The following is a 56,478-nucleotide window of genomic DNA, read 5'->3' on the forward strand; positions in this document are numbered from 1 at the left end:
TGGGGGCGATCAAACTCTAGCTCGGCCCGGCATTCGCAAGAACGTCGACCTGCCATTTCACGATCCGTCCCCCATCGCCGGAGAAGGATGGCCGTCCTCTCCGGCGCTTCTTTATCTCAACAAGAAGCGTGGAAATCATAAGACAAGCCTTTCCGGGTTAGATTGAAGCATTCTGCCGGAGCAGGTTTTCGTCAGGGCGAAGGCGATTGGTGACGGGCATACCCCAGGTACGTCCGAGCCAATCGCCTTTGATCCTGGCGGAAACATGCCCGGCCCACCGGCCGCACCGCTTCGCCGTGGGCGAAGCGACAAGTGCGTCCGGCGATTCCAAGGTCTTGCAGATTTGCCAAGCAAATCTGCGGGAGGGTTGGCTGAAACGGGCCGGCTGATCGACCGGCCGGCTTGGCCGTAGTGCTGGGCTACGACGCGCGCCGGCCGGTCGACCATCCGACTCCGTTTGAGCCAACAGAATGATTCAATCTAACCCGGAAAAGCTCTAGATAGTGAAGGGGTACCGGAAAATTCATATCCTTGAGATCAGACGGAATTGGTACTCGCATCCATACACTCTCGATCGCACCCTTGAGCCGTGCGCATCGAGCCTGAATCGAGATCGATCTTCGGAAGGCACGATGCGTCAGTTCGGAAAATCGGAGTAGCCTTCGTGCGTCCGAAAGCTGCCCGATTAGCGCCGCGCCGTTCGCAATTGCGATGACTGTTGGTCCGTCTTCAGTTTTTCCCTGAACCAGTCGAGCGTCAGAGCCACACCCTGTTCATAAGTGATCTTGCACGACCACTCGGGCATGACGTAGTTCGCATTGCTGAGGTCCGGCCGCCGGTTGGTGGGATCCTGCGGGGGGGAGGGCTCGAAGACGATCGGCGCGCCGCCGACGAGGCGGGAGACATATTGCGCGACCTCCAGAACCGAGATCTCGCGATCGTTGCCGACATTCAGGGGCCCCTTATAGTCGGTTTGGTTTATCCAGAAATATCGGGCGAAACCGTCGACGATATCGTCGACATAACCCCAGCTGCGGGACTGCAGACCGTCGCCGAATACGGTGATCGGCCGGCCCAAGAGCGCCTGGGTGATGAAGTTGGAGACCGCGCGCCCATCGTCGGCGCGGGTGCGGGGGCCATAAATGTTGAAGGGGCGGACGACCTTGACGTCGAGCCCCTGGGTGCGCTGCATTTCGAACAGCAGCGATTCCGTGCAGCGCTTGCTCTCGTCGTAGGACGAGCGTGGCCCGGTACAGTCGACCTGGCCTTTGTAGGATTCCGGCTGCGGCGAGACCAGCGGATCGCCATAGACTTCGGAAGACGAAGTAAAGCCGAAGCGACCGCCCTTCTTCAGAAGATCGAGAAGCCGCATTGCCCCGAGAAGATTGGCGGAAATCGTCCGCTTCGGCTCCTTCATATACCAGGGCGGCGACGCGGGAGAGGCAAGGTGGTAGATTTCGTCGAATTTATCGGAGGTCTGCAGGGTTTCGACGTCCGATTTCACGAAGTGGAAACGCGGGTCCTTGATGTGCTCTATGTTTTCGAAAAGTCCGGTCCAAAGATTGTCGACAACGACGAGTTTCTGAACGTCAGTCCTGAGCAGAAGTCGGTCACACAGATGAGATCCGATGAAACCAGCTCCGCCCGAAATCAATACAGTTTTCATTTGCATTGCTCCTGATGACTTCAAAAAGGTAATTGTCTATTAGCATTCCCTATAAGAACTGGCAATTACCTAGAGAAATTCTAAGAAATACTCGCGCGTTAATCTTAATTATTAATGTTCAGTACTTAAGGTAGCATCGACCTGTGTACTGCGGGCGAAGTTGCGGACTGTTGGACATGCTATAGCCGGCTCGACTACAGCATGTCCGTCAGTCGCAAAGAGTTCTCTATCATAAGGGCGCAGTCGCGCATCGGGCTAAGGTCCGACTCGAGACGAGCACTTGATTCAGAGCATTGCCCTCGCTGTGCTTCGCGGACGACGCGTAAACAGTCCGCTCCGCGTCCGTCACGCAGACTGCACCCTTTGCGATCAGTCGGCCGCAAGCGCGGTCAAAATCTGATAGGCGGCGGCCACCCGATCCTCATTGGGATAATTTTTATTGGCCAGGATGGCGATTCCGAGGCGTTCCTTGGGAATGAAGGCGACATAGGCGCCGAAGCCGTTGGTCGAGCCTGTCTTGTTGATCCAGACGTCGTCACGCGGTTTCATCGGTGGCCTGAACTCAGAGACCGGAATTGTCTTCAGCATCGCGGCCGAATTGCCCTCGAGCAGGCTCGCCAGGGTGGCGGGATAGGCATATTGCTCCCAGATCAGATCCTGGGTCATCGCCCCGACGCTGAAATATCCGGTATGGGTCCTGGCAATCGCCTGCTGCAGCGTTTGGTCGAGCTTGACCAGGCCCATATTGGCGCCGACGAAGCGGATCATGTCGCCGGCGGTCGATCTCACGCCATAGGCTTCGGAGGAGAGCAGGGCAGGGGTCAGCCGCGCCGGCTCGCCACTGCGCTTATAGCCTTGGGCATAATCGACCAGCCGCGACTTTGGCACCTTGATAAAGGTGTTCTTCAATCCGAGAGCGGCAAACAGTTTGCCCTCCATCAGGGCGGTGAAATCGCCGCCCATCGCCTTCGCCGTGATGTAGCCGAGCATGCCGATGCTTGGATTGGCGTAACTTCTCTGCGTCCCCGCCGCGTAAGAGGGCTCCCAGGCAGCGAAATAGGAAAGCAGCCGCTTTTCGGTGTTGACGTCGTCAGGCAGCTGCAGCGGAAATCCGCCAGCGGCATGGGTGGCGAGATTGATCAGCGCGACATCGCCGAACGGCTTGCCCTTCATCGCCGGCAGATATGTGCTCACCTTGCCGTCAAGCGAAAACCCGCCCTTCGCGTCAGCGTAAGATGCCAGCGTCGCAGTGAAAGTCTTGCTGATCGATCCGAGTTCGAACAGCGTCGTCGGCGCCACGGACCGGCCGGTCTCTTTCGACTCGACGCCATAGGTGAAGACATGCTGCTCTCCATCGATGGTGATGCCGACGGCAACGCCCGGGATGGCATTCTTCTCCATGACCGGCTTGATCGCGGCGTCGGCGATCGCCCTCACTTTCGCGGCATCGGCGGCAAAGCCGCTTGCGCAAGTGCATGTCGAGATCAAAGCGGCTGATAAAATTCTTACCCCAATAATATTCATATCGGTCATCCTCCAAAGGTCGGTCAACAGAGCGTGAAGCGCACTCAGGCCGCGTTTAAAGGCGCTGTTTTCCGATCACAAACGATGATATCTCGCGGGAGATAAAAGAAAATCTAGGGCTTACATGGTTCGTCCATTCCTTCCGCTGAACGGTCTCCGCGCCTTCGAAGCCTCCGCGCGACATCTGAGCTTCACCCGCGCCGCAATCGAGCTCTGCGTCACCCAGGCGGCCGTCAGCCAGCAGGTCAAGGGCCTGGAGAAGCGGTTGGGGGTGGCGCTGTTTCAGCGCCTTCCCCGCGGCTTGAAGATCACCGCGGAAGGCGAAGCGCTGCTGCCGACGGTCACCGCCTCCTTCGACCAGATGGCGACGACGCTCGGCAGGATCGAGGCAGGGCAGGTGCGCGAGCTGCTGTTCCTCGGCGTCGTCGGAACCTTCGCCGTCGGCTGGCTCCTGCCGCGGCTTGCGGATTTCCAGCGCCGGCATCCCTTCATCGATCTGCGCATTTCCACCAACAACAACCGCGTCGATCCGGCGGCGGAAGGGCTCGATTTCGCCATCCGCTTCGGCAGCGGCTCATGGCACGGCACGCAGGCTGAGCGCCTGTTCGAAGCGCCGTTTTCGCCTCTCTGCATCCCGAAACTGGCCGATGATCTCCAATCGCCGGCAGACCTTGCCGGAGTGACGCTGCTTCGCAGCTACCGCACGGATGAGTGGAGCACCTGGTTCCAGGCCGCGGGCGTGCCGCCGGCGGCCCAAGTCAATGCCGGCATCGTCTTCGATTCCTCCGTCGGCATGATGGAGGCGGCCCTGCAAGGGCTCGGCGTGGCGCTCGCCCCGCCCGCGATGTTTTCAAGGCACCTCTGCTCGGGCGCGATCGTTCAGCCTTTCGCCACCGCCATCTCGCTCGGAAACTATTGGCTGACGCGCCTGCAGTCGCGGCCGGTCACGCCGGCCATGCGCATTTTTTCCGACTGGATCTTTTCGGAAATCGAAGGGTAATGCAGGGGAGCGCCCACCGGAATGGGCGCTCCGATTAGGGCGTCATTTCTGGATGCAGGTGTCGACCGTATCCTTGGTGCACTCGTCAAGCCCGGTGAAGACCGGATCGTCGACCTTCTTGCCGGCGATGAGATCCATCATCACGGTCGGCGCCTTGTAGCCCATTTCGAAGGGCCGCTGGCCGACGAGCGCGGTCACGAGGCCCTCCTTGGCGATCGCCACTTCGTCGCCGATCGTGTCGGCGGCGCCGATGACGAATTCGTTCTTGCCGATCTTGTCGGCCATCGGCTTGAACAGGTCGCGATAGGGCTGCGGTGCGCCGAACAGCGGCCAACCGCCCATGATGCCGAAGGCATCGAGGTCGGGATTGGCGGCAAGGATGTCGGTCATCGCCTGCACGCCCTTGGCGCCGTCGTCATTGGTAAAGACCGGGCAGCCCGCCACCTCGGTCCAGCCGCCTTCGCCCTTCAGGGCGTCGAGCCCCTTCTTGCCGCTCAGCGTGTCACGCATGCCCTGGGCGCGGCGCAGGATGTTGTCGGCGCCGGGATTGCCCTCGATGGTGCAGATCTTGCCGCCCTTCGGCTTGGCCTTCTTGATATACTCGCCGATCTTGGCGCCCATCAGGTAGTTGTCGGTGCCGAGATAGGTCTTGCGCAGAGCCGAATCTTCGGCCGCCAGATCGGCGTCGAGCGTCATGACGGGCACGCTCGGATTGGCCGTCTTCAGCGTCTGGGCGATCAGCTTGGCGTTGGAGGGCGAGATGGCGATTGCCGCCGTATCGGCCTTGCCGAGCATATCCTGGACGATCTGCGCTTCGCCGGCCTCGTCCGAGGTCGATGCCGGGCCGGTATAGAAGCATTCATATTCGGCCGAGGCGTTTTCCTTGTTCCACTTCTGGCAACCCTGGTTGATCGCCTCGAAGAACGGATTGTCGAGGCCCTTGACGACGATGACCAGCTGCTTCTTGGCGGCCATGGCCTCACCGGCCGTGAACGCCAGGACTGCAGCAGCAGCCAGCAATAATGCCTTCCTCATAGCTTCCTCCCTTTTGAAATGGCGGACGCCTTCGCCCGCCCTGTTATCAACCGGGATACCAGACGATACGAGGCTCCTCCCTTGAACGCCGGTATTCCCAGGCTGAATCGATGAGCTTTTCCAGATCGTAGACGGGGCGCCAGTCCAAGAGGAACTTCGCCTTGCTGTTATCCATCCAGTTCGAGTGATATTCGCTCGGGATGTCGACCGAGCCGAGCCCGCGCGTGCGGGCGAGATAAGCGGCGACCTCGCCGTAATCGACCGGCCGGTCCATCGCGATGTTGAAAAGCTGCCCCACGGCGCGCGGATTGTCGATCGCCGCCAGGATCGCCGTGACAAGATCGTCGACATGGACGAAATTGCGCTTCAGCGGCCGCCCGTCGGCATCGCGCAGCAGCGGCACCGTGCCGGCGCGCGCATAACGTTCCGCATCGGCCGGCGGCACCAGGCTCTTCCAGTCCGGCCCGCCGAAGACATCGTCACCAAAAGAGAGGGTAAACTTGAAATCGTCCTTCTCCATGATCCAGGGAGCGCGCAGGCAGCAGCTGTTGATGCCGTATTGGATGGCGAACTGCTCGAGCATCACCTCTTCCAGCACCTTGGAGAGCGCGTAGCAGCCGGGATAGGCGCTATGCGGCGTCTTTTCGGTCACCGGTCCGTCATGGCGATAGAAGAAATGCCCGATGCCGGCATCGCCGCCGATCAGGATGAACTGCTTTGCCGTGGGGCTGGCGCGGAACGCCTCGAGCAGCCAGAACAGCCCCTTGACGGTGATGTCCATCACATCCGCGGGGATCTCCTTGCAGGTGGCGAGGTGCACGACATGGGTGACACCGTCCATCGCCGCTGCGACGACGTCGCTGTCGGCGATCGAACCCTTCACGACACTGACGCGGTCGGTTTCATCAAGCACGCGATTATGGCAAAGCGCGCGAATGCGTGCTTTGGAAAATCGCGGCTCGTCAAGCAGCCCAGTAATGAAGCGCCGCCCGACCTTGCCCGTAGCCCCGGTGACAAGGATCAGCATACCTCTCTCCCCAGCAACAGCTAATATGCGCGCGTTTCCCGCGTCAATCTGTATTTGTCGTACTAAATAGATTTTTGTGATGAGGGGCCGTTTTAGCGGACATTCGATTGACGATTCCTGGCGCTTTTGCATTAATGAACTCAATCGCTCTTCCGGGAGGAGATCGGCAAAAGCGATATCGCAGGCGTCTGACCGGCAACTGGCGGCGAAGGCAGACCTGCAGGTTCCGGGGAGGGTGGTCGGCTGGTTGCGGTTCTCGAACTCACCAATATTTCTAAGCACTTCGGCGCCATCCAGGCTGTCAATGACGTGTCGTTTACGCTCGAAGCCGGCCAGGTCGTCGGCCTGATGGGCGATAACGGCGCCGGAAAGAGCACGTTGGTCAAGATGATCGCCGGCAACTTCCGGCCGAGCGAGGGCACGATGCGCCTCGACGGCAAGGAGATCGTCATGCACCGGCCGGTCGAGGCGCGCCAGCACGGCATCGAGATCGTCCATCAGGATCTGGCGCTCTGCAACAATCTGACGGCCGCCGCCAACGTCTTCCTCGGCCGCGAGCTCAGCCGCGGCGTCGGCCCGTTCCGCATTCTCGATTACAAGACGATGTATCGGCGCGCCGGCGAGATCTTCAAGGAGCTGAAATCGGAAACCCGCCCGCGCGATCTCGTCAAACAGATGTCGGGCGGTCAGCGGCAGGCGGTGGCGATCGCCCGCACCATGCTGTCGGAGGCGAAGATCGTGCTGATGGACGAGCCGACGGCCGCCATCTCGGTTCGCCAGGTGGCCGAGGTCTTGAACCTGATCCGCGAGCTGCGCGATCGCGGCATTGCAGTCGTGCTGATCAGCCATCGCATGCCCGACGTGTTCACCGTCGCCGATCGGGTCATCGTCATGCGCCGCGGCCGGAAAGTCGCCGACAAACCGATTGCGGCGAGTTCGCCGGAGGAAGTGACGGGTCTCATAACAGGCGCCATCGAACAGGTTTGAGCGGCGCGGCACGGCAGAAAAGAAGGTCAGCAATGGCAGTTACCCTTGACCAGACGATTGCGCAGAGAGAGCGAAGCCGGCTTTCGGAGTTCGTCGGCAGCCAGACCTTCTGGGTGCTGATCGCCGTCATTCTCGCCTGCCTCTTCCTGTCCTTCGCCACCGATTCCTTCGCGACGGCGAAGAACCTCTACAACATCACCCGCAACGTCACCTTTGTCGCCATCATCGCGCTCGGCATGACGCTCGTCATCATCACCGGCGGCATCGACCTCTCCGTGGGCTCGGTGCTCTGCCTCTGCAGCATGGTGCTGGCGGTCACCATGCATGCCGGCTACGGCATCGAAATCGGCATCGCGGCCGCGATCGGCACGGCGCTTGTCGTCGGCGCCTTCAACGGCGTGATGATCGCCTATCTCGATTTCCCGCCCTTCGTGGTGACGCTCGGCATGCTGTCAGTGGCGCGCAGCCTCGCCATGGTCGCCTCCAACAACACCGTGGTTTTCCAGTTCGGTCCCGATCACGACAAGCTGCTGGCGCTCGGCGGCGGCGCCTGGTTCCTCGGCATTGCCAATCCCGTCCTTTACATGATCATCCTGGCGCTGCTCACCGGCTTCGTGCTGCGCTGGACGCGCTTCGGCCGCTATATCTTTGCCATTGGCGGCAATGAACACGCCGCAACGCTGACCGGGGTTCCCGTGCGCCGCATCAAGGTCGCCGTCTACATGATCTCGGCGCTGTCTGCCGGCATTGCCGGCATCGTCCAGACCGGCTGGCTCGGCGCCGTCACCACCAATATCGGCGCCGGCATGGAGCTGCAGGTCATCGCCGCCGCCGTCATCGGCGGCGCCAATCTCGCCGGCGGCGTCGGCACTGCCTTCGGCGCCCTGGTCGGCGCGGCGCTGATCGAAGTGATCCGCAACAGCCTCGGCCTGCTCGGCATCAACGCCTTCTGGCAGGGGACCTTTATCGGCGGCGCGATCGTGCTGGCGGTGCTGTTCGATCGCATCCGGAATTTCAGGCAGAGCGAGTAGGCTGCGATTCTTCGACAGCCGCCTGCGTAAACCATGAGCTGAAGCGCGAGCGGATCCGAAAGGTCTCGGCGCGCTTTGATGCTACCGCAACCTAGGCTGCCGGCGGGCGGTATCGGATCGACTTCGCTCTTTCCAGGGCCAGGATCGTATCCTCGACTTCGAGCAGCACGGTGGTCTCGATCGAGCTGAGCGCGCCGCCGGCGCCGATCGCAAGCGTGACGGCCGCCATCGATACGTTGTCAGGCGCCTCCCACAAATTCCATCCGTCATGCTCGCCAAAGGCGTACCAGAACCCATGGAGTTTGCCGCCCACGGATTCGATGTAGCTGCGTGCCGCCTCGCGGCGATCCTCAGGCTTTTCGATCATGCGCGCCCAGGTCTCGGGCGTGTAGCTGAAGCGTGTGAGATACATGGCCATGGTCTGCTTCCTCCGCCAGACCGACTGAGTAAACGCTTAAGCCAAGAGGAAGGCGAGTCACTCAATGTGCGTATCCAATGGAGGGTGCCGGGGGACGGCCCGGCGGCGAAGAGGGCGCCGCCGGGACCAGCTGTCAGGCCTCGATGATGTAGACAACCGTCAGAGCATTCGGATCGACGATAACGATCCGGCCATCCGCAAGGATGAAGAAGCGATAGCCTACATACTGCGGAACGATCTTGACGATGCGTGGGGGCAGTGGTTCAAGCCGGACTTTCTTCGGGATTTTCACCCCGACGGAGACCGTGAAGTCCACTTCCTTCACCGGCTTGACATGGACCTCCTTTACGACCGTTCGAATTTCGGTCTGCTGCTCGACCGAGATGTTGACGTTGGTTTTGGTGTTCGTCTGGTTGTTGGTCGTCGTGTTGTTGTTGACGTTGGTTTCGGACGAGCTCTTGTTTGTCATCGTCGCGTTCTGATCGCTCGGCTGCTTCGACGTATCGCCGCTCTGCGTGGTGGTGGTGCCGGATTTGGCGGCGGGCTTCTGTTCGGTCGTGGTGGCGCCGCTGGCGTCCGGCGATGCGGGCTTGGTTTCCGTCGAAGCCTTGCCCGAGGGGCTTCCACTCGTCGAACCGTTGTCGTTCGAAGGCTGTTCAGCGCTCTTTTTCATGTCGGAGCCCTGGCCGGATTTCTGTTGCGTCGTCTGGCCCTTGCCCTGCGGGCAGGCTCCGGAAGCATCGGGGGTGCAGTCGGTCTTGCCGGAGCCGGCCTGCGAACCGGAATCCGTGCTTTGAGAACCGGACTGGGTCTGGCCGCTGCTCTTGGTGGCGTCCTGCTGGGCCGCGGCCGGCAGTGTGGCAAGCGGCGACACGCTAAGCGACAGCACTGCCAGAAGCATGGTGAGATGGTTGCTTTTCATGATCAATCTCCGAAGTTCGAACGCGCGATGCCGCCTGCACCCTCATGTGTGACATGCGCGCCCTGATTGGAATGGCGGCTTTGCCGCCCAGGGGTCATTCGATGACCTGGATGACCGTCCGCGAGGAAGGTTCGACGATCACACGCTGATCGTTGACGATCGCGTATGCATATTTCGGATCATCGGGAATTGGCGTCACGACGACGGTCTCCGGCAGGGGTTGCCCGACGACAACCTTCTCCTTCGCCACGACGCGCTCAGCCGGGGCGGGAGCCTGCTCGACATAGGTCACCACCTTTGACGGCGGCGGATCGATGACGCTGCCTGCGACGCCGCCGACAATGCCCCCGACGGCGGCACCCACCGGGCCGCCGACGATGGCACCCGTCGCGGCGCCACCGACCGCACCTGTGACCGTCGACTGCTGCGCAAAGGCAGACGCCGATGCCAGCAGGATGCCAGCGGCAGTTGTTACTGCTTTGATATTCATTTATTGCTCCATTGATGCGGTTGGTTCCGCTGGAGTGCCAACCGGCTAATGGAGGAACGGTTCCGGAGTTAGGTCTTCAGGCCGGGGCTTTAGCCGACCTTGGTCCCAGCCGCCGACTCCTCGCTACTGCGTCGGGAAACGGCTCAGCATCCGGTCGTGGACATTCTCCTGGCCGACGATCATCGCCGCCAGCGAGATGGCTTTCTCGCGGTCGGCGGGCTTTGTAATATAGCCTTCCAGCAGCACGACGGGACCGAGCATCCTGACCTCGATAGCGCTGCTGTCGATGTCGGGATCAGCGGAAAGGGCTGCTTCGATTGTGGCGATGGTCGCTGCCGAACTGTGGCCTTGCGGACAGCGCTCTTCGTGGTTGTTGTTGTCAGGGCCGAACTTCATCTCCTCCTCCCGTTCCGCCCCTCCACGGACCTGCAGGTTACATGACTCTGTTATATGAACAGCAGGTGCCGCCCTTCCAGTCCGACTTAGGTCCGGCTTTTCCCCGGCATCACCTGCCTTAGATGCTTCCCGTCCGATTCAAGGGACATCTCAGGACGGTTTTGGTCTGTCGCGAAACACCGCCGAGACCTCCTGGCGAAGCGCCAACCTGCCGATCCAGGCCCCGCGTTTCAGGGGATAGGGAAGGCTTCTTGTGAGGGTAAAGCAACGAATGGCAATACAGACGGTCGGTATCGTGGACTGGCACACAAGCGAAGACTTCGCGCCTCTGATGCTTGTAATGGACGGTCAGGAAAAACACAGGCTGGTCCGGTCGCTCGGCGAGGTCGCCGGCGCGCTTATCGCCGCCTGGCCGACGGATGACGGCCGGGAATATATAGCGGCTGTAAAGACCTGCCTGGACGCGATCCAGGGCAATATTTCGCCCCATGTAGCGCGCGCCGCACTCATTCGCGCCGCGGAGGAAGCCGGAATACGGGTGATCGCGGTTGTTCACTGAGCCAGTGAGATGTTGCCTGAGGCGGCGGCATTTGTACGGCGGCATGAAATGGTGGGTCGGTGTCTTGAGGTATTGTGGATCGCACAGAGCATAGGGGTGCGCGCGGAGACAGGAGAGGCTCCCTCTGCGCGATCCGAAGCAAGAAACGCCCGCGGGCCGCAAGAGTTTCCGTACGGTGCCGTACGGAGCAAAGTACTTCTGCAAAATAAAGCCCCGCTGACTTGCGGGGCTGCAAAGAGTTGGAAAGGACAAATGCGAGGTCGACCGAGCGACGATCACATTCGCACTCCTAACGCACCGGTACTGAAGAAGTTCCTGCGACGCATGATCTATCAATACGGATCTTGAGCACTGGGCGATTGATGATATAGTTCAAACTTTGCGTTGAAACTTTTTGATCGCTCTGATCTGATCGCGAAGAGAGAGAAGAGCATCTCTGTTATTGCCGCGTCGCCATCAGCTCTCCGCCATTGTCCCTACAGCAACTGAGCAATTCTCTGACGCAAGCCTAGAAACGCCTTCTATCGTTTTCCAGTGGTCAACCCTCCGGGAGCGACGAAAACCGGCTGGCGTCGAACGGACCTGTGGCGGCGACCGGAACGGGATTCTCGTCTGAAGCCGCGACATGCGCTTCGCGATGAACCGTGCGGGGAGAAAGGCGAGGCGCGCTCAAGCCAAACGCCGCCCCGGGAGAATGCAGCGCCCATTGCATCAGCGCCGCTTCGGACGTCGATCCAAGGAAATCTGCTTCTTCCCAAGACGCGATCATCGGCAGGGAGGCGATCATGTCAGCGTCCTGCCTGGAGGTCTGCTGTGCGCCGACGACGGGATGGAAGCGCGCGTGAGCCGGCGATGCGGGCGGCCGTTTCTCCGGAAGGGCTGCAATCGGGCCGATCGAGGCAGTTTCCAGCCTGTCGTCCGCGCCCGCGTCCTGCGCAACGGCTGACGGGCGCATCGCCGGTATCGGAATCGGGAGAGATGAAAGATCCGAAGCAGAGCCTTTGTCATCCCGCTCGACCGCGCCGGTCTGCTGCGCGAGCGCATTCAAGGCCCGGCTCTTCGGCGCCGGCAGCAGCGCCGTCACCAGCTTGCCGTCCTTGGTGTCGCCGCTCGGCGTGCTCGACGCCGCCACGTCTTCGTCTTCTCCGGCGGTGCTGGCGATCTCGATCGCGGTGGCACTGACGCGCTTCCTGTAGTTTGCAACCGCCTGGTTATATCCCGGCAGCGGGCGGCCATCGGCCGGAAGATGCATCGTCTTCCCATTCGGGAATATGCGCGCGAGTTCCTGCCGGGACATGCGGGGCCAGGCCCGGACATTGCCGACGTCGAGATGCACGAAGGGCGATCCCGAGGTCGGATAATACCCGACACCGCCGACCTGCATCTGCATGGCAATGGCACGCAGCGTTGAAAGCTTCACGCCGGGAACGTAGAAATCCATCGCCTTGCCCAGCATGTGCTGGCTCTTCTTGGCGACTCCAGTGCTGCGCGAGCGATTGCGCAGCATGTTGTTGGTGGCAGGGGACCGATAGGCGGAGACGACGTGGATATAATCCTTGCCGCCGCTCTTCTTGTACACCTCCCAGACCAGGTCCAGCAGCCGCGGATCCATCCGCGTCGGCTCGTTCCTTCGCCAGTCGCGCAGAAACCGGTTGATCTGAGACAGGCCCTTGGGATCGAACTTTCCATCCCGCTTGTAGGTAATCGTGGCCCTTTCGCCCGTATGGGTAAAGAACAGCTTCAGCGCCCGATCTTCCGCTGAGGCGAGGGACGCAGAACCGATAAGTGCCGGCAGCGCAAATAGAGCCGGCAGAATGGTCTGCGATGCGAAGCGTTTGGCACGCGACAGGAGCGCGGCAATTCCGCCCAAGGCTTCACCCGATAAACCCTGTGAATACTTCAACACGAACAAACCCGTCCCACACCAAACACTCGGACGACGCGCGGGAACGCCGCATCCATCAGGCTCAGTAAAGCCAGTTTATGGTCAACAAATTCCTAACGATCAGTTGCGCAAGCTTGGCGTCTCACCGCTTAATTCGATGGAGAAGCGGAAGAGGTGGCGTTCGGCTGAGAACTTGCCGTTCGTTCGGCTTGGCTGGCGTGCGGCGGTACCAGGAAATCGAGCAGGCCGTCGCTGCGTAGATCGGCGGTTCTCTTTTCCAGAATGTCACCAATCAAGGTTGTCAGAAATTCTGCTGTCATATGGTTCCAGTCTGTGATGAACGGAACACCCTTGCTGCTGGTGAGGCATTTCTCCTTGTCGTAATCGCAGTGAAGCTTGACGATATCGACATAGGTGAACGCAAGATCGGAAGGGAACAACGGCAATTGCGCCAAAGGCTGGTTGGCCGGCGGATAGCTCGCTTCCCGCAGGCATATGGAGGCATCGGATTTTCTCTGAAACATCAGCCCCAGGCACGAGTGCGATTCGTCGAGCTGGAAATAGTTTCCGAAAACGAAAACGCGCGCGTTATCCGAGTGGCTTTTCATCCAGGAAATAAGCTCGAACCTGAACGCGTTGGCGGTGTACTCGAAAGGCCGAAGGCTCGTGAGGAAGATCGCTTTCGTTCGGCTGAGCAATGATTTGTCGTTGATATATTGTTCAAAGGGAATGCAGTATTTGTCGTAAATGCTGGCGCGAGAGGGGGCTTTGACATTATCGTTCTCGATCTCGACCATGCAGTTCAAATAGCTGAGGGCCACGACTTGATACCGGTCGGTATCGATGTAATTTTTCAGCGCAATCGACCAGTTTCTGGCGTGCGAGTCCCCAATGATGAAGATCACGGGTTTCTCAGCTTGAATGTTGTCGTTCAAGCTTAAAAACGTGCTTTCGAGCCGTGCTTCGTTCGCCTGCGCGAGAGGTGAATAGACGTCATCCAACCTGTGAGGAAAACCGGCCATCATGATTGCTGAAAGGACAGCAGCCGCGATGGTTGCAACGGATGAGCTTAAGGTGACCCAGAGAGCGCGGCTTCTCCTGCTGTGGCGAAGGGGCTTTTCGACGACGACAAAGCTGACGACTGAGACCAGGACCGTCACCGTGATGGCGAGAAACTTGTCGCTGTTGCCGAAATCCAAGCTCGTCAGCCGCCAGAAGGCGAAGACCGGATAATGCCACAAATATAAGGAGTAGGACACCAATCCGGTGAGCGCCGCAGGCCGAGAAGCCAACAGGCGCCCGATTGCGTTCTCGCGGCTGGCGAATGCGAGCACCAGACAGGTCCCGAGAACTGGAATCACAGTGACCCGGCCAGGATGAACCGTACCCTTTTCAAACAAGATGAGTGAACCAACAACGAGGATAAGCCCGGCCGCCGCGAGCAACGGCTGGGGGCGAGGCCGTCCACGCCGCACCTCGTAATAGGCGAGCAGTGTTCCGGCCAGCAGTTCCCAGGCCCGGGTGAGCGGCGAGTAGAAGGCCTGTTGCGGATCGTGCCGTACCGTGACGAAACAGAATACAAAGCTCAGGGCTGCCGCGACCAACACGCACGGCAAAAACCTGGATTTCAGGTATCGGCGCACGATCAGCAACAAGACCGGAAACCCAATATAAAATTGCTCTTCGACGCTCAACGACCAGGTGTGAAGAAAAGGCTTGAGAAGGGTATTGGGCTCCCCGTACTGCGCGGCGGTAAAATAAAAATAGATGTTCGATCCAAACAGGAGCGAAGAGCCTATGGAGTTCGCGTAGTCAGTGAGTTCCAACGGCAACAAAAAATAATAGGCGAAGGGCATCGTCGCGAAAATGACTGCGAACAATGCAGGCAGAATTCTTCGGGCACGCCGGGCATAGAATTTGAGGAAATCGATACGTCCCGTCGCTTCGATTTCTGTCAGCAAAATCCGGGAAATCAGGAAGCCGCTGATCACAAAAAACACATCGACGCCGATGTATCCACCCTGAAGCAACGTGTGGCCGGCAACCGTGAACTCGGCGTGATAGAGAATAACCGCTATCACCGATATGGCCCTTAGGCCGTCAATCTCTGGTCGGTAAACCTTCAAGCGTACTGCCTTCGATATCGAGAGGGTAACTCTGGTCGCGCGCATCAGTGGCGCTTTCGGGGCTGCCTAGCACAGAGATCTTGGCGGGAGAACAGTAGGGCCTGCTAAAAGGTTTGGGGGCGGGGTCGATTCCGACCTTAATTTTCTGCGCTGTTGTAGTTCAGCATTCCGGAACCCTCCTCAACGGACAATCAGAAGAAGCGACGCAACTGCTATCATCTTCGCACCAGACAGGATTGATTTCTGACGCGCCACTGAGGGCGCTCAGCCTTGCTGAGGAGGGTCGCGCGGAGCGTCGCTTGGGAGTGGACCGGAAAATTGCCTCCGCACGACCCAACTCTGGGTGGATCGCCGAGAGGAAGGCATTATGCGATCTGAAGTACTGGCTTTCTCCCGCGATCCGGTGAGTTAACCTGTATTGTCCAATGCGGTTCCGGTACGATGCTGGACAAACAGCGCCCCGCAGCTTAGCGGGGGTTGGCACAGTGGGGTTCTTTTGAAGGAATCGCGCACCTGGGCGCTGCAAATTACTTTGCACGAGCTCAGAAATTTTTCAAAAATATTACTTTTAACGGTTCTGCGTTCACAAATGAATTTTCAACCAGTGGGAATATTTTTCGATTTCGCACGAAAACACAAATTGACTTCTACTTGCAGTAATATCTCGTAACATTGAGGTGGGTGGGCTGCTCAGCGATCACTTTGCTATACCCCGAGCATTGTATCTCCTGTGCGTTGGGCGGCCATCCCCTATTCCACCTCAATCACACCAATCGTTGCGTCGCCTCGGGCTCCAGCTGCGAGCGAAGCCTTCCACAAGGAGCTTCTTCCCGATCTCTTCCCCATTCGTTCGATAGATGTTTACGAGGGAGCGGGGAGGGGATCATCGCCAAGGATCGGAACAGCACCTATCGGAGCGGCCGAGGCGGCGAGTGACTGAAGATCAAATGCATCCAGAGCGACAGCTTCGCGATCATTGGATATGAGAAGTCGACAGCCTCGTTCGGCGGCATCGGCAGGCTTCTGCTCGCCGCGCGCAAAGGAGGGCAGCTCGTCTATGTCCAGGCAATGAGAAATGGAACATGAACTGCCGCCACACATTATGTGCTTGCAGCTTGGCTCATTTCATCTTGAAGGAGATTTCACATGAATAACCTAATCTGGCTCGTCGGCGCCGTAGTCATCGTACTCGCTATCCTGAGCTTCTTCGGCTTCCGTTGAGAAAGAAGTGCGGCGGCTCAACTGCACCATCCATGAACGCAGGAGCACGCCGCTACGCCGGACGAAGAACCCGACCGGCGCAGCATCTTATATGGGGAGCATTAGCAGTGACTTAAATGCCTGCTGTCCGACTCTCTGTGGGATCGAGGCTGTTCCGTCGAACTCGGGAGCCTCAAATGTCCACGGTTGGCGGCGCGCTCAAACAGAAATGGCGCTAGAAGGCATGATGACTAAGCTCGCTAGGCCGCTCCCGTACGGCTCGATGAAGGTAGAGGTGTAAGTAGACTGCTTAGCTGTCATCATTTCGCACGTAGGTGCTCGCCATAATACGGTTTAGGCACTTCCATCAACATCGCATGATCGGCAAATCAGCTCGCGAACTATCTGCGATCCGGCTGGCGGCGTCTTCAGGGAGGGTGACGGTGTCGCGCGTGGTCATGGCCGGCCGTAACCGTTATTCCGACGGGTTGGAGAAGCCGCGGTAGAAGCGTGTCGGCTTCAGCAGCGAACTGGTGATGTTGGCGACGATCGCCCCATCCGCCTCGCTCTTCGCCTTCGCTTCCTGCCACTCACGATCAGCGATGAATTCGGCCCATTTCTGCTCGCGCTCCGCCAGCGACCGCCATTCGAGCAGATAGGTCAGATCGTTGCTGGAAGAACCGATCATCGTCGTCCAGAAGCCGAGTGAGCGGATGCCGAGGCGTTCCCAGATCGCCAGCGTCGCGGTCTCGAAACGCTGCTGTAGTGCCGGCAGCCTCTCCGGCAAACATGTATAGATGCGCAATTCGTGGATCATTGTATGCTCCTCATGCGGGATGCCCTTTGGAGCGTCCTCAAACCGCTCTCGGAAATGAAGGGTAGTTTACGAAATTCCGTAAGGCAATCAATGGTTCCGCGGTGCCCCTCAGATCCGCGATTTAAGAGATTTGGCTGAACCGCTCAGATCGTAAGTGTCGTCATCTTCCATGTCAGCGATGTCGTCAGCCAACACTTCAGCTGCTCGGATAGAATGGCAGCCAGATTGTCGAGAGGCATGGCAAGGTCAGGGTCGCTGCCATTGGCATCAAGGCAAATCCGCCGCAAGGAGCAGTTAAATGCACATAACTCGCATCGAAAGAACAACTGCCGGGCCGGACGATTTTGGCGGCGACGTTATCTTTTGTTTTCGTGTGACAACCTCGTGCCAGGTTGCGCCAAAGATCTCGCCCCGCCACAGCTAAACGGCGAAGTGAGGCATGAGAGATGTGGACAAGGCTATTGGAGCTTGATTCCTATATGCTTCCTGCAGCTTTTCGCCGCTGATGCAAATCCCGAAAATGCCTGAAAAAATTGGCGCACCCGACAGGATTCGAACCTGTGACCTTTGGAATCGGAATCCAACACTCTATCCAGCTGAGCTACGGGTGCATGCCGAAGGCGGTTTGAATCGCCTGTCCGATGGGTGGTTCTTAGCCTAGCTTGCGGCCGGCTTCAATCGCGAAATTCTCGGAAATACCGATGCTTGCAATTTGGCGGGCGTTTTTATCCGTCAGCCTGCGGAATGCCACATAAAAACTCCGCCGGCCTTGTGGGCGGCGGAGCTTGGTTGTCTAGGGCGGGGCGCCGGCGGTCAGATCTGCATGGCGCCGGGGCCGGGGATGGCTTTCGGCGGCACCTTGCCGAGGATGATCATGCCGAGCACCTCGTCCTTGGTCACGTCCTCGGTGCGGGCGTGGCCCACCACCTGGCCGTTCTTCATCACCGAAACGCGGTCGGCGAGGTCGAAGACATCGTGGATGTCGTGGCTGATGAGGAAGATGCCGATGCCTTCCTTCTTCAGCTGCTTGATCAGCTCGCCCACCTGCGCCGTCTCCTGCGGGCCGAGGGCCGCCGTCGGCTCGTCCATGATCAGGATGCGGGCGTTGAAGAGGATGGCGCGGGCGATCGCCACCGATTGCCGCTGGCCGCCCGAAAGCGCCTTCACCGGCTCCTTGAAGCGCTTGAAGTTGGGGTTCAAGCGCCCCATCACCTCGCGCGCCGAGGCTTCCATCGCCACGTCGTCGAGCGTGCCCCAGCGGGTCTTCAGTTCACGGCCGAGATAGAGGTTGGCGGCGGCGTCGACATTGTCTGCCACAGCAAGCGTCTGGTAGATCGTCTCGATGCCGTATTTCTTGGCATCGCGCGGGTTGCGGATCTCGGCCGGCTCGCCATTGATCAGGATCTCGCCGCCATCGCGCTTGTAGGCGCCGGAGAGGATCTTGATCAGCGTCGATTTGCCGGCGCCGTTATGGCCGAGGAGGGCCACCACTTCGCCGGGGTAGAGATCGACCGAGGCGTTGTCCACGGCGTGGATGCCGCCGAAGGAGATCGAGATGTTTTTCAGTTCCACGAGGGGAGTGCGTTGATCAGCCATATCTGGAGCTCCTCTCACTTGGCACGGGCGCGGTAGACGGTGTCGAGCCAGACCGCCACGACAAGGACGGTGCCGACGACGACGCTCTGCAGCGGTGTGTCGACATGCGCCAGCACCATGCCGGATTGCAGAGACTGCATGACGAGCGCGCCGAGCATGGCGCCGGCGATGGTGCCGGTGCCGCCTGCGAGCGACGTCCCGCCGATAACGGCGGCGGCGATGGTGTAGAGCTCGTCGAGCGTGCCCTGCGAGTTGGTCGCGGCGTTGAGGCGGGCGGTGGAAATCGCCGCCGCAATGGCTGCGAGTACGCCCATCAGCGCGAAGATGCGCACCGTTACCCAGCGGGTCTTGATGCCGGCAAGTTCGGCCGCCTCGGGGTTGCCGCCAATCGCGAAGACATAGCGCCCGAAGCGCAGGCGGGTGGCGATGAAGGTCATGATGATGCCGACGACGATGGCGATCAGCACCGGCACGGCGATGCCGTAGGGAATATCGAGGCCGGTTTCCGGCCAGGGGATATTGTTGGTCTCGGCATATTTCTTGGCGATATTGATCGGCCAGTAATAGCTGTTGGCGATCGAGACGGCGCCGAGGATCAGCACGCAGCTCAAGGTCGCGAGAAAATATTCCGCCCAGATCGGCCGGCGCGGAAAGCCGAAGCGGCGGCGCTGATGGCGCGAGCCGATGATGCTGGCGATGACGAAGAGGCAGGCGGCGATGCCGACGACCCAGCTCCAGGTCGCGCCGATCGAGCCCTCGGCGCCGCCGCCCATGATGCGGAAGGTCTGGTCCATGGGGGCAACCGTCTGGCCGCTGGTGACGAGCCAGGTCGCGCCGCGCCAGACGAGCAGGCCGCCGAGGGTGACGATGAAGGAGGGAACGTTGAGGAAGGCGATGATCATGCCCTGGAAGGTGCCGATCAGGCCGCCGGCAATGATGCCGATGAGCAGCGTGACCACCCAGGTGAAAGGGCTGTCGAAGCCAAGATATTCGGGCAGGATCTTCGCCTGCGTCACACCCATGATCATGCCGCAGAGGCCGAGCACGGAGCCGACCGAAAGGTCGATGTTGCGGGTGACGATGATCAGCACCATGCCCGTCGTCATGATCGCGATGTCGGTCGTCTGGACCGAGAGGTTCCAGAGATTGCGCGGGGTCAGGAACAGGCCGCCGGTGATGATGTGGAAACCGATCCAGATGATCACGAGCGCGCCGATCATGCCGAGCAGGCGCGTGTCGATCTCGGTGGCGCGGAAGAAGCGGCTTACCGGATTGGCTTCCGCCGTTCGCGGCCCGCTTGAGGTCGTTGATTTTACCATTTCGGCCATGGGTTTGCCGTTCCCCCATTCTTGTTTGGACGGCTGCGCCAGCATGCGAGAGGCTGCGAAAGGCGTCATTCGTCTGTCTTCAACTGACCATCGCGATGCTTCCGGAAGCCGGTCGCGTGGCGTCGCGACGCTCTTCCGCCAGGGAATGCAAGTCTGCGATGGTGCGGCGAGGCGGAGAAAACTTCGTCGTTGGAATTCCCGTCCGCATCCGGCGCCGCAACGGTATCCGCTGCGGCGCCGGTTATTCTAATTCAAAGCTGGCCTATTTGCAGGCAGCAACCGTGCCGGCTTTGACGCCCTGGCAGGCTTCAGCCTTGGAAATCCAGCCGGCGTCGATGACGACGTTCAGATTGTCCTTGGTGATGGCAAGCGGCTTCAGGAAGACAGACTGCATTTCCACGCCCTTCGGCCCGCCCTTGAAGGCCTGGGCGCCGTCGATCTTGCTCATATCCTTGCCGCCCGCGAGGTCGAGAGCGATTTCAGCGGCGCGCTTGCCGAGTTCGCGGCTGTCCTTCCAGACGGAAACCGTCTGCGTGCCGAGCGCGATGCGGTTCAGCGCCGCCTTGTCGCCGTCCTGGCCGGACACCGGAACGGAGCCGGCGAGGCCCTGGGCGTCGAGCGCTGCGATCGCGCCGCCGGCCGTGCCGTCATTGGAGGCGACGACAGCGTCAACCTTGTTGTTGTTGGCGGTCAGGAACTGCTCCATGTTGCGCTGAGCATTCTCCGGCAGCCAGCCGTCGGTATAGGCTTCGCCGACATTCTTGATCTTGCCGGCGTCGATCGCAGCCTTCAGCACTTCCTGCTGGCCCGAGAACAGGAAGTCGGCGTTCGGGTCGGAAGAAGAGCCCTTGATGAAGACGTAGTTGCCTTCCGGCTTGGCTTTGAAGACGCCCTCGGCCTGCAGGCGGCCGACTTCCTTGTTGTCGAAGGTGATGTAGAAGGCAGCCGGGTTTTCGATCAGCCGGTCGTAGCCGACGACCGGGATGCCTTCGGCCGCGGCCTTTTCGATCGCCGGGCCGATGGCGTCGGAATCCTGGGCAAGGATGATCAGCGCATTGGCGCCCTGCGAGATCAGCGATTCGACGTCGGTGAGCTGCTTGGCGGCCGAGGACTGCGCGTCAGCGGAAATATATTTGGCGCCCTTGGCTTCGAGAGCCTTCTTGATGGCGGCTTCGTCGGTCTTCCAGCGCTCTTCCTGGAAATTCGACCAGGAAACGCCGACGACGAGATCGGCAGCCATGGCGGCAGTATGCACGGAAACGAGAATGGCAGCGCCTGCCATCAGTTTCATAATAGACTTCATAAGTGTCCTCCCGAGTGAGTTGCGACCGGCCCAGCCCATGCTTCCTCCGGCCACCGCGAAAGCTGTCGAGATTTTTTTCTCGACAGTCGAGAAATTAACTGTCAGAGATTTTTTCAACTGTCAACTCTGCATCGCCGGCTTAATTCGCTTGCGCAAAAGCGACCGGAGATGCAGGGGAAGGTGAGGGCGGATGAAGAGCATGATGCCGAAAACCGTAAGCGGTTTTCAGGCGGCGTCATGGTCTCACGAAAGCAGGAGGAGAGGGCGGCATCCATGCTGACCAAGTCGAGCACGGAGCTGGTCCGGCAGAGAAACAGCGTGCTCGTGCTGTCCGTGCTGCGGCGCCACGGCGCGCTCGCCCATACCGAAATATCCGATTTCACCGGCCTTTCCTCGGCCACCATCTCGGCGATAACAGCCGATCTGGAACGCGCCCAGATCATCGAAAAGTCCGAGCAGCAGGCGGCAAGCGGCCGCGGCCGGCCGCGCGTGCTGTTGCGCCAGCGGCGCGATTGCGGCTATCTGATCGTCGTCATCATCTCCTCGGATGCCGTGCAATATTCGCTGGTGGATTATGCAGGCAAGCTGATCGACCGCTTCAGCGAGGAGCGTTCGCATGATCCGGCGGGTGCCGTCCGCTTCGTCGCCCGGGTGCAGGCCGGGCTTTCGCGCATTCTCGATCGCTCCCGGATCTCCCAGGACAAGGTGCTGCTGATCTCGATCAGTTCCAAGGGCCTCGTCCATTCCGCCGAGCCGGTTCTTCTGTGGTCGCCGATCTTCGGCAGTGACCAGATCGATTTCGCATCGGCGCTGCGACCGGACTGGCAGGCCAAGGTCATCCTCGACAACGAGACGCTGCTCGTCGCCGCCGCGCTCGGCGCCCGCGAGGAGATCGCCAAGGGCACCGATTTCCGTTCGCTCGCGGCACTCTCGCTCGGCCACAGCATCGGACTCGGAATCGTCCGGCGCGGCGGCCAGACCGGCCAGGAGATCTCCGCTCCCAATTTTGGCCACATGCTGCACATGGCGGGTGGCGGTCTCTGCCGCTGCGGCACCCGCGGCTGCATCGAAGCCTATGCCGGTTTCTACGCCATCCTGCGCAGCGCCTTCGAAGTGCCGCTCGATACGATCCCGGCCAAATTCGTGCCCGTCGCCGAACTCGACAAGATCGCCGCCCGCGCCCGCCAGGGCCACCGAACCTCGGCGTTCGCTTTCCGCCAGGCCGGGCTGGCGCTCGGCAACGGTCTGTCGCGCATGCTGAGCCTCACCGAACGCATGCCGATCGCCATCACCGGCCCCGGCACCCGCTACTATGACCTGCTGCGCCAGGGCATCGAAGAGGGCCTCGGCCAGTCGCATATCGTGCGCATGGAAGGCATGCCGGAGATCCGCGTCGTCGCCGACGAACCCATCCTCGTCTTCGAGGGCCACCTCAACCGGGCGCTCTCGGTGATCGACCAGGATATTGTGCTGTCGGGGGGGCAGGGGGCGGATTAGGGAGAGATCCTGGCGGCGCTTCGGCGTTGATGGCTGCCCCTCACCCTAACCTTCTCCCCGTAATAACGGGGCGAGGGGACTTGCCCTGCGAGAGGTAGCGAGGGACGGAGAGGCCGCGGCATATTCCCTTCGCCCCGTTATGGCAGCAGCCGGATGAGGGGCAGCCCCGTCACAAGTCGGCCAGCCCTGACACAAGGCCGAGCACAGCCAAACGCAAAACGGCCGGGCAGAGCCCGGCCATCTCATGCACGACTTCCGGTCGGGAGAGGACCGTCAGCCGATCTTGATCAGCTTGCCTTCCTTGACCGACTGGACGGCGGCGTCTGCGAGCGCCAGCGCTGCCAGGCCATCGTCGCCGGAGGGGGCAAACTTCGTGCCCTTCTCGATCGCCGCGATGAAGGCGGCGATCTCGTTGGCATAGGCTTCGGTGTAGCGGGTCATGAAGAAATCATGCAGCGGCGGGCGGGTGTAACCGTCGCCGTTTGCCACCTCGATCGAGACCGGGCGCTGGTTTTCGGCTGCCGCCATGCCCTTGGAACCGTGCACTTCGATGCGCTGGTCATAGCCATAGGTGGCGCGGCGGGAGTTGGAGATGATGGCCTGCTTGCCCGAAGCGGTCTGCAGGATCACCGAGACGCTGTCATAATCGCCGGCTTCGCCGATCGCCTTGTCGACGAGCACGGCGGCGGTCGCCAGCACCGAGACCGGCTCTTCGCCGAGCAGGAAGCGGGCCATATCGAAATCGTGGATCGTCATGTCACGGAAGATGCCGCCCGAGCGCTTGATATAGTCGACCGGCGGGGCGCCGGGATCACGCGAGGTGATCGTCACCATCTCGACATCGCCGATCTTGCCGTCGTCGATGACCTTGCGCACCGCCATGAAATGCGGGTCGAAGCGGCGGTTGAAGCCGACCATCAGCTTGGCGCCGGTCGCTTCCACCACCTTGATGCAGGCCTTGACGCGGGCGACGTCGAGATCAATCGGCTTTTCGCAGAAGATCGCCTTGCCGGCGCGGGCGAAGCGCTCGATCAGGTCGGCATGGGTGTCGGTCGGCGTGCAGATGACGACGGCGTCGATATCCTTTGCCGCCTCGATTGCCTCGATGGTGCGGACTTCGCAGCCATAGGCAGAAGCGATTGCTTCCGCCGCCTGCGGAAAGGCGTCCGCGACCGCAACCAGCGTCGCATTGGCGTCGCCGCTGACGGCCTTGGCGTGGACCTTGCCGATGCGGCCGGCGCCGAGAAGACCAAATCTTACAGTCATTTCAATCTCCCTTGAATTCGGAACAAATAAACCGAATTACCATAAATCTGGAATTTTCATTCCATCATCTGCGCGTCGCGTCAAGCCCGCGACTCTTTCACATTTGCAAGATTCCAACTAAAGGACAGTGCGACAAAATGCGACCGCGGGGACAGACATGCAACTGATCGATCCGAATCATCCGGCATACCAGCGCCTCTGGGTGCGTGTCGGCATCGTTGCCGTCTGCTTCGGCTGGGCCGCGGTCGAGATTATTGGCGGTGATCCCTTCTGGGCGGTGATCTCCGCGGCGGCCGGCGCCTATGCCTTCTATATGCTGTTCTGGACCTTCAAGCCGCAACAGCAGTCGGCAGAGCCGGCTGCGGAGCCTGGCGCCGAGGGAGAGGACGAGGCCGATGAGACATCCGCCAAAAAGCCCTCGAAAGATGGGCAGGCGGAATAGTAGCGGGCGATTCGCCGATCAAGAGATCGGCGAGCTCATCGGCTTCGTCGCAGCCGAAGCGCGCCGCGCTCTTTCCGATGCGCGCCGCGCTTGACATCTTTGTTCGATATTGTCGCAAAGCCGGCGCACGGCTTCGGGTGAAGCGAGCGCGGTCTATGCGCATTCCCGTCCTGTCAGAGTGACAATTCCCTGGCTTGCGCGTCGATCTTTTCGCAAGCATCCCCGAAGGGATCGCGTATCGGTACAAGTGGCGAGACGCCGAGCAGAAGAAGCGCTTTCAAATGCGACCAGCCGCCTCCCAACAAAGGCGCAAAAGATGTCATCACGATGTGTTCCTCGCCATAGAGACGCTGGTATTCTGCAAAATTGCAGAAGTTCTCGTGATTGCTGTTTTTCAGATGGAAGGACTCAGCCGCAGCACCTTCGGCAAGGATAGCTTCGTGCGTATCGAGCATGATGGCATAGTAGTCGATCGATCGGTCGGGGGCGGGAGCGACCGGTGCAATCGTCGTGCCGTTCACGAGCTCCTTCACCTGGATCAAAACGCCGTTCAGGTACAGCGCGTGGCCAGGCGACAGATAAAGATCCGAATGGGGTGTGTGCCCGTCCAGTGCGTGGCGGCAAACTCGGATCGGCACGACGTCTTTTTGCCAGCGTCCGCCGCTCGTCTTGAAGCTTTGGCGGCCGACCCACTTTACCGCACGGGTGCTGCCATCAGGAAGGGCAACGCGATCACCGATGCTGAGATCCTCGACGGGCTTCTCACCGCCATCGGTGAGGATCGCCGTTCCCCGCAGGAAGCAATTTGCGCCGCTGCCGCCATGGCCACCGCTCCCGCCGGAACCTCCGTGTCCACCGGAACCGCCCCGTCCCCAACGCCGACCCATCGCTTTGGCCGGAGAGATGGAAATTGCCGTGGCCATGGCTGCCAGGCCGGCAAGGCGAGCACCGGCGGCTGCCGCTATACCTAGAAAATGTCTGCGCGCTGTGTTGCGCGGTTGCTTCGGATCTTCCGTAGATGACATGTGGGCGGTCTCCTGAAAACATTTAAACCGCTCGATGCTACAACGTGTTGTATCGCATTCAATTTCGCCAGTTAGCGCTGTGCCCTACTGAAAAGGGCGTAGACATGGCCTTTAGGATCCTGAAATACGCTATGTCAGATACCAAAAAGCAGGAGGTTTATCCGCTACCTCAGCGCGAAAGAATCGAACTGAGTACGATGATGACCGGTTGAATCGCAGGAAAACAGCACATATAGCGTGCTCGAATCGAGCCGGATGGCGGCCCCTCTTCCATAGCGTCGGGAGTTTGCCGGCGTTCGAGATAGCGTCAGCTTTGCGGCAGGCGGCGCATCGCCTCGTCGATCAGCAGATTGGCGATCATCATGCGCCTGTTGGCATTGTCGCGGAAAGGCTCTGCGACGCCGTCAGGATGATTGGCCCTGGCAAAGGCGCGCCGCTTCTCGTTCAGCGTCTGTTGGGTATCGGCGGCAGCGATCGCCAGCTCGGCGGCGATATCTTCCGGGGCGATGCGGGCGAGGTGGTCCGGCATGACCGGTTCCGGCGCCGGCGGGGGAGCCTCCTCGGCCGCAGGCTCGCTGCCCAGATTATCGAAATATGCTTCGCCGATCCGCTGCGATGCGACCGAAATGCCTTCCATGACATCGAATGCGAGGCCGGTGGCAAGCCCGGATACGCGGTGGGCAGCCGGCCCCTGCGCCTCTTCGGCCGGTTCTTCCTCCGCCTTCAGCCGCTCGAGCACCGATTCAAATACTGATTGTCCGAACAGCATGCGCCTTCCTCTCGAAGGCATTAGATCCTGGCAAGATGGCGCAGGGCTTGCGATCAAATCGGTGGAGCATGATGTCGCCCGGAAAGCTCACATCTAGCCGCCCTGCTTGCGGCTCTCCTCGAGGATGATGTCGTAGAGCAGCTTGGCGCTCGGCGGCAGCGCCCGTTCTCTCGCCGTGATCAGGCTGTATGGCTTGACGTTGATGTCGAAATCGATGGGCAGCATGCGCACGTCGGACGCCTTGGCGCCTTGGCTGGCGAGGAAATGGGCGACATCGACGGCGACGGGGGCGATCGCATCGGTTTCGCAGACGATGGCGCAGGTGAGCAATAGCGAAGAGGTGTTGACGATGTTCTCCGGCAGCGCCACGCCGCGCGACAGGAAAATGTCTTCGATCGTGCGGCGCAGCAGCGTGCCCGGCGGCTGGAACACCCAGTCGTAATCCCTGACGTCGGAAAGACTGCTTGTCTTCTTTTTTTTGAGGAGCGGATGGCGGTTGCGCACAATCAGGCAGGCGCGTTCGATGCCAATCTCTTTCACTTCGAACAGGCGTGGGTTGAGGTCGTCGGGAATGCGGCCGATGATGAAGTCGTGGCGGGCCGCAAGCAGCTCGCGCGCCAGCACATTGCTCGTCTCCACCTGGATGTTGATCTCGATGCCGGGATAGGCCTTGCGCACCCTGTTGATCGCCGGCACGACGAGGCTCATGGCCGGCGCCGTCACCGCGCCGATGAACACCGGGCCGCCCTTGCCGCTCTTCAATTCGCCGATCTCGCGGCTCGCCTCGCGCAGCTCCAGCAGGATCTTGCGGGCGCGTCTGGCAAGGGCCGCGCCGAAGGTCGTCAGCACCACGCCCCGGGCGACGCGTTCATAGAGCGATGTCTTGGTGATCGCCTCCATTTCCGACAGCATGCGCGATGCAGCGGGCTGCGAGATGTTGAGCACATCAGCGGCTGCGGAAATCTGTCCGCTATCTTCGATTGCGACGATGATGCGCAGGTGATTCAGCTTAAGTCCCGAACGGAGAAAGCTGTCGTCGCCAAAATTGTCGCTGTGGATATCGACGTGATCCATCGAAACGGGCTCTGAAACGATCGTCATGGTTGCGGCCTCCCCACTGCGCTCCATCAAAAGTAATACTTTTTAACGATATACCAAAATTGTTATGCACATTACCACTTATTCTATTTGACAGTTATAGGAATCCATACCAGTTTGCCGCCGTGTGCTGGTTGGCACTCAACACGTGTGAGATCGTGGAGGAGACCTACTTCGTTTCTCACCATCTGAAGTAACTATCCAATACGGAACCTGCCACAGTTTCGGGGCGGGCGATTTTTCGTCCGCTGCTCTATTAACAAGGGAGAGAGAAATGAAATCCATTATCTCATTGATGGCCGCGGCTGCCTTCGGCGTCGCTTCGTTCGTTGCACCGGCGATGGCCGCCGACAAGGGCACCGTCGGCATTGCCATGCCGACCAAGGCTTCGGCCCGCTGGATCGACGACGGCAACAACATCGTCAAGCAGCTGCAGGCTGCCGGTTACGGCACCGACCTGCAGTATGGCGACGACGACATTCCGAACCAGCTGTCGCAGATCGAAAACATGGTGACCAAGGGCGTCAAGGTCCTCGTCATCGCTTCGATCGACGGCACCACGCTGTCCGACGTTCTCCAGAAGGCACACGACGCCGGCATCAAGGTCATCGCTTATGACCGTCTGATCCGCGATTCGGGCAACGTCGACTACTACGCCACCTTCGACAACTTCCAGGTCGGCGTTCTTCAGGCCAACTCCATCGTTGACGGCCTCGGCCTCAAGGACGGCAAGGGCCCGTTCAACATCGAACTCTTCGGCGGCTCGCCGGACGACAACAACGCCTTCTTCTTCTATGATGGCGCAATGTCCGTCCTGCAGCCCTACATCGACTCGGGCAAGCTCGTCGTGAAGTCCGGCCAGACCGGCATGGACAAGGTCGGCACGCTGCGTTGGGATCCGGCAACGGCCCAGGCCCGCATGGACAACCTGCTCTCGGCAAACTACACCGACGCCAAGGTCGATGCCGTCCTGTCTCCCTATGACGGCCTCTCGATCGGCATCATCTCCTCGCTGAAGGGCGTTGGTTACGGTACGGCTGCTCAGCCGCTGCCGATCGTCACCGGCCAGGACGCTGAAATCCCGTCGGTCAAGTCGATCATTGCTGGCGAACAGCACTCGACGATCTTCAAGGACACCCGCGAACTCGCCAAGGTCACGGTTGCCATGGTCGATGCCGTCATGTCCGGCAAGGAGCCTGAGGTCAACGACACCAAGACCTACGACAACGGCGTCAAGGTCGTTCCGTCCTATCTGCTGAAGCCGGTTGCCGTCGACAAGACCAACTACAAGCAGATCCTCGTCGACAGCGGTTACTACACCGAAGACAAGCTGAAGTAAGTTAAGCTGGAGGCCGGAGCTCGCGCTTGCGGGTTCCGGCCTTCGATTTTATGATTACCCATCCATTGACGGGCTGGGGGCGCTGGAACTTTGACTATGGACAATACCATCCTCGAAATGCGGAGCATCACCAAGACGTTCCCGGGCGTCAAGGCGCTGGAGAACGTGAACCTCAAGGTTCGCAAGGGTGAAATTCACGCATTGGTAGGCGAAAACGGGGCCGGCAAATCGACCCTGATGAAAGTGCTATCGGGCGTCTATCCCACCGGAAGTTATGACGGCGACATCGTCTATGAAGGCGAGACGCGCAACTTCAAGGCGCTGAGGGACTCCGAAGAAATCGGCATCGTCATCATCCACCAGGAACTGGCGCTGGTGCCGTTGCTGTCGATCGGCGAAAACATTTTCCTCGGCAACGAGAATGCCAAGAGCGGCGTCATCAGCTGGGACGAGACCTTCAATCGCACGAAGCAGCTGCTCAAGAAAGTCGGCCTGTCCGAATCTCCGAACACGCTGGTGACCGACATCGGTGTCGGCAAGCAGCAGCTCGTCGAGATCGCCAAGGCGCTGTCGAAGAGCGTCAAGCTGCTCATCCTCGACGAGCCGACGGCGTCGCTCAACGAAAGCGATTCCGATGCGCTGCTCACCCTGCTGATGGAGTTCCGCAAGCAGGGCATCACCTCCATCATCATTTCCCACAAACTGAACGAGATCCGCAAGGTCGCCGACCAGATCACCGTCCTGCGCGACGGCATGACCGTCAAGACGCTCGACTGTCACGCCGACGAGATCAGCGAAGACATTATCATCCGCAACATGGTCGGCCGCGATCTCGAAGACCGCTATCCCCCGCGTTCGGTGCCGATCGGCGAAACCATTCTCGAAGTGAGGAATTGGAACGCCTATCACCAGCAGCACCGCGACCGCCAGGTCCTGCACAATATCAACGTTACCGTTCGCAAGGGCGAAGTTGTCGGTATCGCCGGGCTGATGGGGGCAGGGCGCACCGAATTCGCCATGAGCCTGTTCGGCAAGTCCTATGGCCACAAGGTCTCGGGCGAGGCGCTGATGCACGGCAAGCCGGTCGACGTCAGCACCGTGCGCAAGGCGATCGACGCCGGCCTCGCCTACGTCACCGAAGACCGCAAGCAGCTCGGCCTGGTGCTCAATGACACGATCCTGCACAACACGACGCTCGTCAATCTGAAGGCGGTGTCGAATGCCTCGGTGATCGACAGCGTCAAGGAATCGCGGGTTGCCACCGACTATCGGTCGAAGCTGCGTATCCGTTCCTCGAGCATCTTCCAGGAGACGGTCAATCTCTCCGGCGGCAACCAGCAGAAGGTGGTTCTGTCGAAGTGGCTGTTTTCCGGTCCCGATGTCCTGATCCTGGACGAGCCGACGCGCGGCATCGATGTCGGCGCGAAATACGAAATCTACACTATCATCAACCAGCTTGCCGCCGATGGGAAAGGCGTTCTGATGATCTCATCGGAAATGCCGGAACTGCTTGGCACTTGTGACCGCATCTACGTGATGAACGAAGGACGCATCGTCGCTGAACTGCCGAAGGGAGAAGCAAGCCAGGAAACCATCATGCGCGCTATCATGCGCTCAGGGGAGAAGAAACAATGACGCCGATCAATCAACCCATCGCTGAGCAGGGGCGTGTCGTCTCGATCGGAGACTATATCCGCGGCAACATCCGCGAATACGGCATGTTCATCGCACTCATCGCGATCATGGTGTTCTTCCAGTTCTCGACCGGTGGCGTTCTCTTCAGGCCGCTCAATCTGACCAACATCATTCTGCAGAACTCCTTCATCGTCATCATGGCGCTCGGCATGCTGCTGGTCATCGTCGCCGGCCATATCGACCTTTCCGTCGGGTCGGTCGTCGGCTTCATCGGCGCCATCGCCGGGGTGATGACGGTGCAGTGGCACGTCAATTATGTCCTGGCGGGTGTCGTCTGCCTGGCGCTCGGCGCGCTGGTCGGCGGCCTGCAGGGCTATTTCGTCGCCTATCACAAGATCCCGTCCTTCATCGTCACGCTCGCTGGCATGCTGGTTTTCCGTGGCCTGACGCTGTTCGTGATGACGGCATCGGGCACCGGCACCAGCATCGGTCCGTTCCCGCCGGAGTTCCAGCTGATCAGCATCGGCTTCCTGCCCAACCTCATCGACATGGGCGGCATCAACTCGACCTCGATCATCCTGACCGTCGTCGGCGCCGTCACTCTCTTCTACCTGGCCTGGCGCAAGCGCCTGTCGAACGAGAAGCATGGCAATGACGTCGAACCGATGGGCTTCTTCCTGGCCCAGAACATCATAGTCTCGCTTGCCATCCTGGGGCTCGGCTACCAGCTGTCAATCTATCGCGGCTTCCCGAACGTGCTTCTCGTCATGCTCGTCCTCGTCGCTGCCTATGCCTTCATTACTCGCCGTACCACGATCGGCCGGCGCATCTACGCCATGGGCGGCAACGAGAAGGCGACCAAGCTTTCCGGTATCAATACCGAGCGGCTGACCTTCCTGACCTTCGCCAATATGGGCCTGCTTGCCGGTCTGGCCGGCCTGATCGTGGCGCTGCGCCTCAACTCGGCGACGGCCAAGGGCGGTTTCGGTCTCGAGCTCGACGTCATCGCCGCCTGCTTCATCGGCGGCGCGTCGGCCCAGGGCGGCGTCGGCAAGGTGACGGGTGCGGTGATCGGCGCGCTTATCATGGGCATCATGAACAATGGCATGTCGATCCACGGTCTCGGCACCGACTCGCAGCAGATGGTCAAGGGTGCGGTGCTTCTCGCCGCCGTGTTCTTCGACGTCTACAACAAGAACAAGGGCTGAGCGCCTAAGCGCAGCCCAGGCATTCGCAGTCATATGAATGATGGATTCCGGCTCCCGTGGGAGCCGGACGGGCGGAGCTTTTTCTAAAACTCGCCGAAACGAGAAGGATTGAAGTCGTGCTTATTTCCCAGATCAAGGGTGCCAACGGAGAGATCGTCGTCGCCGTGCGCGAGCAGGGCGGCGCGGCCAGGTCGGTCAACAACGCCGGCAGCGTCTATGCGCTGGCGATGGAAGCCGCCGACGGCGGCAAGTCGCTTGCCGCTGTTATCGAGGCCCATGGTTACGGCGAGACCGTCGACCTTGAGAAGGCTTATGCTGAAGGCCGCTTCCTGCCGCCGATCACCCATCCCGACGCCGCCCACCTGCATCTGACCGGCACCGGCCTCACCCATCTCGGCTCTGCCGCCACTCGTGATTCCATGCACAAGAAGACCACCGAGGCGGCCGAGGAAACGCTGACCGACTCGATGAAGATGTTCAAGATGGGGCTGGAGAACGGCAAGCCGAAGGCTGGCAAAAAGGGCGTGCAGCCCGAATGGTTCTACAAGGGCAACGGCTATGGCACGGCTGCCCCTGGTGCTCCGCTCGTCTCGCCCTCCTTCGCGCTTGACGGCGGCGAAGAGCCTGAGATGGCGGGCATCTATGTCATCGCCAAGGACGGCTCGCCGTTCCGCATCGGTTTTGCCCTGTCGAACGAGTTTTCGGACCACGTCACCGAACGGATCAACTATCTCTATCTGGCCCACTCGAAACTGCGCCCGGCGGCCTATGGTCCGGAAATCCGCATCGGCGCCGCGCCCGACGATATCCGCGGCACTTCGCGCATCAAGCGCGGCGACAAGGTGATCTTCGAAAAGCCCTTCCTGTCGGGTGAGGCGAACATGTCGCACACCTTTGCGAACCTCGAATATCACCATTTCAAATATGGCCTCTTCCGTGTTCCGGGCGATGTCCATGTCCATATGTTCGGCACGGCGACGCTGTCCTTTGCCGACGGCATCAAGACGGAAGAGGGGGACCTCTTCGAGATCGAAGTCGCCGAATTCGGCCTGCCGCTGCGCAATCCGCTGAAGGTGGCGGCCGAAGAAGAGATTGTTGTCAAGCAACTCTGATTTTCGAGGCCTGGCCGCGTCGGCGGCCGGCCGTGTTTGTAAACGGTAAAGGAGGCTTGTTGGGCCCATGACCATTTATCAAAACCTGATCGCCGGCGAATGGGTCGGCACGGACGCGACGAAGAACATCAACCCGTCCGATACGAACGAGGTCGTCGGCCTCTACGCCAACGGCAGCGCGGAAGACACGAGAAACGCTATCGCCGCCGCCAAGGCCGCCTTTCCGGCCTGGTCGCGCTCGGGCATTTGGGAACGCCACGTCATCCTGAAGAAGACCGGCGACGAGATCATGACCCGCAAGGACGAACTCGGCGCGCTGCTCGCCCGCGAAGAGGGCAAGACGCTGCCTGAGGCGACCGGCGAAGTCATCCGCGCCTCGCAGATCTTCGAATTCTTCGCTGGCGAGGCCCTGCGGCTCGCAGGCGAGGTCATCCCGTCAGTTCGCCCGAATATCGGTGTCGAGATCACCCGCGAAGCGCTCGGTGTCATCGGCATCATCACGCCGTGGAACTTCCCGATCGCCATCCCCGCCTGGAAGATCGCGCCGGCGCTCTGCTACGGCAACACGATCGTCTTCAAGCCGGCCGAACTGGTGCCGGCCTGCTCCTGGGCGATCGTCGACATCCTCAATAGGGCAGGGCTGCCGAAGGGCGTCCTGAACCTCGTCATGGGCAAGGGCTCGGTCGTAGGCCAGGCCATGCTCGAAAGCCCCGATGTTCACGGCATCACCTTCACCGGCTCCACCGGCACCGGCCGACGTGTCGCCGCCGCGTCCATCGAGCATAACCGCAAGTTCCAGCTGGAAATGGGCGGCAAGAACCCGATGGTGGTGCTCGACGACGCCGACCTCAACGTCGCCGTCGAGGCTGCCGCCAATTCCGGCTTCTTCTCCACGGGCCAGCGCTGCACTGCTTCCTCGCGTCTGATCGTCACCGAAGGCATCCACGACAAGTTCGTCGCGGCGCTCACCGACAAGCTGAAGACGCTCGTCGTTGACAATGCGCTCAAGGCCGGCACCCATATCGGTCCGGTCGTCGACGAACGGCAGCTGAAGACCGATACCGACTATATCGAGATCGGCAAAAAGGAAGGGGCCAAGCTCGCCTTCGGCGGCGAGGTCATCTCGCGCGAAACGCCCGGTTTCTATCTGCAGCCGACGCTGTTTACCGAAGCGACCAACCAGATGCGCATTTCGCGCGAGGAAATCTTCGGACCCGTCGTCTCGGTGATCCGGGCGAAGGATTACGACGAGGCGCTTGCCCTCGCCAACGACACGCCGTTCGGGCTCTCGGCCGGCATTGCCACGACCAGCCTGAAGCATGCGACGCATTTCAAGCGCAATTCGGAAGCCGGCATGGTCATGGTCAACCTGCCGACGGCGGGAGTCGATTTCCACGTTCCGTTCGGCGGCCGCAAGGGGTCGTCCTACGGCCCGCGTGAGCAGGGCAAGTATGCGAGCGAATTCTTTACCGTGGTCAAGACGGCCTACACGTTGGCTTGAGACATATCCGATGACCCGGGCCGTACGAGGCGGCCCGGCAATCACCTGAAGGACAGAGATTATGAAGAAGAAAGCGGAATGGCCGCGCAGGCTGAGGTCGCAGGAATGGTACGGCGGCACGAGCCGCGACGTGATTTATCATCGCGGCTGGCTTAAAAACCAAGGTTATCCGCACGACCTGTTCGATGGACGGCCTGTCATCGGCATCCTTAACACCTGGTCGGATATGACCCCCTGCAACGGTCATCTCAGAGAGCTCGCCGAGAAGGTGAAGGCGGGCGTCTGGGAGGCCGGCGGCTTCCCGCTCGAAGTGCCGGTGTTCTCGGCATCGGAAAACACCTTCCGCCCGACCGCGATGATGTACCGCAACCTTGCGGCACTGGCCGTTGAAGAAGCGATCCGTGGCCAGCCGATGGATGGCTGTGTGCTGCTCGTCGGCTGCGACAAGACCACGCCGTCGCTCTTGATGGGGGCGGCCTCCTGCGACCTGCCGTCGATCGTCGTCACCGGCGGGCCGATGCTGAACGGCTATTTCCGCGGCGAGCGCGTCGGCTCCGGCACGCATCTGTGGAAGTTCTCCGAAATGGTGAAGGCCGGCGAGATGACGCAGGCCGAATTCCTCGAAGCGGAAGCTTCGATGAGCCGCTCGTCGGGCACCTGCAATACGATGGGCACGGCGTCAACGATGGCGTCCATGGCCGAAGCGCTGGGCATGGCGCTCTCGGGCAATGCCGCAATCCCGGGCGTCGATTCCCGCCGCAAGGTCATGGCGCAACTGACCGGCCGCCGTATCGTGCAGATGGTCAAGGACGATCTGAAGCCCTCGGAGATCATGACAAAGCAGGCCTTCGAAAACGCCATCCGCACCAATGCGGCGATCGGCGGATCGACCAATGCCGTCATCCATCTGCTGGCGATCGCCGGCCGCGTCGGCATCGATCTGACGCTCGACGATTGGGACCGTTGCGGCCGCGACGTTCCGACGATCGTCAACCTGATGCCGTCGGGCAAATACCTGATGGAAGAGTTCTTCTATGCCGGCGGCCTGCCCGTCGTGCTGAAGCGCCTCGGCGAGGCGGGCCTCCTGCACAAGGATGCGTTGACGGTCTCCGGCGAAACCGTCTGGGACGAGGTCAAGGACGTCATCAACTGGAACGAGGACGTCATCCTGCCTGCTGAAAAGGCGCTGACCTCTTCGGGCGGCATCGTCGTGCTGCGCGGCAACCTGGCGCCGAAGGGCGCGGTGCTGAAGCCTTCGGCAGCCTCGCCGCATCTCCTGGTGCACCGGGGCAGGGCCGTCGTGTTCGAGGATATCGACGACTACAAGGCGAAGATCAACGACGACAATCTCGACATCGACGAGAATTGCGTCATGGTCATGAAGAACTGCGGCCCGAAGGGTTATCCCGGCATGGCCGAGGTCGGCAACATGGGCCTGCCGCCGAAGGTGCTGAAGAAGGGCATCCTCGACATGGTGCGGATATCAGACGCCCGCATGTCGGGAACGGCCTATGGTACCGTCGTGCTGCACACCTCGCCGGAAGCGGCGGTCGGTGGACCGCTGGCGGTCGTCAAGAACGGCGACATGATCGAACTCGACGTGCCGAACCGTCGCCTGCATCTCGACATATCAGACGAGGAACTGGCGCGCCGTCTCGCCGAATGGCAGCCGAACCATGACTTGCCGACATCGGGCTATGCCTTCCTGCATCAGCAGCATGTCGAAGGAGCCGATACTGGCGCCGATCTCGACTTCCTCAAGGGATGTCGCGGAAATGCGGTCGGCAAGGACAGCCACTGAGCAGGGCTTGCCGATCTGGAATCGCGAAGAGGCGGGGCTTTTTGCCCCGCCTTTTTGCTGAAGATTTCTTTCGAACCGTTCGCGCTCGAACTTGTTGAATGCGGATATAGTGCTATATGCTGTACAAGTGTACAGGAGATATGGTCATGTCAAAGGTAATCGGTGCTGCGGAATTCAAGGCGAAATGCCTGAATCTGATCGATCAGATGCGCAGCGACGATGAATCCATCGTTATCACCAAGCGCGGCAAGCCGGTTGCCGTGCTTTCCCCGGCGCGCGACACAGGCGAACGCAAGAGCATCATCGGCGCGATGAAGGGCAGCGTATTGCGCTATGACGATCCTCTGTCTCCGGCCCTCGAGCCGGAGGATTGGGACGCCCTCCGTTGATCGTCATCGATACGCACATCCTCGTCTGGGCAATGCAGGACGATGCGCGTCTGGGTTCACAGGCCCGGGGCATCATTGACGAGATGACCGGCAAAAGCCGGATTCTGATTTCGGCGATCACACCCTGGGAAATCGCCATGCTCGTGCAGAAGGGGCGCTTGGCGCTCGGCGACGATGTCGGGCGATGGATCGACAGCGCTCTGTCGCTCCCCGGGATTCAGCTCGCGCCGATCGAGCCTTCCATCGCGATAGACAGCGTCCGGCTGCCCGGCGAGTTTCATGCTGACCCCGCGGACCGCATCATCGCGGCTACAGCCCGATTTCATCGCGTGCCGTTGCTGACGGCGGATCAGGCAATCCTCAGCTACGGAGCGCGCGGCCACCTCCAGGTCGTCGCGGCTGGATAGATACGCCGTTACCGCCCTCGCTCAGCTCTGGCTCTGGCTTTGCATCTGCCCGTTGTCTTCCACCTTCACGGTGACGGACAGCGTTTCCCCCGGAGTGCCGATACGCATGCCCGAGATCGGGGCCGCGTCGCGGTAGCAGAGGCCGGAGGCGATGCGGACATAGCGTTCATCCGGGCAGATTTCGTTGGCCGGATCGAAGCCGACCCAGCCGAGCCCGGAGATATGGGCCTCGGCCCAGGCATGGGTCGCCGACTGTTCGATCTTTTCTTCCATCATCAAATAGCCGGAGACATAACGCGCCGGCACCTGCAGGGCGCGGGCGGCGGCGACGAAGATGTGCGCATGGTCCTGGCAGACGCCGCTTTTCTTCTCCAGCGCCTGTTCCGCCGTCGTCGCCGTGTCGCTGGTGCCGGGGCGGTAGTCGACCGTTTCGTGGATGGCGGCCATCAACGCATGCAGACGGGCGAGCTCGTTATCGCCGCTGACGCTTTTAACCAGTTCCTTGACCAGCTTGCCGCTTTTGGTGAGCGGCGTCTCGCGCAGGAAGAGCCAGAGCGGGCAGAAACCGGTATGTGGGCCGGTGACGCCGTTATTGTCCGCGGTCTCGACCTCGCCCTCGGCGAGGATTCGCGTCACGTGCTGCGTGCCTTCCAGCGAGACCAGGTTGACGTGGTTGCCGTACTGGTCGTCGTATTCCACCTCCGGGGTGGCGCCCTCGACTTTCAGGGACCAGCCGAGCACGTTCTGGGCTGCCGTTGTCGGCGGTGTCAGTCTCAGCCGTTGCAGCGAGAACTGCGCCGGTTCGTCGTAGCGGTATTCGGTGAGATGGCTGATTTTCAGTCTCATGTGCTGATCCGCTTAAACGTAGAACCGGTAGCCGTCGGAAATCTCGGCACCGAGCTGGTTGTTGCGTGAGACGAAGTCCTCGAGGAACTCGTGCAGGCCCTGATCCATGATGTCGCGGATCGCCCGCGTCTGCAGCGTGGTGCGGATCGCGTCGGCAGTATCGTGGGCGGGAAGCCGCTCCTCGTAATCCTGGGCGAGATAGCCGAGATTGCTGACGATCTTCTCGTAGCAATAGGCAAGCGAGCGCGGCATCTGGACATTGAGGGTAAGGAAGTCGGCAATGTTCATCGCCCGGTACTCGCCGTCGTAGGCCCAGCTATAGGCGCGGTGTGCGGACACCGAGCGCAGGATCGACTCCCACTGCACGTTATCGAGAGACGAACCGACTGACGAGACCGAGGGCAGCAGGACGTAATATTTCACGTCGAGGATACGGCTGGTATTGTCGGCGCGCTCGATGAAGGTGCCGATGCGGGCGAAATTATAGAGCTCGTTTCTGAGCGTCGAGCCATGAAAGGCGCCGCGGATGAGGCCGGCGCGGCGCTTGATGACGTCGATCACCTCAGGCAGGTCGGCGGCTTTCACGCGCTTTTCGAGCAGGGATTTCAGATCGATCCAGCATTCGTTGGTCGCTTCCCAGGTCTCCCGCGTCAGCGCGGTGCGCACCATGCGGGCATTGTTGCGGCCGAAGTCGATGCAGGACATGACGCTCGACGGGTTGGAGCGATCGCGCAGGAGATAATCGATCGCGTCGGCATTGGTCAGCTTGGCGTGGCCCTCGTCATAGGCCTCGCGTACGCCGGCACTTTGCAGCACGCCGTCCCAGTTGTCGTCGCCGGCGCTGCTGCGGGTGAGCGACATGCGCAGCCCGGCATCGACAAGACGGGCAATATTTTCGGCGCGCTCGATGTAACGAAACATCCAGTAGAGGCCGTTTGCGGTTCTTCCGAGCATCAGTCCTCCAGTACCCAGGTGTCTTTGGTGCCGCCGCCCTGGCTGGAATTGACGACCAGCGAGCCTTGCTTCAGCGCCACGCGGGTAAGCCCGCCCGGAATAATCTGGACCTTGTCGGAAACGAGCACATAGGGGCGAAGGTCGACATGGCGGGGCGCGATGCCCTTGTTGACGAGGATCGGCACGGTGGAGAGCGACAGCGTCGGCTGGGCGATGTAATTGTTCGGCTTGGCCTTCAGCTTCTCAGCGAAATCGGCGCGCTCCTTTTTCGATGCCGTCGGTCCCACAAGCATGCCGTAGCCGCCGGAGCCGTGCACTTCCTTGACGACCAGCTCTTCCAGGTGCTCCAGCACGTATTTCAGGCTCGATGCTTCCGAGCAGCGCCAAGTCGGGACGTTTTCGAGCAGCGCCTTGCGGCCGGTATAGAATTCGACGATCTCCGGCATGTAGGAATAAATCGCCTTATCATCCGATATGCCGGTGCCCGGCGCATTAGCAATGGTGATGTTGCCGGAGCGGTAGACATCCATGATGCCGGGAATGCCGAGGGCGGAATCGGCCCGGAATGTCAGCGGATCGAGGAAGTCGTCGTCGACGCGGCGGTAGAGCACGTCGATCGCCTCGTAGCCGCGGGTCGTGCGCATCTTCACCTTGCCGTCGATGACGCGCAGATCCGAGCCCTCGACCAGTTCGACGCCCATCATGTCGGCCAGGAAGGAATGTTCGTAGTAAGCAGAATTGTAGATGCCCGGAGTCAGTACCGCGACGCGTGGCTTGCCGGTGCAGCCGGGAGGAGCCAGCGAGGCGAGGCTTTGGCGTAAGAGGTAGGGATAATCCTCGACGCGCTGCACCTTGTTCTCATGGAAGAGCTCCGGGAACATCTGCATCATGGTTTCCCGGTTTTCCAGCATGTAGCTGACACCGGAAGGGGTGCGGGCATTATCCTCCAGCACGTAAAACTGGTCTTCGCCTGTTCGTACGATATCGGTGCCGACGATATGGGTGTAGACGCCGCCAGGCGGGCGGAAGCCGATCATCTCGGACAGGAAGGCGACATTGTTTTCGATCAGTTCGCGCGGGATGCGGCCGGCGCGGATGATCTCCTGCTTGTGATAGATATCATCCAGAAAGGCGTTGAGCGCGATTACCCGTTGCTCGATACCCTGGGCGAGCTTGCGCCATTCGCGGGCGGAGATGATGCGGGGAATGATATCGAAGGGGATGAGCTTTTCGGAACTGTCGGCATGACCGTAAACGGCGAAGGTGATGCCGGTCTTCCGGAAGATATTTTCCGCGTCGCGGGACTTGGCAATCAGATGCGACCGGTCTTGGCTGTTGTACCACTCGAAATATTTTTCATAAGGCGGGCGGGGGCTCTCGTCCCCGGTAATCATTTCATCAAATGCCAAAGGTGCGGCTCCCCTTTTTTTGTTCATTTGAATACAACGCAAATTGCAATGCAAGAACCATGCGCAGTTCGGAGAAAAGATTTTGCGGTGCGGGAAAGAGTGAAAATTCGGGCGTTTGGAGCAGCGTCGCGCGGTATGGCGGATGACTGCTCGCCCGGGATTGCGCAAAATGTGAGCATTTGATTGGTTTTCGGTCGATCGCAATGCGTTGGTGGTGCAGGCGCAAATTCGAACGTCTTATTCCTGTGACGAGGAGAAGGCATGCCGTGCGGCACCCCCTCTGGCCTGCCGGCCCCAGGGTCGAGCCACCGGTCTCGACCCGTCCTTCGGACCCCCATAGGTGGGGAGATTGGCTGGGCGCACTGGCTTCCCCAAACAACGACGGCAGAGCTATTCGATCCAGCAGAGAGGGACGGATGATCCAACCGCTTGTCGATCTCCACCCTTGTGGGGGAGATGGCCGGCAGGCCAGAGGGGGTGCCATACGGGATGTCTATTCTGTAACTCTCCACCCACCCATCAGCGAAATTTCAAATAAGCATCAACGCTTCGCCTTTGACTGCGGCCTTCGGTTGCCGCTATCAGCACGGTAACTCTTTACCCGAGATGTCCCGATGCCCCTCGACCGCTTTGCCCCCGCTCTCTTCGTTTTCCTCTGGTCCACGGGCTGGGTGGTGGCGAAATTTGCGGCGCTGCATTCCGAGCCCTTTACCTTTCTTTCGATACGTTATGCGCTGTCGGCCTTGGCCTTCCTGGCCTTTTGCCTAGTGACCAAGGCCCAATGGCCGAAGAGTCGGGCGACGGTGCTGCGGGCCATTTATTCCGGCTTTTTCCTGCACGGCTTCTATCTCGCCGGTCTCTGGTGGGCGATCGCCAACGGCGTGCCGGCCGGCATATCTGGGATCATCGCGGCGCTGCAGCCGTTGCTGACGGCGACGGCGGCTCCCTTTCTCGTCGGCGAGCGGTTGCAGAAGACCCAACAGGTCGGCCTCGCTCTCGGCTTCATCGGTATTGCCATCGCGATTTCGCCGAAGCTGTTCGATCCGGCGACGGCCGATCTCAGCCATGCCGCCCTGCCGCTGGCGATCAACCTCATCGCCATGGGCTCCGTCACCTACGGTACGCTTTATCAGAAGAAACATCTGCAATCCGGCGACCTCAGGACCATCGCGACGCTGCAATATGTCGGCGCTCTCATCCTCACCCTGCCGCTGTCGCTGATTTTCGAACACCAGCATTTCGACGGCACCCCGCAGGCCTATGGCGCGCTTCTCTGGTCGGTCTTCGGCCTGTCGATGGGCGGTGTCGGGCTGCTGCTTTACCTCATCCGCCGCGGGCAGGTCTCGCGCGCCGCTTCGCTGATCTACCTGATGCCGCCGGCCGTCGCGATCGAAGCCTTCATCGCGTTCGGGGAGCGGCTGACGCTGCCGTTGATTCTGGGCACGGTGATCGTCGTGACGGGCGTATATATGACAAACCGCAGGGTCCTTCAGCAGGCCCAGGCGAGCGTATAGGCTGATCGCTGCGCCAATGTCGAACAAGCGGATGGCCTGAACCTCAACTGACCGAGGTCGCCGGCGATTGCCGACGACCTCACATCCAAAGCGCCGTAGAGCGCTACTCGGCACATCAAGCAGCAAGCAACGATCAGTTGCGGGGCTGCAGCAGCGCCAAGGCAACCGTTGACGCAGCCAGCACAGCGGTGAGAGTCAAGGGTCCCACAGCGCCGTAGTGGTCGACGATATAGCCGCCAAAAACCGCGCCGATACTGATGGCCACCTGGAAAGAGACGACCATCAGGCTACCCGCCGCCTCCAGAGCGTCGGCGGCCGCGCGGGAAAGATTGGTCGGCAGCACTACCGGCGCCATGCCGAAGGCAAACCCCCAAAGCGTGACGAGTGCAAACGCAACGCCGGCATGAGCGCCCCAAAGCACCAGAGCGAGTGCGGCAAACGCCATCAATACAGCCGTGACAGCCAGTGCCATGCGGATGCTCGCGTCGGCCATCCGGCCACCGGCAACATTGCCGATCACGGAGGCGATGCCGAACCCGAGCAGCGCCAGGGCGATCGATTTGGTTTCAAGGAGCGTCACTTGTTCTAGGAAGGGACGCACATACACCGATCCGGCAAAATGCCCGGTCATCAGCAAAAGGATGGCAAGCATTCCCAGTTGAATGCCGCCCCGTCGCGTTAGCCGGAAAACGTCGGCGAGGCTGTTGCTTGTGCTTGTAGGGAGCGTCGGCAGGCTGAGCAGCTGCAGCAGCATGGCAAGCGCGGCAAGCCCGGCTGTCATTGCCATGGCGCTGCGCCATCCCAGCCAATCGCTGATCAAAGCACCCATTGATGGGGCAGCGATCGTGGCGAGCGAAACGCCGAGGGTGACGATAGCCATGCCCCGACCTGTCGCATTTGCGCCGACCAGCCTCGCAACGACGGCCACTGAAAGCGCCCAGAAACCGCTCAGCGCGATGCCCAACCCAGCCCGGCCCAGCAACAACAGCCAAAAATCGGTCGCTAACGATGCAAGTATGTTAGAGCCGACAGCCAACGCACTGAGACCGACCAAGACCGCCTTGCGGTTCAGTCTGCCGATCAGAACATTGCTCAACAGGGCGGCCACGGCGCCGACGGAAGCGGTGGCGGTGACGACTTGTCCGGCCGTTCCTTCGGAAATGCCGAGGTCGCGCGCCATTGGCGTCAGCAGGCCCGCCGGCAGGAACTCAGCAGATACCAGTGCAAAGCTGGTGGCCGCCATCGAAAGAACGGCAAACCAGGTTGCCGCGCTCCACGCCGATGGTTCAGGCGTCTCCAGGCCAATTGCGGCCCCGTCAAATTGTGATGTTGTGTCCGTCATTGATGGATCTCCTGTGTTCGGAGATCTTCATAGACGAAGTTGTCAGGATGATATGTGTCTCAAAATCCGAAATCCATATCCATTCGTCCGGAACTTGTGCGACGCACAATCCCAGGTGAAACGTTTGTGACGCGCTTGAAGGCACGCGCGAAAGACGCCTCGGACTCATAGCCCAACCGGGAGGCAACCTCGGCAACCGACATGCCGTTTTGCGCCAGCAAGTCGCGGGCAAGCTGCATGCGCAGACGGGCGAGATAATGTGCCGCGCCTTCTCCCAAGATAGCGCTGAAGCGCTCGGCGAAGATCGAGCGCGACTGGCCTGCCACACCAGCGAGGCTTTCGAGGGTCCAGTTATGGCCAGGATCCCTATGCATGGCCGCCAACACACGACCGATATTGGGATCGCGGATGGCGGCGAGCCAGCCGGTGGTGGAGGCTCCACTGCAGTTGACCCAGCAGCGGATAAGCCGGGCTGCGAGCAAGTCCGCCATACGCGACAAGACCGTCGCGCTTCCCATCTGGGGCTGTGCCGCCTCCGCCGACATAGCGGCCAGCAGGGGGCCTACGATCGTGTCATTACCGGCCACGTCGCAGCCCTTGATGATCGGCGGCATCAGGGCGATCAAGGGGTTAAGCGCATGGGCGCCCAAAGTCATGGAGCCGCAGAAGAGGGTGCTAGTGGCGCCCGTTCCTTCCCGCAAGACGTCGCAGACGTTGCTGCCCAAATTTGTAATCTGACAGCTTTTAAGCGAGTCGCCCTCAACGTCCGGCGCGCTCGCCAATCGATGTGCGATGCCTTGCGGCAGCAGCACCAGATCGCCATCGTTCAACTCCTGCCAACCGTGGGCTTCGGTATGGATCCAGCACGGACCCTGGCTGACGAAGTGAAAACGAAGCAGCTGTTGTTGCGGAAAGGCGATGCTCCATGGATGCCTGAGCTCACAGCGTCCATAGTTGACTCCACTCAAGCGAAAGTCCTGCAGGACTTCGCTCAGGGCATCCATTGGGATGGTTGACGGCGACAACGGCCGGGACGGATGGTCAAGCATGGAGCCAATTTAGGTCTCAAGCGTCCGGGATGCAAGCGGTCCGGCTTCTCGGCGCGGTCTTTGCGGCGTTATGCTGCCCGTCGACGGCGGCTTCACAGCGCATTGTTTTGCAAGGCTCCCGCCAGTGCTGCGAAGGCGGCTTCGATCTCCTCAACCGGGGCCGTTCAGAAAACGGGAAGCGCGACCGAGTACTGCCGTCGCGGTGTTGCCGTCTGCACGCTGAGAAAAGGCCGGGGCATCTCACCCAATGCTCCGGCCTCATATTCAAGACCGAAGCACCGGCCTTTTCGCCTTGAAATCAATCGGCGCCTCAGGCGCGTTCGCGGCGCTGGCCACCGTTGCGGTTGCCGCCACGGCGGTTGCCGCCGTTGCCGTCGCGGCGCTGTTCGCCGCCCTGGGCCTGGTGTGGGCCGCGATCTTCGCCGTGTTTGCGGGCCGGGCGGCCGTGGGCGTGCCGGCCGTTGCCGCGGTGATGACCGCTCGGCTCCCCATTGGCGTGGTGGCCATTGCCGCCATGGGCGGGGCGCTGCGGCTTTGCCGGGCGGAAATCGGAGGTCGAGGCCAGATCATTGTCGGGGCCGAAATCCGGGGCCGCTTCGCCGCGGCGCTGGCCGCGGAAGTCCGCGTTGCGGCTTGGGCGCTCGGGACGCGGACGGCGCTCACGGCGTTCCTCACCGCCGGCGCGGGTTTCGCCGCCTTCGCCGTCGCGGCGCGGGCGGCGTTCCTGGCGGCTGCCGCGATGTTCCGAACGGTTGGCATCGTCACGGCCTTCGCCGCGGCCCTGGCCGCCGCCGCGATTGCGGTTGTTGCCATTGCCGTTGCCGCGGCGCGGGCCGCTGGCACTGATATGTGCCGGCGGCTCGCCGCTGGCAACTGATATGTCGATGCCCATCAGGCGCTCGATATCGCGCAGCAGCTTGGCCTCGTCGGGGGCGCAGAAGGCGATAGCGATGCCGTCGCGGCCGGCGCGCGCCGTGCGGCCGATGCGATGGACATAGGCATCCGGCACTTCCGGCAGGTCGTAGTTGTAAACGTGGCTGACGGCCGGGATATCGATGCCGCGGGCGGCGACGTCGGTGGCGATTAGCGTCTTGATGCTGCCGTCGCGGAAGGCCTTCAGCGCTCGCTCGCGCTGGCCCTGGCTCTTGTTGCCGTGGATGGAGGCGACGGAATAACCGATATTGTCGAGATGCTTCATCAGCTTCTCCGCACCATGCTTGGTGCGCAGGAAGACGATGGCGCGGCCGTCGGGGTTTTCGGTCAGCGACTTGCGCAGCAGTTCCGTCTTGTCGTTCTTGCCGGCGACGAAATGCACATACTGCTCGACCTTGTCGGCAGCCTTGCCGGGCGGCGTGACTTCGACCTTCACGGGATCGACGAGATATTCGCCGGCGAGATCGGCGATCGCCTTCGGCATGGTGGCCGAAAACAGCATGGTCTGGCGCTTCTTCGGCACCAGCTTGGCGATCTTGCGCAAGTCGTGCACGAAGCCGAGGTCGAGCATCTGATCGGCCTCGTCGAGCACGAGATAACGCACCGTCGTCAGCGTGATGGCGCGGCGGTTGACGAGGTCGAGCAGGCGGCCGGGCGTGGCGACCAGGATGTCGGTGCCCTTTTCGAGCTGCAGTTGCTGCTTGTTGATCGAGACGCCGCCGACGACGACGTTGACGCGCAGATGCGACTTGCGGATGAACTTCTTCAGATTGTCGGCGATCTGGTTCACCAGCTCACGGGTCGGCGCCAGGATCAGCGTCCGCGTCGTCCGGTTATCAGGGCGGCGCTCGTCAGCGAGCAGCTTTTCGATGAGCGGCAGGCCGAAGGCGGCTGTTTTGCCGGTCCCGGTCTGGGCAAGGCCGATCAGGTCGCGGCCTTCGAGGAGGAGGGGGATGGCCTGTTCCTGGATCGGCGTCGGTGTTTCGATGCCGAGCTGGAACAAGGTTGCGACGATCGGCTTGGAGACACCAAGCGATTCAAAATTAGTCAAGGCATAACCTTTCGGGGCGCCACAATGATTAGCGCCGGAACGCACCATGCGATCCGGTTTCATTCTGGCGTCAAGAACCCCGCGTGAAGTGGGAACTTGCAAGTTGGAAAAAGCTTTCCAGCGCTTCTGGCCGCTGATTGGGAGTGCGGCGTTCTATCGAAATGCGCTTTTGTCCCTTCTTCCTGCGTTTCGTATTTTCTAGCAGGGGCACGCTCACGCGGCGGCCGGAAGAGTGAAAGCTGAGCCGCATTTGGGCTAGTTCGCTGGAAAAGTCAAGTGCAGCGCACAAAAAGGCATTAGCTCCGGTCGGGCGAGGGCATTCTGAGGACGAAACTTTCCGATGCGCTTTCCGCGCCGTTGACAAGGATGGCAATGCGATGCTCGCCGGGATAGTAGCGCCGCGTGGTGATTGGCCGCATGGCGTGGCGGCGTCCGATCGCATGGGTTTGGCGGGGGGCTAATGTAACCGTCTTGCATTTGAAGACCTTGGGCGAAAGCGAGCCATCGGCTTTCACGTGGTGGATGGCGTAGTCGATCATCAGTGAGTGGGTGGTTTCGCCTGAATTGGTCAGGCGGATTTCGAAATCCAGCCCTTCGCCGAACATCACCTCGCCGTTCAGAAGCCGCAGCTCGCACGTCAGCGCGGCAGCGGCACCGAAACCGAAATTGGCAAGCGCCCGCGCATGGCCTTTCTTCAGGAGTGTGCGAGAGGCATGTTTCAGCAGACGGCGGCGCTCGGCCGATGCACCCTCGATGTGGCCGGCGATGAGGGCGGCGACCAGATCCGGATGATCCTTGGCGATATCGTTCAGACTGTTGGCGACGGAGCGGCGCACATAATCCTCCGGATCATCCATCAGCGCGGTGAGGATCGGCAGGATTGGCGCGGGATCTTTCACGAGCTGCGGCAGCCGCATGGCCCAGGGCAGGCGCGGCCGCGTTCCTTCGCTCGCCAGCCGGCGCACATGCTGGTCGGGATCGCCGACCCAGCTGGAGATGATGGCAAGCGCGCGCTCCTGGTCACGATGGATGAAGGGACGGATGCCGAATTCGCCGGTGAAGTGCGGCGTCAGCGCCTTCAGGAGATCAAGGCCGAGATCGAAATGATCAGGGCCACGGGCAGCGATGAACTGATTGACCGGCAACAGCATCCAGCCGGAAAGCCCGGGTCTGCCCGATGCAGGCAGGCTCGCTATCAGGATGGCGGCGGCTTCGGGGAAATCGCCGGGAAGAGTGGCGAACAGCGCGTCGCGGATTAGCGCCGAGCGCTCCATTAGTTCCAGCGCTGCGATGCCGTCGGTCGCGAGCTTTATGAAGCGCTCCCTGTCGAAGGACGGCGCGTTGAAGGCGATGCGATCGGCCATATCGCCAGCCAGCCCTTCATGCAGCAGGTTCTTGAGCGGTTCCGGCATGCTGATCCTCCCTCTGTGGCAGGATTGGACCGGCGCCGCCGGGAGGTCAAGCGGCGCCGGATGCGGTTTTTATTCCGGGCAGACCTTGACGCGGTAGGGGTCGCCCCAATCGTCGTGCCGCCATTCGATGTGGCAAGACGGCCGGTAATAGGTCCGGTAGACGGGATAAGGGCGATAGGCGGGGTAGGCCGGATAGACGGGGTAGGCAGGGCGGGCGGCCTCTGACAGCAGGGCGCCGCCGACGACGCCAGCGGCAAGGCCGCCCCAGAAGGCATCGCGGGGATGGGCATCGGCTGTGGTGGCGGTGGCGAGAGAGGCGCCGGCACAGGTCAGCGCGATTAGGCCCGTCGCCATGGTCTTATGAAGAACGGACATGGTATTTTCCTTGATTTAGACTGGCTTCTCTAAAGCCATGGCCAGACTCCGCCCGGATCGCGGCGGAGCGATGGCCGCACAAGGGCTCTCCGGATTAAATTTTGGTCATGATTTCAACGGCAGTCGAGAGCGAAACGGATTGCGGCCGGCCGCATTTGCTGCCGACGATGCTTCGGGTTCGCGCAGAAAATGCGGCCTCTTCGCCTGATAAGCCGGCGTGTAAAATTCCGCTCTCGAAATTTATGGTTAAAACCTTGTTAAAAGCCTTGGCGTTATAGTCTTTGTCGTTGATATTTCATTCATTGCGGGAGCGACAATTATTTGAAATCAGCCGGCGACATTCTGGAATTGGCTTGCCGCCGGATCGCTGATCTGGACACCCCGGCCTATGTCAAGAATAGCGAGCTGCGCTACATCGCCGTCAACGAGGCCTATGCCGATTTCCTCGGCCGCGAGATTTCCGATTTCATCGGCAGGCGGAGCCGCGAGCTCTTCGACCGTCCCGAGGAAGAGGATCGCGAGGATAAGGAGCGCCGTGCGCTGGTGTTCGGCACCGAGGAAAACGCCGTCTGCTTTGATGCCGCGGGCGTTGGCCACGAGCGCATCCAGATCGAAAGCTTCTCGCCGTCGCCGGAGCGGATTTACGTCCTCGGCATCTTTGAAGACCGCGAGCGCCGGGCCGTTGCCGGCAGGAAGGCCGCCGGCAGCTCTCAGGCTGTAAACGATTCCGGAACTGCCGCCGACCTCGCCCAGGTGCGCGAGGCACTGGAGAATCTCGCTCATCCGATCGGCATCATTGCGGCGGACGGGCGCCCGCTGATCGTCAATGCAGCCTATCGCAACGGCGCGACGCCGGTGGCCGCCGGCGAATCGGCTTGGGGAGAGAGCGTCAACGAACTCGACGTTCTACGTACCGTCCTGGAGGACCTGCCGGTTGCGGTTTTCGTCCGCGACGACAAGCACCGCCTGGTCTATGCCAACAAATATTATGAGACCTTCAGCGGGCGCGCCCGCTCCGAGTATCTGGGAATGACTGAACACGAAATGTTCGGGCCGGAAGGTGCTGAGGCGATCTACCAGGAAAACCTGCTGGCGCTCAGGGACGGCATTTCGGTGGAGCTCGAGAGCGAGATGCCGAGCAATGGCGGGCATGTCTATCCCGTCATCTCGCGCGTCAACCGTGTCATGACGGCGGATGGGCGAACCTATGTCGTCGGCTCCTTTTCCGACATCTCGCCACTCAAGGAACGCGAAAAGGCGCTGATTGAATCGCGCAAGCAGCAAGAGATACTGCATCGGGACATCGAGAGCATTCTGCGTTCGCTGCCGATCGGCGTGCTGATCCTCGATAACGACCACCAGATTCTCTACGTCAACGACGAATTCTACAGCATCTGGGAACTGCCGCTCGACGATCGCTTCGACGGCCGCCCGTTCATCGACGTCATCCGCCGCAATGACGAGCTCGGCCGCTACGACGGGACGCAGACGCCGGAAGAGATCTACGCCTTCCGCAAACATCTGTTCGAGGCCGAAGAGCCCGAGCCGATCGAGCTTGGCTGGGCGGGCGGCAAATCCGTGATCTTCGACAGCCGCCGCATCTCCAACGATCGTATCCTGCTGACCTATGCCGATATTTCGGCGGTGCGCGAGCGGGAAAAGGAAATCCACGAGACGCGTGCAGCCCTTGAGCGGCTCGGCGAAATGATGCGCGACGCGACGCACGCCATGTCGCAGGGCATTGCCATCGTTCAGGACGGAATCATCAAGATGTCCAATGAGGCGATGGCCGATATCCTGCAGATCCCGCCGCACCATATCGAGGCTGGCCAAGGCTGGCTCGGCATGTTCGAATTCTGTGCGGCGCGCGGCGATTTCCACGATGCGGCGGAACAGATCCTGCAAGAGTGGCGCGCCAACATCGCGGCCAGGCAGCCGATTTCCACCGCCTTCCATGTCGGCGGCGAGCGCTGGGTAAACATGGATGCAACGGTCAGCCGGGGACAGCATTGGGTGGCGCTGTTCACCGACGTCACCGAACTCAAGAGCCGCGAGGAGGAATTGCGCCAGCTCCTGTCGCGCGCCGAAGCCGCCGACCGCGCCAAATCCGAATTCCTTGCCAATATGAGCCACGAGATCCGCACGCCGATGAATGGTGTACTCGGCATGGCGGAACTGCTGGCCAAGACCAATCTCGACGCGCGCCAGAAAACCTTCATCGACATCATCGTCAAGTCGGGCAATGCGCTGCTGACTATTATCAACGACATCCTCGATTTTTCGAAGATCGATGCCGGACAGATGAAACTGCGCAAAGCCGCTTTCGATATCACCGAAGCGGTGGAGGATGTGGCGACACTCCTCTCCTCGCATGCAGCCGAGAAGAATATCGAACTCCTGGTGCGGGCAGCACCGGACCTGCCGGCCGCGGTGATCGGAGACGCCGGTCGTTTCCGCCAAATCGTCACCAATCTCGTCGGCAACGCCGTCAAGTTCACCGAGCGCGGCCATGTCTTCGTCGATGTCGGCTTCGAGACGATCGCTGGTGGGGAGATCATGGCGATCATCCGCATCGAGGATACCGGTATCGGCATTCCCCGAGAAAAGCTCGAAACGGTCTTCGACAAGTTTTCGCAGGTCGACACCTCGTCGACCCGCCGGCATGAGGGAACGGGGCTCGGCCTTGCGATCACTGCCGGCCTCGTCGATCTCTTCGGCGGCTATATCAATGTCGAGAGCGAATGGGGCAAGGGCTCTGTCTTCACCATCAATCTGCCTTTAGCGGTGGCGGCCGCCCGCCTCGAGCCGAAGCCGCTGCCGATCAATGTACAGGGCGCGCGCATCCTCGTCGTCGACGACAATGAGGTGAACCGCCGCATTCTCACCGAGCAGCTTTCGCTCTGGGGCTTCGACGGAGTGGCTGCCGAGGGTGGCGGCACCGGTCTGGCGATCCTCAAGGCAGCGGTCGATCTCGGTGTCACCGTGGACGCTGTCGTGCTCGACTATCACATGCCCGACATGAACGGCGCCGATGTCGCGCGCCGGCTGCGCGCCGATCCCCGCTTCGTCGAACTGCCGATCATCTTCCTGACGTCGATGGATATTTCCGGCACGGAAAAGGAATTCGCGGCGCTGAACGGCCATGCGCATCTGATGAAGCCGGCACGCGCCAACGTGCTGCGCAACACCGTCGTCGAAGTGGTGCGCGCCCGCCGCGTGAAGCAGGCTTCGGAAGCCGAGATCGCCCGCCTGCGGGTTGAGGCGGCCGTGCCGGCGCCCGCGCCTGCCCTGGTGCCGCAGAAGCGGACGGCCGAATTCGTCGACGTCCTCGTCGCCGAGGACAACGAGGTCAACCAGATCGTCTTCACCCAGATCCTGCAGTCGACGGGGCTTTCCTTCCTGGTCGTCAACAACGGGCAGGAGGCGGTTACCGCCTGGGAGAGCCACACGCCGCGCATCATCATGATGGACGTTTCGATGCCCGTCATGAACGGTCATGAGGCGACACGGACGATCCGCGAGAGGGAAAAGGGGCAGGGCCATCGGGTGCCGATCATCGGCGTCACCGCCCATGCGCTCGAAAGCGACCGCGAGGCCTGCCTCGATGCGGGCATGGACGACTACATGTCGAAGCCAATCAGCCCGGAACTGCTGGAGGAGAAGATCCGGCAATGGCTCGGCAAGGACGAGCTGCAGCCGGAGCGCACCAGCTACTGATCTTTTATTCGCTGAACGCCTTTATGCCGCAGAGCATTTCGCGCTTGCCGGCGAAGCCCTTGCGGCGTTCGACGGCAAAGCCGGCGGCGATGAGGTTGCGGCGCACGAAGCCGGCCGCGGCGTAAGTTGCGAAGGTGCCGTCGGCCACGGTCTTTTCGTTAACCTCACGCATCAGTTCCACCGACCACATGTCGCCGTTGCGCGAGGGGGCGAAGCCATCGAGATACCAGGCGTCGAAGCCGGGCTTTGCCGCCGCGACGCCGTCGAGCGCCGCGCCGCAGACGACGCTGAGCCGCGTCTGGGCATCGAGATCGAGCGAGACAGTGCGAACAGGCGTCTGCGGCCATGCCGCCGTCAGGGCTTCGCGCTCGGCATCGATTTCGCCCCAGTGCGAGAGCGCCCGGCCGATCTCTTCGCCGCGCATCGGGTGCAGTTCGAAGGAGATGAAATGCAGGTGCTGACCGTCTGCTCGGTGCAGTTTCCATTGCCGCCAGGTCTCGGCAAAGTTGAGCCCGGTGCCGAAGCCGAGTTCGCCGATCACAAATTCGGGCCGCCCACTCCAACGCTCCGGCAGGCCGTTGCCGGCCAGGAAGACGTGCCCGCATTCCAGCCGGCCATCGGTCTGGCAATAAAAATGATCGCCAAAGGCGGTGGAATAGGGCATATCGCCGTCGCGCCATTCGAGCGGCTGCGGCGCGCCCGCGCCAATCTTATCGGGGTTCACGTCTTTCATGGAAAAAGCCGATAGTCCTCAGCAAGCGCCCGGTCAATCTTCTTGCGATTTGCTGATCGTCGGCGGTGGCATCATGGGTCTCTGGGCTGCCGTCCATGCCGAACGCCGCGGCATGAGCACCCTCCTCGCCGACGCCGGCAGCTTGGGCGGAGGCGCGAGCGGCGGCCTGCTCGGCGCGCTGATGCCGCATATGCCGGACCAGTGGTCGGAGAAAAAGCAGTTCCAGTTCGACGCGTTGGTCTCGCTTGAAACCGAAATTGCCACGCTTGAGGCCGAAATCGGGCTTTCGGCTGGCTACAACAGGTCTGGGCGGCTGATCCCGCTGCCGAAGCCGCATCTCAAGCGCATCGCCCGCGGCCATTCCGGGGACGCCGAACGCCATTGGCGGGCAGGCGAACGCCACTTCCACTGGCATGTGCTCGACAGGGCGCCAGTCGGTGGTTGGCCCGACGCATCTGCCGGCGAAAGTGGCTTCGTGCATGATACGCTCGCCGCCCGTGTTGCGCCCCGCTCATTGATCTCAGCGCTCATCGCCTTGCTGCGGCGGGCAAAACACGTGCGTATCATGGAGCATGCGGCCGTTGCCGCCCTCGATCCCGATCGTGGCACCGCGGAAATTGGCGGCGAAACCATTGCCTTCAGCCGCTGCATCCTGGCTGCCGGCCATCAGTCCTTTCCGTTGCTGCAGGAGCTGACGCCGGGGGCGAAAAGGCCGCTCGGCCAGCCAGTGAAGGGGCAGGCGGCGCTGTTGAGGGCCGATGTCGACCCGGCGCTGCCGACGATCTTCCTCGATGGGCTCTACTTGGTGGCGCACGAAGGCGGGTATGCGGCAATCGGCAGCACCAGCGAGAACCGCTTTGACGATCCCGGCTCGACCGACGCGCAACTCGACGCGCTGATCGAGGCGGCGCGGGCGATCGCGCCGGCGCTCCGCAACGCCCCTGTCATCGAGCGCTGGGCAGGGCTTCGCCCGAAGGCCATCGACCGCGATCCGATGATCGGCCGCCATCCCGTCCATCCCCGATTGATCGCACTGACCGGCGGTTTCAAGGTCAGCTTCGGACTGGCGCATCGGCTGGCGGAAGCTGCGATTTGTATCGCCGGCGATACAGATTGTGAATTTTCGCTGCCGGAAAGCTTCGCGATATCAAGCCATATTGCTGTCGCTTCACGTTAAACGTGAATTAGATACAGCTGCGTTTCGTTATTCTGTCATGCAAATCACCTATCTGCTTGCGCATCGGCAGCGCCGGATCTTGCCGGCGCTCACTTCCTTGATGGAGGAAATTGCATGCGCTATGCCATTTGCTTCACGCCTCCGGCGAGCGACCCCCTGTCGCTCGTGGCCGCCAATTGGCTAGGCCGAAACGTGTTTTCGGGCGATATGGTGGAGCCTCCGGCCGTCCGCGGCCTCGGCATTCACGAGATCGCCTTTTATACCGCCGTGCCGCGACGCTATGGTTTTCACGGTGTTTTGAAGGCGCCTTTTCACCTGTCCGCCGGCACGTCGGAATCGCAACTCCTGCGCGATCTCATGCGTTTTGCCGGGACCTATGCCCCTTTCCAGATTCCCCGTCTGGAGATCGCCCGGCTCGGCAGTTTTTACAGCCTGATGCCGAGCGCTCCCTGTGAGCCGATCCAGTATCTGGCTTCGGCGATCGTCCAGGAGTTTGATCGTTTCCGGGCGCCGCTGAGTGAAGCCGACATCGAGCGAAGTGATCCCGACGGGTTGTCGGCGGCGCAATTTGCCAATCTGCATCGTTGGGGCAATCCCTATGTGATGGAGGAGTTCCGCTTCCATATGCCGGTGACGGGCCCCATCAATGCGATCGACATGCCCCGCATCGAGCCGGTGCTGCGAACGATCTTCGAGCCCGTCTTGAGGGAGCCGGTGATGGTTTCGAATGTGGCTTTGATGATCGAGGAAGGCACCGGCGGCCCCTTCCGCGTTCACTCGCTCCACCCGATGGGCAAGGTCAGCGCGCGCAGGATCGCCCGAGCCGATATCAAGCTAAGCCATTGTGAATGACAGAGAAATTTTGCTGCGCAGTTTCCGTCTCGACATTCCGGCTGCGGATGATACCGTTCCCCGTCTTTTCAGAAGGTGATTTGATGGTATCCGAGACCTACCCGCGCAATCTCGTCGGCTACGGGCGTCAGACGCCCGATCCGAAGTGGCCGGGCGACGCCCGCGTCGCCGTGCAGTTCGTCATCAATTACGAAGAGGGCGGCGAAAGCTGCATCCTCGAAGGCGATCCGGCTTCCGAAAACCTGCTGTCGGAGATCGTCGGCGCGGCCGCCTGGCCGGGGCAGCGCAATCTCAACATGGAATCGATCTACGAATATGGTTCGCGGGCAGGCTTCTGGCGGCTCTGGCGGATGTTCACCGGTCTCAAGGTGCAGGCGACCGTCTACGGCGTGACGCTGGCGATGGCCCGCAATCCCGAAGCCGTCGCGGCCATGAAAGAGGCCGGCTGGGAGATCGCCAGCCACGGTTATCGCTGGCTGGAATACAAGGATTTCCCCGAGGATCTGGAGCGCAAGCACATTCTCGAAGCCGTGCGCCTGCATACCGAAATTACCGGCGAGCGGCCCTTCGGGATGTACCAGGGAAAACCTTCCGACAACACGCTGCGACTGGTGCAGGAAGAGGGCGGTTTCCTCTATTCCTCCGATTCCTATGCCGATGACCTGCCTTACTGGGTGAAGGGCATCGACGGGAAGCCCTTCCTGATCATCCCCTATACGCTCGAAACCAATGACATGCGTTTTGCCACGCCGCAGGGTTTCAACGCCGGCGATCAGTTCTTCACCTATCTCAAGGATGCTTTCGATACGCTTTATGAGGAAGGGAAGGACGGCAGCCCGAAGATGATGTCGGTCGGCCTGCATTGTCGCCTCGTCGGGCGTCCGGGCCGGGCGGCCGCTCTGAGGCGCTTCATCGAATATGTGCTGAAACATGACAAGGTCTGGATCCCGCGCCGCATCGAGATCGCCGAGCACTGGCACAAGCATCATCAGCCGGATGCGCTTTAATGCTGTCGCGCGAGGATTTCGTTTCCCGCTTCGGCGGCGTCTTCGAGCATTCCCCTTTCATTGCTGAACGCGCCTATGACGCGGGCAGCCTAACGGAGCCGCTGACGGCATCAGCTGTGCACGCAGCGCTCACCGCCGTCTTCCGTGCGGCAAGCCGGGATGAGCGTCTCGGCATTCTGCGCGCCCATCCCGATCTTGCCGGGCGTCTGGCGATAGCAGGTGAACTCACGGAAGACAGCCGCAAGGAGCAGGCCGGCGCCGGTCTCGATCGGCTGAGCCCGGCCGAACATGCCCGCTTCACCGAACTTAATGCAGCCTATGTCGAAAAATTCGGCTTTCCCTTCATCATCGCCGTCAAAGGGCTCGACAAGGACGATATCCTTTCTGCCTTCGAAACGCGGATCGGCAATGACCTGGATGAGGAATTCGCGACCGCCACGACACAGGTCGAGCGGATCGCGCTGCTGCGCCTGACATCGATGTTGCCGGAGGGCGAATGAGCGAGCATCGTGCTATCGACTATCTCAATGAAATGCAGAAGGCGGCAGCCGAAGCGCTATACTTCGTGGGCGGAATGGATGAGGCGGCCTTCGCCGAGGACAATCTCACCTTCAAGGCGGTTGCCTTCTGCCACTTCACCATCGGCGCGGCTGCGTCCCGACTGCTCGTAACCCATCCGGAATTCGCAACCGAGCATCCCACTCTGCCGTGGACAAAAATCTGCGGAACGGGCAACCGTATCCTGGAAGACGTCTTCGCCCTCGATGCCTCCGACATCTGGGATGCAACCTATCGCACGCTGCCGGAACTTCTCGTCGAGATCGACGCCATTCGTCACTGGCATGCCGAAGGCGAGTGAACCATTGTCTGATTTTCTCGACATCCGCCCGCTTACCAGATCGGCCTTCGCCCCCTTCGGCGAAGTGATCGAAGCCGATCCAGCCTCGATGCGGCTCATCAACGGCGGCACGACCGAGCGCTTCCATGCATTGGCCGCAGCCGAGGCGGCGGGCGAGGGCGCGCGCGTCATCATCAATATCTTTCGCGGCCAGCCGCGCAGCTTCCCCTATGACGTCGACATGATGGAGCGCCATCCGTTCGGCAGTCAGAGTTTCTCGCCGATTTCCGGCCGCCCCTTCCTCGTCGTCGTCTCCGAGGACGAGGGCGGACGTCCGGGCAGGCCGCAGGTGTTTTTCGCGCGCGGAAACCAGGGTGTGAACTATCGCCGCAATGTCTGGCATCACCCCCTGATGGCGCTCGGCCAGACCTCCGATTTCCTGGTCGTCGACCGCGACGGCCCTGGCAATA

50 protein-coding genes, 1 tRNA gene and 2 pseudogenes (1 of these 53 only partly in view) are annotated in these 56,478 nt (G+C 61.1%); 23 read left to right on the forward strand and 30 right to left on the reverse strand.

What is annotated here, in order from left to right; genetic code table 11:
- Positions 1–685: 685 nt before the first annotated feature.
- Both HJB91_RS17475 and ampC read right to left on the reverse strand, forming a co-directional pair.
- The gene (locus HJB91_RS17475) at positions 686–1,666 is read right to left on the reverse strand and encodes an NAD-dependent epimerase/dehydratase family protein (protein ID WP_210630284.1); all 981 of its coding nucleotides are present in this window, start codon (positions 1,664–1,666) and stop codon (positions 686–688) included.
- Positions 1,667–2,035: 369 nt separating this feature from the next.
- Positions 2,036–3,190 carry a class C beta-lactamase gene (gene ampC / locus HJB91_RS17480; protein ID WP_221146918.1) on the reverse strand — a complete coding sequence of 385 codons (1,155 nt, stop codon included), beginning with the start codon at positions 3,188–3,190 and terminating at the stop codon, positions 2,036–2,038.
- Positions 3,191–3,314: 124 nt separating this feature from the next.
- Between ampC and HJB91_RS17485 the strand changes: the two genes are divergently transcribed.
- Positions 3,315–4,190, forward strand: a complete 876-nt coding sequence (locus HJB91_RS17485) for a LysR family transcriptional regulator (protein WP_221146919.1) — start codon at positions 3,315–3,317, stop codon at positions 4,188–4,190.
- Positions 4,191–4,232: 42 nt separating this feature from the next.
- On the opposite strand, the gene HJB91_RS17490 is transcribed toward HJB91_RS17485, so the two are convergent.
- Positions 4,233–5,225: a sugar-binding protein gene (locus tag HJB91_RS17490; RefSeq protein ID WP_221146920.1), complete on the reverse strand. Its 993-nt coding sequence runs from the start codon at positions 5,223–5,225 to the stop codon at positions 4,233–4,235.
- A 46-nt stretch (positions 5,226–5,271) separates the two neighbouring features.
- Complete coding sequence (locus tag HJB91_RS17495; protein ID WP_210630291.1) at positions 5,272–6,252, reverse strand: NAD(P)-dependent oxidoreductase; 981 nt, start codon at positions 6,250–6,252, stop codon at positions 5,272–5,274.
- A 243-nt stretch (positions 6,253–6,495) separates the two neighbouring features.
- On the opposite strand from HJB91_RS17495, the gene HJB91_RS17500 reads away from it, so the two are divergent.
- Positions 6,496–7,239 carry an ATP-binding cassette domain-containing protein gene (locus HJB91_RS17500; protein WP_210631578.1) on the forward strand — a complete coding sequence of 248 codons (744 nt, stop codon included), beginning with the start codon at positions 6,496–6,498 and terminating at the stop codon, positions 7,237–7,239.
- Between the two features lie 32 nt (positions 7,240–7,271).
- Complete coding sequence (locus HJB91_RS17505; RefSeq protein ID WP_085779084.1) at positions 7,272–8,270, forward strand: ABC transporter permease; 999 nt, start codon at positions 7,272–7,274, stop codon at positions 8,268–8,270.
- Between the two features lie 91 nt (positions 8,271–8,361).
- Here the strand turns inward: HJB91_RS17505 and HJB91_RS17510 are convergent, their stop codons facing one another.
- The 4 genes from HJB91_RS17510 to HJB91_RS17525 form a co-directional block, all read right to left on the reverse strand.
- Positions 8,362–8,688, reverse strand: a complete 327-nt coding sequence (locus HJB91_RS17510; RefSeq protein ID WP_210630292.1) for a GYD domain-containing protein — start codon at positions 8,686–8,688, stop codon at positions 8,362–8,364.
- A 133-nt stretch (positions 8,689–8,821) separates the two neighbouring features.
- On the reverse strand, positions 8,822–9,610 hold the full coding sequence (locus HJB91_RS17515) for a DUF1236 domain-containing protein (RefSeq protein ID WP_210630294.1): 789 nt from the start codon (positions 9,608–9,610) through the stop codon (positions 8,822–8,824).
- Between the two features lie 94 nt (positions 9,611–9,704).
- On the reverse strand, positions 9,705–10,100 hold the full coding sequence (locus HJB91_RS17520) for a DUF1236 domain-containing protein (protein ID WP_210630296.1): 396 nt from the start codon (positions 10,098–10,100) through the stop codon (positions 9,705–9,707).
- A 123-nt stretch (positions 10,101–10,223) separates the two neighbouring features.
- Positions 10,224–10,496 carry a BON domain-containing protein gene (locus HJB91_RS17525; protein ID WP_210630298.1) on the reverse strand — a complete coding sequence of 91 codons (273 nt, stop codon included), beginning with the start codon at positions 10,494–10,496 and terminating at the stop codon, positions 10,224–10,226.
- 271 nt (positions 10,497–10,767) lie between these two features.
- On the opposite strand from HJB91_RS17525, the gene HJB91_RS17530 reads away from it, so the two are divergent.
- On the forward strand, positions 10,768–11,055 hold the full coding sequence (locus HJB91_RS17530; RefSeq protein WP_259665254.1) for a DUF982 domain-containing protein: 288 nt from the start codon (positions 10,768–10,770) through the stop codon (positions 11,053–11,055).
- A 538-nt stretch (positions 11,056–11,593) separates the two neighbouring features.
- Here the strand turns inward: HJB91_RS17530 and HJB91_RS17535 are convergent.
- The 3 genes and pseudogenes from HJB91_RS17535 to HJB91_RS30815 form a co-directional block, all read right to left on the reverse strand.
- Positions 11,594–12,961, reverse strand: coding sequence for a DUF882 domain-containing protein (locus tag HJB91_RS17535; protein WP_221146921.1), 1,368 nt, complete (start codon positions 12,959–12,961; stop codon positions 11,594–11,596).
- A gap of 128 nt (positions 12,962–13,089) precedes the next feature.
- A complete protein-coding gene (locus HJB91_RS17540) occupies positions 13,090–15,066 on the reverse strand; it encodes an acyltransferase family protein (RefSeq protein ID WP_221146922.1) in 1,977 nt (658 codons plus the stop codon).
- Positions 15,067–15,826: 760 nt separating this feature from the next.
- A pseudogene (locus HJB91_RS30815) lies at positions 15,827–15,940 on the reverse strand (thermonuclease family protein); the annotation flags it as partial.
- A 2-nt stretch (positions 15,941–15,942) separates the two neighbouring features.
- Here HJB91_RS30815 and HJB91_RS30820 point away from each other — a divergent pair.
- Positions 15,943–16,146 (forward strand): annotated as a pseudogene (locus tag HJB91_RS30820) (ATP-dependent DNA ligase); the annotation flags it as partial.
- A gap of 595 nt (positions 16,147–16,741) precedes the next feature.
- Here HJB91_RS30820 and HJB91_RS17545 read toward each other — a convergent pair.
- From HJB91_RS17545 to xylF, 5 genes are all read right to left on the reverse strand, one after another.
- Positions 16,742–17,083, reverse strand: coding sequence for an NIPSNAP family protein (locus tag HJB91_RS17545; RefSeq protein ID WP_138393473.1), 342 nt, complete (start codon positions 17,081–17,083; stop codon positions 16,742–16,744).
- 534 nt (positions 17,084–17,617) lie between these two features.
- Positions 17,618–17,694: transfer RNA gene (locus tag HJB91_RS17550), tRNA-Arg, on the reverse strand.
- A 202-nt stretch (positions 17,695–17,896) separates the two neighbouring features.
- Positions 17,897–18,679, reverse strand: a complete 783-nt coding sequence (locus tag HJB91_RS17555; protein WP_085738045.1) for an ATP-binding cassette domain-containing protein — start codon at positions 18,677–18,679, stop codon at positions 17,897–17,899.
- A gap of 14 nt (positions 18,680–18,693) precedes the next feature.
- Positions 18,694–20,007 carry a sugar ABC transporter permease gene (locus HJB91_RS17560; protein WP_221124325.1) on the reverse strand — a complete coding sequence of 438 codons (1,314 nt, stop codon included), beginning with the start codon at positions 20,005–20,007 and terminating at the stop codon, positions 18,694–18,696.
- 262 nt (positions 20,008–20,269) lie between these two features.
- Positions 20,270–21,310 (reverse strand): D-xylose ABC transporter substrate-binding protein, encoded by a 1,041-nt coding sequence (xylF, locus tag HJB91_RS17565; protein WP_085860222.1) that lies wholly within the window; start codon positions 21,308–21,310, stop codon positions 20,270–20,272.
- 273 nt (positions 21,311–21,583) lie between these two features.
- Here xylF and HJB91_RS17570 point away from each other — a divergent pair, with 273 nt between their 5' ends.
- Entirely contained in the window at positions 21,584–22,807 is a 1,224-nt protein-coding gene (locus HJB91_RS17570) for an ROK family protein (protein WP_210630306.1), read from the forward strand.
- Positions 22,808–23,080: 273 nt separating this feature from the next.
- Here the strand turns inward: HJB91_RS17570 and iolG are convergent, their stop codons facing one another.
- Positions 23,081–24,073 carry an inositol 2-dehydrogenase gene (iolG, locus tag HJB91_RS17575; RefSeq protein WP_221124311.1) on the reverse strand — a complete coding sequence of 331 codons (993 nt, stop codon included), beginning with the start codon at positions 24,071–24,073 and terminating at the stop codon, positions 23,081–23,083.
- Positions 24,074–24,230: 157 nt separating this feature from the next.
- Here iolG and HJB91_RS17580 point away from each other — a divergent pair, with 157 nt between their 5' ends.
- Complete coding sequence (locus tag HJB91_RS17580) at positions 24,231–24,515, forward strand: hypothetical protein (RefSeq protein WP_221124312.1); 285 nt, start codon at positions 24,231–24,233, stop codon at positions 24,513–24,515.
- Between the two features lie 173 nt (positions 24,516–24,688).
- On the opposite strand, the gene HJB91_RS17585 is transcribed toward HJB91_RS17580, so the two are convergent.
- The 3 genes from HJB91_RS17585 to HJB91_RS17595 all read right to left on the reverse strand — a co-directional run bounded on the left by HJB91_RS17585 (position 24,689) and on the right by HJB91_RS17595 (position 27,410).
- Entirely contained in the window at positions 24,689–25,540 is an 852-nt protein-coding gene (locus HJB91_RS17585) for a Hint domain-containing protein (RefSeq protein ID WP_221124313.1), read from the reverse strand.
- Between the two features lie 307 nt (positions 25,541–25,847).
- A complete protein-coding gene (locus HJB91_RS17590; protein ID WP_221124314.1) occupies positions 25,848–26,309 on the reverse strand; it encodes a hypothetical protein in 462 nt (153 codons plus the stop codon).
- Positions 26,310–26,402: 93 nt separating this feature from the next.
- Positions 26,403–27,410 (reverse strand): LysR family transcriptional regulator, encoded by a 1,008-nt coding sequence (locus HJB91_RS17595; protein WP_221155579.1) that lies wholly within the window; start codon positions 27,408–27,410, stop codon positions 26,403–26,405.
- Between the two features lie 271 nt (positions 27,411–27,681).
- Between HJB91_RS17595 and chvE the strand changes: the two genes are divergently transcribed.
- The 8 genes from chvE to HJB91_RS17635 all read left to right on the forward strand — a co-directional run bounded on the left by chvE (position 27,682) and on the right by HJB91_RS17635 (position 36,799).
- Positions 27,682–28,746 (forward strand): multiple monosaccharide ABC transporter substrate-binding protein, encoded by a 1,065-nt coding sequence (chvE, locus tag HJB91_RS17600; RefSeq protein ID WP_004668889.1) that lies wholly within the window; start codon positions 27,682–27,684, stop codon positions 28,744–28,746.
- Positions 28,747–28,842: 96 nt separating this feature from the next.
- Positions 28,843–30,381 (forward strand): multiple monosaccharide ABC transporter ATP-binding protein, encoded by a 1,539-nt coding sequence (gene mmsA, locus HJB91_RS17605; RefSeq protein WP_221124315.1) that lies wholly within the window; start codon positions 28,843–28,845, stop codon positions 30,379–30,381.
- On the forward strand, positions 30,378–31,589 hold the full coding sequence (mmsB, locus tag HJB91_RS17610) for a multiple monosaccharide ABC transporter permease (RefSeq protein WP_221155581.1): 1,212 nt from the start codon (positions 30,378–30,380) through the stop codon (positions 31,587–31,589). The genes mmsA and mmsB overlap by 4 nt, the downstream gene beginning before the upstream one ends.
- Positions 31,590–31,705: 116 nt before the next feature.
- Positions 31,706–32,701 (forward strand): AraD1 family protein, encoded by a 996-nt coding sequence (araD1, locus tag HJB91_RS17615; RefSeq protein ID WP_210630320.1) that lies wholly within the window; start codon positions 31,706–31,708, stop codon positions 32,699–32,701.
- A 67-nt stretch (positions 32,702–32,768) separates the two neighbouring features.
- Positions 32,769–34,202: an aldehyde dehydrogenase family protein gene (locus HJB91_RS17620; protein ID WP_210630322.1), complete on the forward strand. Its 1,434-nt coding sequence runs from the start codon at positions 32,769–32,771 to the stop codon at positions 34,200–34,202.
- Positions 34,203–34,263: 61 nt separating this feature from the next.
- A complete protein-coding gene (araD, locus tag HJB91_RS17625; RefSeq protein WP_221155586.1) occupies positions 34,264–36,003 on the forward strand; it encodes an L-arabinonate dehydratase in 1,740 nt (579 codons plus the stop codon).
- Positions 36,004–36,149: 146 nt separating this feature from the next.
- Entirely contained in the window at positions 36,150–36,392 is a 243-nt protein-coding gene (locus HJB91_RS17630) for a type II toxin-antitoxin system Phd/YefM family antitoxin (protein WP_210630325.1), read from the forward strand.
- Positions 36,389–36,799: a type II toxin-antitoxin system VapC family toxin gene (locus HJB91_RS17635; RefSeq protein ID WP_221123062.1), complete on the forward strand. Its 411-nt coding sequence runs from the start codon at positions 36,389–36,391 to the stop codon at positions 36,797–36,799. Before HJB91_RS17630 ends, HJB91_RS17635 begins: the two co-directional genes overlap by 4 nt.
- 21 nt (positions 36,800–36,820) lie before the next feature.
- On the opposite strand, the gene HJB91_RS17640 is transcribed toward HJB91_RS17635, so the two are convergent.
- Genes HJB91_RS17640 through HJB91_RS17655 form a run of 4 tightly spaced genes read right to left on the reverse strand, consistent with a single transcriptional unit; the run spans position 36,821 to position 40,234 of the window.
- Entirely contained in the window at positions 36,821–37,645 is an 825-nt protein-coding gene (locus HJB91_RS17640; RefSeq protein WP_210630329.1) for a transglutaminase family protein, read from the reverse strand.
- A 12-nt stretch (positions 37,646–37,657) separates the two neighbouring features.
- Complete coding sequence (locus HJB91_RS17645; protein ID WP_210630331.1) at positions 37,658–38,599, reverse strand: alpha-E domain-containing protein; 942 nt, start codon at positions 38,597–38,599, stop codon at positions 37,658–37,660.
- The gene (locus HJB91_RS17650) at positions 38,599–40,008 is read right to left on the reverse strand and encodes a circularly permuted type 2 ATP-grasp protein (protein WP_041678724.1); all 1,410 of its coding nucleotides are present in this window, start codon (positions 40,006–40,008) and stop codon (positions 38,599–38,601) included. Before HJB91_RS17650 ends, HJB91_RS17645 begins: the two co-directional genes overlap by 1 nt.
- On the reverse strand, positions 39,998–40,234 hold the full coding sequence (locus HJB91_RS17655) for a hypothetical protein (RefSeq protein ID WP_221123061.1): 237 nt from the start codon (positions 40,232–40,234) through the stop codon (positions 39,998–40,000). The genes HJB91_RS17650 and HJB91_RS17655 overlap by 11 nt, the downstream gene beginning before the upstream one ends.
- Before the next feature lie 388 nt (positions 40,235–40,622).
- Here HJB91_RS17655 and HJB91_RS17660 point away from each other — a divergent pair, with 388 nt between their 5' ends.
- A complete protein-coding gene (locus HJB91_RS17660) occupies positions 40,623–41,522 on the forward strand; it encodes a DMT family transporter (RefSeq protein WP_210630333.1) in 900 nt (299 codons plus the stop codon).
- Between the two features lie 133 nt (positions 41,523–41,655).
- Here HJB91_RS17660 and HJB91_RS17665 read toward each other — a convergent pair whose 3' ends face one another.
- The 5 genes from HJB91_RS17665 to HJB91_RS17685 all read right to left on the reverse strand — a co-directional run bounded on the left by HJB91_RS17665 (position 41,656) and on the right by HJB91_RS17685 (position 47,684).
- Positions 41,656–42,864, reverse strand: coding sequence for an MFS transporter (locus HJB91_RS17665; RefSeq protein ID WP_210630335.1), 1,209 nt, complete (start codon positions 42,862–42,864; stop codon positions 41,656–41,658).
- A gap of 59 nt (positions 42,865–42,923) precedes the next feature.
- Complete coding sequence (locus HJB91_RS17670) at positions 42,924–43,913, reverse strand: AraC family transcriptional regulator (RefSeq protein WP_221123060.1); 990 nt, start codon at positions 43,911–43,913, stop codon at positions 42,924–42,926.
- Between the two features lie 310 nt (positions 43,914–44,223).
- Positions 44,224–45,945, reverse strand: coding sequence for a DEAD/DEAH box helicase (locus tag HJB91_RS17675; protein WP_221123077.1), 1,722 nt, complete (start codon positions 45,943–45,945; stop codon positions 44,224–44,226).
- A 248-nt stretch (positions 45,946–46,193) separates the two neighbouring features.
- Positions 46,194–47,309: a DNA alkylation repair protein gene (locus HJB91_RS17680; protein ID WP_221123058.1), complete on the reverse strand. Its 1,116-nt coding sequence runs from the start codon at positions 47,307–47,309 to the stop codon at positions 46,194–46,196.
- 69 nt (positions 47,310–47,378) lie between these two features.
- Positions 47,379–47,684, reverse strand: coding sequence for a hypothetical protein (locus tag HJB91_RS17685; RefSeq protein ID WP_210630340.1), 306 nt, complete (start codon positions 47,682–47,684; stop codon positions 47,379–47,381).
- 321 nt (positions 47,685–48,005) lie between these two features.
- On the opposite strand from HJB91_RS17685, the gene HJB91_RS17690 reads away from it, so the two are divergent.
- Positions 48,006–51,401, forward strand: coding sequence for a response regulator (locus tag HJB91_RS17690; protein WP_221123055.1), 3,396 nt, complete (start codon positions 48,006–48,008; stop codon positions 51,399–51,401).
- 4 nt (positions 51,402–51,405) lie between these two features.
- Here HJB91_RS17690 and mnmD read toward each other — a convergent pair whose 3' ends face one another.
- A complete protein-coding gene (gene mnmD / locus HJB91_RS17695) occupies positions 51,406–52,134 on the reverse strand; it encodes a tRNA (5-methylaminomethyl-2-thiouridine)(34)-methyltransferase MnmD (protein WP_210630344.1) in 729 nt (242 codons plus the stop codon).
- Between mnmD and HJB91_RS17700 the strand changes: the two genes are divergently transcribed.
- The 6 genes from HJB91_RS17700 to HJB91_RS17725 form a co-directional block, all read left to right on the forward strand.
- Positions 52,133–53,311, forward strand: coding sequence for an FAD-binding oxidoreductase (locus tag HJB91_RS17700; RefSeq protein WP_221123054.1), 1,179 nt, complete (start codon positions 52,133–52,135; stop codon positions 53,309–53,311). The two genes, mnmD and HJB91_RS17700, sit on opposite strands and share 2 nt — an antisense overlap.
- A 114-nt stretch (positions 53,312–53,425) precedes the next feature.
- A complete protein-coding gene (locus HJB91_RS17705) occupies positions 53,426–54,163 on the forward strand; it encodes a DUF1045 domain-containing protein (RefSeq protein ID WP_221155587.1) in 738 nt (245 codons plus the stop codon).
- 83 nt (positions 54,164–54,246) lie between these two features.
- Positions 54,247–55,170 (forward strand): allantoinase PuuE, encoded by a 924-nt coding sequence (gene puuE, locus HJB91_RS17710; RefSeq protein WP_221146932.1) that lies wholly within the window; start codon positions 54,247–54,249, stop codon positions 55,168–55,170.
- Positions 55,170–55,670 (forward strand): 2-oxo-4-hydroxy-4-carboxy-5-ureidoimidazoline decarboxylase, encoded by a 501-nt coding sequence (gene uraD / locus HJB91_RS17715; RefSeq protein ID WP_221123051.1) that lies wholly within the window; start codon positions 55,170–55,172, stop codon positions 55,668–55,670. Before puuE ends, uraD begins: the two co-directional genes overlap by 1 nt.
- Positions 55,667–56,029 carry a DUF86 domain-containing protein gene (locus HJB91_RS17720; RefSeq protein WP_210630351.1) on the forward strand — a complete coding sequence of 121 codons (363 nt, stop codon included), beginning with the start codon at positions 55,667–55,669 and terminating at the stop codon, positions 56,027–56,029. The genes uraD and HJB91_RS17720 overlap by 4 nt, the downstream gene beginning before the upstream one ends.
- Positions 56,013–56,478: the 5' portion of an ureidoglycolate lyase gene (locus tag HJB91_RS17725; RefSeq protein WP_221146933.1), read on the forward strand. 56 nt of this gene lie beyond the right edge of the window; 466 of the gene's 522 nt are visible here — the first part of the coding sequence; it begins with the start codon at positions 56,013–56,015; its stop codon lies off the right edge, out of view. The genes HJB91_RS17720 and HJB91_RS17725 overlap by 17 nt, the downstream gene beginning before the upstream one ends.

Source organism: Rhizobium sp. NLR10b (genome assembly GCF_019685435.1).
Lineage (GTDB): Bacteria > Pseudomonadota > Alphaproteobacteria > Rhizobiales > Rhizobiaceae > Rhizobium.

Excerpts from the sequence above, each read along its gene's own strand:
- HJB91_RS17475 (WP_210630284.1), bottom strand. The coding sequence starts at position 1,666 with ATGAAAACTGTATTGATTTCGGGCGGAGCTGGTTTCATCGGATCTCAT.
- ampC (WP_221146918.1), bottom strand. The coding sequence starts at position 3,190 with ATGAATATTATTGGGGTAAGAATTTTATCAGCCGCTTTGATCTCGACA.
- HJB91_RS17485 (WP_221146919.1), top strand. The coding sequence starts at position 3,315 with ATGGTTCGTCCATTCCTTCCGCTGAACGGTCTCCGCGCCTTCGAAGCC.
- HJB91_RS17490 (WP_221146920.1), bottom strand. The coding sequence starts at position 5,225 with ATGAGGAAGGCATTATTGCTGGCTGCTGCTGCAGTCCTGGCGTTCACG.
- HJB91_RS17495 (WP_210630291.1), bottom strand. The coding sequence starts at position 6,252 with ATGCTGATCCTTGTCACCGGGGCTACGGGCAAGGTCGGGCGGCGCTTC.
- HJB91_RS17505 (WP_085779084.1), top strand. The coding sequence starts at position 7,272 with ATGGCAGTTACCCTTGACCAGACGATTGCGCAGAGAGAGCGAAGCCGG.
- HJB91_RS17510 (WP_210630292.1), bottom strand. The coding sequence starts at position 8,688 with ATGGCCATGTATCTCACACGCTTCAGCTACACGCCCGAGACCTGGGCG.
- HJB91_RS17515 (WP_210630294.1), bottom strand. The coding sequence starts at position 9,610 with ATGAAAAGCAACCATCTCACCATGCTTCTGGCAGTGCTGTCGCTTAGC.
- HJB91_RS17520 (WP_210630296.1), bottom strand. The coding sequence starts at position 10,100 with ATGAATATCAAAGCAGTAACAACTGCCGCTGGCATCCTGCTGGCATCG.
- HJB91_RS17525 (WP_210630298.1), bottom strand. The coding sequence starts at position 10,496 with ATGAAGTTCGGCCCTGACAACAACAACCACGAAGAGCGCTGTCCGCAA.
- HJB91_RS17530 (WP_259665254.1), top strand. The coding sequence starts at position 10,768 with ATGGCAATACAGACGGTCGGTATCGTGGACTGGCACACAAGCGAAGAC.
- HJB91_RS17545 (WP_138393473.1), bottom strand. The coding sequence starts at position 17,083 with ATGATCCACGAATTGCGCATCTATACATGTTTGCCGGAGAGGCTGCCG.
- HJB91_RS17555 (WP_085738045.1), bottom strand. The coding sequence starts at position 18,679 with ATGGCTGATCAACGCACTCCCCTCGTGGAACTGAAAAACATCTCGATC.
- HJB91_RS17560 (WP_221124325.1), bottom strand. The coding sequence starts at position 20,007 with ATGGCCGAAATGGTAAAATCAACGACCTCAAGCGGGCCGCGAACGGCG.
- xylF (WP_085860222.1), bottom strand. The coding sequence starts at position 21,310 with ATGAAGTCTATTATGAAACTGATGGCAGGCGCTGCCATTCTCGTTTCC.
- HJB91_RS17570 (WP_210630306.1), top strand. The coding sequence starts at position 21,584 with ATGCTGACCAAGTCGAGCACGGAGCTGGTCCGGCAGAGAAACAGCGTG.
- iolG (WP_221124311.1), bottom strand. The coding sequence starts at position 24,073 with ATGACTGTAAGATTTGGTCTTCTCGGCGCCGGCCGCATCGGCAAGGTC.
- HJB91_RS17580 (WP_221124312.1), top strand. The coding sequence starts at position 24,231 with ATGCAACTGATCGATCCGAATCATCCGGCATACCAGCGCCTCTGGGTG.
- HJB91_RS17585 (WP_221124313.1), bottom strand. The coding sequence starts at position 25,540 with ATGTCATCTACGGAAGATCCGAAGCAACCGCGCAACACAGCGCGCAGA.
- HJB91_RS17590 (WP_221124314.1), bottom strand. The coding sequence starts at position 26,309 with ATGCTGTTCGGACAATCAGTATTTGAATCGGTGCTCGAGCGGCTGAAG.
- HJB91_RS17595 (WP_221155579.1), bottom strand. The coding sequence starts at position 27,410 with ATGACGATCGTTTCAGAGCCCGTTTCGATGGATCACGTCGATATCCAC.
- chvE (WP_004668889.1), top strand. The coding sequence starts at position 27,682 with ATGAAATCCATTATCTCATTGATGGCCGCGGCTGCCTTCGGCGTCGCT.
- mmsA (WP_221124315.1), top strand. The coding sequence starts at position 28,843 with ATGGACAATACCATCCTCGAAATGCGGAGCATCACCAAGACGTTCCCG.
- mmsB (WP_221155581.1), top strand. The coding sequence starts at position 30,378 with ATGACGCCGATCAATCAACCCATCGCTGAGCAGGGGCGTGTCGTCTCG.
- HJB91_RS17620 (WP_210630322.1), top strand. The coding sequence starts at position 32,769 with ATGACCATTTATCAAAACCTGATCGCCGGCGAATGGGTCGGCACGGAC.
- araD (WP_221155586.1), top strand. The coding sequence starts at position 34,264 with ATGAAGAAGAAAGCGGAATGGCCGCGCAGGCTGAGGTCGCAGGAATGG.
- HJB91_RS17630 (WP_210630325.1), top strand. The coding sequence starts at position 36,150 with ATGTCAAAGGTAATCGGTGCTGCGGAATTCAAGGCGAAATGCCTGAAT.
- HJB91_RS17640 (WP_210630329.1), bottom strand. The coding sequence starts at position 37,645 with ATGAGACTGAAAATCAGCCATCTCACCGAATACCGCTACGACGAACCG.
- HJB91_RS17645 (WP_210630331.1), bottom strand. The coding sequence starts at position 38,599 with ATGCTCGGAAGAACCGCAAACGGCCTCTACTGGATGTTTCGTTACATC.
- HJB91_RS17660 (WP_210630333.1), top strand. The coding sequence starts at position 40,623 with ATGCCCCTCGACCGCTTTGCCCCCGCTCTCTTCGTTTTCCTCTGGTCC.
- HJB91_RS17665 (WP_210630335.1), bottom strand. The coding sequence starts at position 42,864 with ATGACGGACACAACATCACAATTTGACGGGGCCGCAATTGGCCTGGAG.
- HJB91_RS17670 (WP_221123060.1), bottom strand. The coding sequence starts at position 43,913 with ATGCTTGACCATCCGTCCCGGCCGTTGTCGCCGTCAACCATCCCAATG.
- HJB91_RS17675 (WP_221123077.1), bottom strand. The coding sequence starts at position 45,945 with ATGGTGCGTTCCGGCGCTAATCATTGTGGCGCCCCGAAAGGTTATGCC.
- HJB91_RS17680 (WP_221123058.1), bottom strand. The coding sequence starts at position 47,309 with ATGCCGGAACCGCTCAAGAACCTGCTGCATGAAGGGCTGGCTGGCGAT.
- HJB91_RS17685 (WP_210630340.1), bottom strand. The coding sequence starts at position 47,684 with ATGTCCGTTCTTCATAAGACCATGGCGACGGGCCTAATCGCGCTGACC.
- HJB91_RS17700 (WP_221123054.1), top strand. The coding sequence starts at position 52,133 with ATGGAAAAAGCCGATAGTCCTCAGCAAGCGCCCGGTCAATCTTCTTGC.
- mnmD (WP_210630344.1), bottom strand. The coding sequence starts at position 52,134 with ATGAAAGACGTGAACCCCGATAAGATTGGCGCGGGCGCGCCGCAGCCG.
- HJB91_RS17705 (WP_221155587.1), top strand. The coding sequence starts at position 53,426 with ATGCGCTATGCCATTTGCTTCACGCCTCCGGCGAGCGACCCCCTGTCG.
- puuE (WP_221146932.1), top strand. The coding sequence starts at position 54,247 with ATGGTATCCGAGACCTACCCGCGCAATCTCGTCGGCTACGGGCGTCAG.
- uraD (WP_221123051.1), top strand. The coding sequence starts at position 55,170 with ATGCTGTCGCGCGAGGATTTCGTTTCCCGCTTCGGCGGCGTCTTCGAG.
- HJB91_RS17720 (WP_210630351.1), top strand. The coding sequence starts at position 55,667 with ATGAGCGAGCATCGTGCTATCGACTATCTCAATGAAATGCAGAAGGCG.